The 57671-nt window shown below is 53.4% G+C and carries 51 protein-coding genes; 13 read left to right on the top strand and 38 right to left on the bottom strand.

Annotated features, from left to right (window positions below):
• Positions 1–236: 236 nt before the first annotated feature.
• The 3 genes from KQJ18_RS02065 to mutS all read left to right on the top strand — a co-directional run bounded on the left by KQJ18_RS02065 (position 237) and on the right by mutS (position 4336).
• Positions 237–1022 (top strand): winged helix-turn-helix domain-containing protein, encoded by a 786-nt coding sequence (locus KQJ18_RS02065; protein ID WP_199952267.1) that lies wholly within the window; start codon positions 237–239, stop codon positions 1020–1022.
• Positions 1022–1540, top strand: coding sequence for a hypothetical protein (locus KQJ18_RS02060; RefSeq protein WP_199952268.1), 519 nt, complete (start codon positions 1022–1024; stop codon positions 1538–1540). Before KQJ18_RS02065 ends, KQJ18_RS02060 begins: the two co-directional genes overlap by 1 nt.
• A gap of 234 nt (positions 1541–1774) precedes the next feature.
• Complete coding sequence (mutS, locus tag KQJ18_RS02055) at positions 1775–4336, top strand: DNA mismatch repair protein MutS (protein WP_216421322.1); 2562 nt, start codon at positions 1775–1777, stop codon at positions 4334–4336.
• A gap of 45 nt (positions 4337–4381) precedes the next feature.
• On the opposite strand, the gene KQJ18_RS02050 is transcribed toward mutS, so the two are convergent.
• The 3 genes from KQJ18_RS02050 to KQJ18_RS02040 are packed head-to-tail and all read right to left on the bottom strand — an operon-like array spanning position 4382 to position 6649.
• Positions 4382–4618: a non-oxidative hydroxyarylic acid decarboxylases subunit D gene (locus tag KQJ18_RS02050; RefSeq protein WP_038633131.1), complete on the bottom strand. Its 237-nt coding sequence runs from the start codon at positions 4616–4618 to the stop codon at positions 4382–4384.
• Between the two features lie 10 nt (positions 4619–4628).
• Entirely contained in the window at positions 4629–6056 is a 1428-nt protein-coding gene (locus tag KQJ18_RS02045; protein ID WP_038633134.1) for a non-oxidative hydroxyarylic acid decarboxylases subunit C, read from the bottom strand.
• The gene (locus tag KQJ18_RS02040) at positions 6056–6649 is read right to left on the bottom strand and encodes a non-oxidative hydroxyarylic acid decarboxylases subunit B (protein WP_204525376.1); all 594 of its coding nucleotides are present in this window, start codon (positions 6647–6649) and stop codon (positions 6056–6058) included. The genes KQJ18_RS02045 and KQJ18_RS02040 overlap by 1 nt, the downstream gene beginning before the upstream one ends.
• 158 nt (positions 6650–6807) lie before the next feature.
• Between KQJ18_RS02040 and KQJ18_RS02035 the strand changes: the two genes are divergently transcribed.
• Positions 6808–7212 (top strand): MarR family transcriptional regulator, encoded by a 405-nt coding sequence (locus tag KQJ18_RS02035; protein WP_038633140.1) that lies wholly within the window; start codon positions 6808–6810, stop codon positions 7210–7212.
• 144 nt (positions 7213–7356) lie between these two features.
• On the opposite strand, the gene rpoS is transcribed toward KQJ18_RS02035, so the two are convergent.
• The 12 genes from rpoS to cysD all read right to left on the bottom strand — a co-directional run bounded on the left by rpoS (position 7357) and on the right by cysD (position 17122).
• Positions 7357–8349, bottom strand: a complete 993-nt coding sequence (rpoS, locus tag KQJ18_RS02030; RefSeq protein WP_000081498.1) for an RNA polymerase sigma factor RpoS — start codon at positions 8347–8349, stop codon at positions 7357–7359.
• Positions 8350–8411: 62 nt separating this feature from the next.
• On the bottom strand, positions 8412–9494 hold the full coding sequence (gene nlpD, locus KQJ18_RS02025; RefSeq protein WP_223229542.1) for a murein hydrolase activator NlpD: 1083 nt from the start codon (positions 9492–9494) through the stop codon (positions 8412–8414).
• Positions 9495–9658: 164 nt separating this feature from the next.
• The gene (gene pcm, locus KQJ18_RS02020) at positions 9659–10285 is read right to left on the bottom strand and encodes a protein-L-isoaspartate O-methyltransferase (protein ID WP_038633150.1); all 627 of its coding nucleotides are present in this window, start codon (positions 10283–10285) and stop codon (positions 9659–9661) included.
• A complete protein-coding gene (gene surE / locus KQJ18_RS02015) occupies positions 10279–11040 on the bottom strand; it encodes a 5'/3'-nucleotidase SurE (protein WP_038633152.1) in 762 nt (253 codons plus the stop codon). Before surE ends, pcm begins: the two co-directional genes overlap by 7 nt.
• A complete protein-coding gene (gene truD / locus KQJ18_RS02010; protein WP_038633155.1) occupies positions 11021–12070 on the bottom strand; it encodes a tRNA pseudouridine(13) synthase TruD in 1050 nt (349 codons plus the stop codon). The genes surE and truD overlap by 20 nt, the downstream gene beginning before the upstream one ends.
• Positions 12067–12546: a 2-C-methyl-D-erythritol 2,4-cyclodiphosphate synthase gene (gene ispF, locus KQJ18_RS02005; protein ID WP_003034167.1), complete on the bottom strand. Its 480-nt coding sequence runs from the start codon at positions 12544–12546 to the stop codon at positions 12067–12069. The genes truD and ispF overlap by 4 nt, the downstream gene beginning before the upstream one ends.
• Positions 12546–13256 carry a 2-C-methyl-D-erythritol 4-phosphate cytidylyltransferase gene (gene ispD, locus KQJ18_RS02000; RefSeq protein WP_038633159.1) on the bottom strand — a complete coding sequence of 237 codons (711 nt, stop codon included), beginning with the start codon at positions 13254–13256 and terminating at the stop codon, positions 12546–12548. Before ispD ends, ispF begins: the two co-directional genes overlap by 1 nt.
• An 18-nt stretch (positions 13257–13274) precedes the next feature.
• Positions 13275–13586 (bottom strand): cell division protein FtsB, encoded by a 312-nt coding sequence (gene ftsB / locus KQJ18_RS01995; RefSeq protein ID WP_003034163.1) that lies wholly within the window; start codon positions 13584–13586, stop codon positions 13275–13277.
• A 214-nt stretch (positions 13587–13800) separates the two neighbouring features.
• Positions 13801–14124, bottom strand: a complete 324-nt coding sequence (locus KQJ18_RS01990; RefSeq protein ID WP_038633162.1) for a DUF3561 family protein — start codon at positions 14122–14124, stop codon at positions 13801–13803.
• Between the two features lie 47 nt (positions 14125–14171).
• Positions 14172–14777, bottom strand: a complete 606-nt coding sequence (gene cysC / locus KQJ18_RS01985) for an adenylyl-sulfate kinase (RefSeq protein WP_069324554.1) — start codon at positions 14775–14777, stop codon at positions 14172–14174.
• The gene (gene cysN, locus KQJ18_RS01980; RefSeq protein ID WP_216421319.1) at positions 14777–16204 is read right to left on the bottom strand and encodes a sulfate adenylyltransferase subunit CysN; all 1428 of its coding nucleotides are present in this window, start codon (positions 16202–16204) and stop codon (positions 14777–14779) included. The genes cysC and cysN overlap by 1 nt, the downstream gene beginning before the upstream one ends.
• A 9-nt stretch (positions 16205–16213) precedes the next feature.
• Positions 16214–17122 carry a sulfate adenylyltransferase subunit CysD gene (gene cysD, locus KQJ18_RS01975; protein ID WP_003034152.1) on the bottom strand — a complete coding sequence of 303 codons (909 nt, stop codon included), beginning with the start codon at positions 17120–17122 and terminating at the stop codon, positions 16214–16216.
• 254 nt (positions 17123–17376) lie between these two features.
• On the opposite strand from cysD, the gene KQJ18_RS01970 reads away from it, so the two are divergent.
• Positions 17377–18414, top strand: a complete 1038-nt coding sequence (locus KQJ18_RS01970; RefSeq protein WP_159121415.1) for an aminopeptidase — start codon at positions 17377–17379, stop codon at positions 18412–18414.
• Positions 18415–18463: 49 nt separating this feature from the next.
• Here the strand turns inward: KQJ18_RS01970 and cysH are convergent, their stop codons facing one another.
• The 3 genes from cysH to cysJ form a co-directional block, all read right to left on the bottom strand.
• Positions 18464–19198 carry a phosphoadenosine phosphosulfate reductase gene (cysH, locus tag KQJ18_RS01965; protein ID WP_216421317.1) on the bottom strand — a complete coding sequence of 245 codons (735 nt, stop codon included), beginning with the start codon at positions 19196–19198 and terminating at the stop codon, positions 18464–18466.
• Between the two features lie 76 nt (positions 19199–19274).
• The gene (gene cysI, locus KQJ18_RS01960) at positions 19275–20987 is read right to left on the bottom strand and encodes an assimilatory sulfite reductase (NADPH) hemoprotein subunit (protein WP_069324551.1); all 1713 of its coding nucleotides are present in this window, start codon (positions 20985–20987) and stop codon (positions 19275–19277) included.
• Positions 20987–22786: an NADPH-dependent assimilatory sulfite reductase flavoprotein subunit gene (gene cysJ, locus KQJ18_RS01955; RefSeq protein WP_216421315.1), complete on the bottom strand. Its 1800-nt coding sequence runs from the start codon at positions 22784–22786 to the stop codon at positions 20987–20989. The genes cysI and cysJ overlap by 1 nt, the downstream gene beginning before the upstream one ends.
• 438 nt (positions 22787–23224) lie before the next feature.
• Here cysJ and queD point away from each other — a divergent pair, with 438 nt between their 5' ends.
• Positions 23225–23587, top strand: coding sequence for a 6-carboxytetrahydropterin synthase QueD (queD, locus tag KQJ18_RS01950; protein ID WP_137351637.1), 363 nt, complete (start codon positions 23225–23227; stop codon positions 23585–23587).
• Between the two features lie 47 nt (positions 23588–23634).
• Here the strand turns inward: queD and queE are convergent, their stop codons facing one another.
• The 3 genes from queE to KQJ18_RS01935 all read right to left on the bottom strand — a co-directional run bounded on the left by queE (position 23635) and on the right by KQJ18_RS01935 (position 26623).
• The gene (queE, locus tag KQJ18_RS01945) at positions 23635–24306 is read right to left on the bottom strand and encodes a 7-carboxy-7-deazaguanine synthase QueE (protein WP_038633185.1); all 672 of its coding nucleotides are present in this window, start codon (positions 24304–24306) and stop codon (positions 23635–23637) included.
• Between the two features lie 71 nt (positions 24307–24377).
• A complete protein-coding gene (locus KQJ18_RS01940) occupies positions 24378–25067 on the bottom strand; it encodes an N-acetylmannosamine-6-phosphate 2-epimerase (RefSeq protein ID WP_069324549.1) in 690 nt (229 codons plus the stop codon).
• A complete protein-coding gene (locus KQJ18_RS01935; RefSeq protein ID WP_216421313.1) occupies positions 25067–26623 on the bottom strand; it encodes a maltose/glucose-specific PTS transporter subunit IIC in 1557 nt (518 codons plus the stop codon). Before KQJ18_RS01935 ends, KQJ18_RS01940 begins: the two co-directional genes overlap by 1 nt.
• A gap of 165 nt (positions 26624–26788) precedes the next feature.
• Here KQJ18_RS01935 and KQJ18_RS01930 point away from each other — a divergent pair, with 165 nt between their 5' ends.
• Positions 26789–27613 carry a MurR/RpiR family transcriptional regulator gene (locus KQJ18_RS01930; protein ID WP_087856940.1) on the top strand — a complete coding sequence of 275 codons (825 nt, stop codon included), beginning with the start codon at positions 26789–26791 and terminating at the stop codon, positions 27611–27613.
• A 55-nt stretch (positions 27614–27668) separates the two neighbouring features.
• Here the strand turns inward: KQJ18_RS01930 and eno are convergent, their stop codons facing one another.
• The 5 genes from eno to rlmD all read right to left on the bottom strand — a co-directional run bounded on the left by eno (position 27669) and on the right by rlmD (position 35471).
• Complete coding sequence (eno, locus tag KQJ18_RS01925; protein ID WP_003034129.1) at positions 27669–28967, bottom strand: phosphopyruvate hydratase; 1299 nt, start codon at positions 28965–28967, stop codon at positions 27669–27671.
• Positions 28968–29053: 86 nt separating this feature from the next.
• Positions 29054–30691: a CTP synthase (glutamine hydrolyzing) gene (gene pyrG, locus KQJ18_RS01920; RefSeq protein ID WP_005130912.1), complete on the bottom strand. Its 1638-nt coding sequence runs from the start codon at positions 30689–30691 to the stop codon at positions 29054–29056.
• 224 nt (positions 30692–30915) lie between these two features.
• Positions 30916–31707: a nucleoside triphosphate pyrophosphohydrolase gene (gene mazG / locus KQJ18_RS01915; protein ID WP_085048930.1), complete on the bottom strand. Its 792-nt coding sequence runs from the start codon at positions 31705–31707 to the stop codon at positions 30916–30918.
• 130 nt (positions 31708–31837) lie between these two features.
• Positions 31838–34072 (bottom strand): GTP diphosphokinase, encoded by a 2235-nt coding sequence (gene relA, locus KQJ18_RS01910; RefSeq protein WP_042310708.1) that lies wholly within the window; start codon positions 34070–34072, stop codon positions 31838–31840.
• Positions 34073–34172: 100 nt separating this feature from the next.
• Positions 34173–35471 carry a 23S rRNA (uracil(1939)-C(5))-methyltransferase RlmD gene (gene rlmD / locus KQJ18_RS01905; protein WP_038633202.1) on the bottom strand — a complete coding sequence of 433 codons (1299 nt, stop codon included), beginning with the start codon at positions 35469–35471 and terminating at the stop codon, positions 34173–34175.
• A gap of 57 nt (positions 35472–35528) precedes the next feature.
• On the opposite strand from rlmD, the gene barA reads away from it, so the two are divergent.
• Positions 35529–38285: a two-component sensor histidine kinase BarA gene (barA, locus tag KQJ18_RS01900; protein ID WP_204527595.1), complete on the top strand. Its 2757-nt coding sequence runs from the start codon at positions 35529–35531 to the stop codon at positions 38283–38285.
• A gap of 43 nt (positions 38286–38328) precedes the next feature.
• Here barA and KQJ18_RS01895 read toward each other — a convergent pair whose 3' ends face one another.
• The 8 genes from KQJ18_RS01895 to syd all read right to left on the bottom strand — a co-directional run bounded on the left by KQJ18_RS01895 (position 38329) and on the right by syd (position 46713).
• A complete protein-coding gene (locus KQJ18_RS01895) occupies positions 38329–39471 on the bottom strand; it encodes a glycerate kinase (RefSeq protein WP_204527596.1) in 1143 nt (380 codons plus the stop codon).
• 82 nt (positions 39472–39553) lie between these two features.
• Positions 39554–40894, bottom strand: a complete 1341-nt coding sequence (gudD, locus tag KQJ18_RS01890) for a glucarate dehydratase (protein ID WP_042310713.1) — start codon at positions 40892–40894, stop codon at positions 39554–39556.
• Between the two features lie 20 nt (positions 40895–40914).
• On the bottom strand, positions 40915–42255 hold the full coding sequence (locus KQJ18_RS01885; protein WP_038633213.1) for an enolase C-terminal domain-like protein: 1341 nt from the start codon (positions 42253–42255) through the stop codon (positions 40915–40917).
• 2 nt (positions 42256–42257) lie between these two features.
• Positions 42258–43610, bottom strand: coding sequence for a galactarate/glucarate/glycerate transporter GudP (gudP, locus tag KQJ18_RS01880; RefSeq protein WP_061382367.1), 1353 nt, complete (start codon positions 43608–43610; stop codon positions 42258–42260).
• A 344-nt stretch (positions 43611–43954) separates the two neighbouring features.
• Positions 43955–44404, bottom strand: a complete 450-nt coding sequence (locus KQJ18_RS01875; protein ID WP_038633219.1) for a flavodoxin — start codon at positions 44402–44404, stop codon at positions 43955–43957.
• Positions 44405–44423: 19 nt separating this feature from the next.
• Entirely contained in the window at positions 44424–45206 is a 783-nt protein-coding gene (truC, locus tag KQJ18_RS01870) for a tRNA pseudouridine(65) synthase TruC (RefSeq protein ID WP_042310721.1), read from the bottom strand.
• Positions 45206–45535 carry a YqcC family protein gene (locus KQJ18_RS01865; RefSeq protein ID WP_216421312.1) on the bottom strand — a complete coding sequence of 110 codons (330 nt, stop codon included), beginning with the start codon at positions 45533–45535 and terminating at the stop codon, positions 45206–45208. Before KQJ18_RS01865 ends, truC begins: the two co-directional genes overlap by 1 nt.
• 632 nt (positions 45536–46167) lie before the next feature.
• Entirely contained in the window at positions 46168–46713 is a 546-nt protein-coding gene (gene syd / locus KQJ18_RS01860) for a SecY-interacting protein (protein WP_216421311.1), read from the bottom strand.
• A gap of 68 nt (positions 46714–46781) precedes the next feature.
• Here syd and queF point away from each other — a divergent pair, with 68 nt between their 5' ends.
• The 5 genes from queF (at position 46782) to xni (ending at position 53255) form a co-directional block, all read left to right on the top strand.
• A complete protein-coding gene (gene queF / locus KQJ18_RS01855; RefSeq protein ID WP_038633229.1) occupies positions 46782–47630 on the top strand; it encodes an NADPH-dependent 7-cyano-7-deazaguanine reductase QueF in 849 nt (282 codons plus the stop codon).
• 113 nt (positions 47631–47743) lie between these two features.
• Positions 47744–49108 carry a nucleotide 5'-monophosphate nucleosidase PpnN gene (ppnN, locus tag KQJ18_RS01850; RefSeq protein ID WP_038633231.1) on the top strand — a complete coding sequence of 455 codons (1365 nt, stop codon included), beginning with the start codon at positions 47744–47746 and terminating at the stop codon, positions 49106–49108.
• Positions 49109–49670: 562 nt separating this feature from the next.
• On the top strand, positions 49671–50960 hold the full coding sequence (locus tag KQJ18_RS01845; RefSeq protein WP_006687002.1) for an HAAAP family serine/threonine permease: 1290 nt from the start codon (positions 49671–49673) through the stop codon (positions 50958–50960).
• 53 nt (positions 50961–51013) lie between these two features.
• Positions 51014–52381 carry an L-serine ammonia-lyase gene (locus KQJ18_RS01840; protein WP_085048811.1) on the top strand — a complete coding sequence of 456 codons (1368 nt, stop codon included), beginning with the start codon at positions 51014–51016 and terminating at the stop codon, positions 52379–52381.
• A 118-nt stretch (positions 52382–52499) separates the two neighbouring features.
• Positions 52500–53255 carry a flap endonuclease Xni gene (gene xni, locus KQJ18_RS01835; RefSeq protein ID WP_121529498.1) on the top strand — a complete coding sequence of 252 codons (756 nt, stop codon included), beginning with the start codon at positions 52500–52502 and terminating at the stop codon, positions 53253–53255.
• An 81-nt stretch (positions 53256–53336) separates the two neighbouring features.
• Here xni and fucO read toward each other — a convergent pair whose 3' ends face one another.
• The 4 genes from fucO to KQJ18_RS01815 all read right to left on the bottom strand — a co-directional run.
• A complete protein-coding gene (gene fucO / locus KQJ18_RS01830) occupies positions 53337–54485 on the bottom strand; it encodes a lactaldehyde reductase (protein ID WP_216421310.1) in 1149 nt (382 codons plus the stop codon).
• Positions 54486–54512: 27 nt separating this feature from the next.
• Positions 54513–55160, bottom strand: a complete 648-nt coding sequence (fucA, locus tag KQJ18_RS01825; RefSeq protein ID WP_003034062.1) for an L-fuculose-phosphate aldolase — start codon at positions 55158–55160, stop codon at positions 54513–54515.
• Between the two features lie 142 nt (positions 55161–55302).
• On the bottom strand, positions 55303–56301 hold the full coding sequence (locus tag KQJ18_RS01820; protein WP_038633242.1) for a LacI family DNA-binding transcriptional regulator: 999 nt from the start codon (positions 56299–56301) through the stop codon (positions 55303–55305).
• A gap of 66 nt (positions 56302–56367) precedes the next feature.
• Positions 56368–57671: FGGY family pentulose kinase (locus KQJ18_RS01815; RefSeq protein ID WP_216421308.1), on the bottom strand; the 1304-nt coding region annotated here is incomplete at its 5' end.

Here is a 57671-nt window from a genome sequence, read left to right as displayed (position 1 = left end):
TTGCCGCCATTATTTCATCTTTCTCTTCTTTGCAAGGTAGCCAAAAAGACACAATCCATTGATTTATATATGGTTTATTTTTATTAAAAAAGTTATCATAGTTGTTATATTATGATACTAGTTTGAAACACTTCGCGATTTTCGTTGTAGGATCGGGGCCATGCTGGTAGCTATTATGGGCTAAGTGGTATCATGGCCTACCAGCCACCTGGCGCATTATCAAGAGTAGAGACACTATGCCTGAGACTGGCAATGTCAGTTATCTGATTGAAAATAAAATAATATTTACGCCAGCCACACAATGTCTGGCGCGAGTAGCTCAACCCAATCAGCAGATAAAACTCAAACACTCAGCGTCATTATGTCTTTTATTACTTATTCAGCATCGCGGCCAGGTGGTTTCACAAAACGAACTACTGGAGTTTGGCTGGGGTAAAAACCATCGTCAGGTTAGTTTCAATGCCTTTTATCAAAGCATTCTCTCCCTGCGTAAAAGTTTGCTACAGCTGGATCTGGAGCAACCGCTAATCACAACCATCCCTCGCAAGGGGTTGATTATCCAGGAATCGTTTGACATTCAGACGATTGAGACGCCAGAGGGGATCTCTTCTTCAGGTGAAGAGTCCGTGGCCCCGGATACCGTTATAGAAGATCTGTTACCCGGGACACCGCGTCAATCTTTGTTCACCACCGCAGAAATAATCATGGTGACGCTGACTCTTATAATTTGCGCGCTTATATTATACCCATGGCAGGCCAGCGATGATTATTTTTCCAACTATATCACGGTCAGCAAAACGCCCACTGACTGTCAGTATTACTTTAACAATGATGCCAGTAATTTCTCCCGGCATACGGCGTTTATCAACAACAATCCGGGATTGTGTCAGAGCAATAAATTCATTTATATTACGACCTATCCTGAGTCAAAGAAATTGTCCGTGCTTGTATGTCGCTCACCGATAAAAGCCAGGCAAGACAACGCCTGTCAGTCGGTATATTACCCCCGGTATGATAGCTAATGAATTTATATCCCCGCACGTTCCGCATCCGGACAGGTGTAATCCTGCTGATCTGTTTTGCTGCGCTCATGGTTACTGCCGTCTATCGGTTCAGTAAAAACACAGGTGAACTTCATAATCTGACCTGTCGTTCAGCCATCGAAATAGTACGTAATACAAGCTCATTTCGTGGGATTATTGATATTAAAATCGGCGGGAGTAAAGGCATTGTGAATGTTGATGGCATCATCAAAGATGCCAGAAATAATGAGCAAACCGTGCAACGCATGGTCCTGTTTACTCAATCCAGCTACGGCTCAAGTCCGGTCTGGATTTCACAGAAAATACAAATATCCAATCGCGAAACGGCACCCGCCAGCCTTATTCAGGAACTGCTCCCCGACTTTTTCCTGACCAATACCAGCGTATCCAACGTCGATTATTTTGCGCTAAATAGCAAGACGTATCTGATTACCAAAGAAGGGATCCCCTACCTGTACTGCCAGAATTATGCGTTGCCGCAAAATGAAAAATTATAAGCTTTCTGGAGGCTCAACCTACGAGGGAATGCCAGAGGATGAATTTATGGTTCTCCCCTCTCCAGAATACATTGTCATCGTCTGAGTCGCCCCGGAGCGGAATCTGGATCGAGAAGTCATCCTTCCCCGCTTTCCCTGAAAAGCATATCTCCGTTATCATGTGCCTCTTATGTGATAACAACGAAAACAAGAATATCGCAATCCATTGAAAATCAGGGAACTGGACACAACTCCATGAGTACAATCGATAATCTCGACGCCCACACCCCCATGATGCAGCAGTATCTCAAGCTGAAAGCTCAGCACCCGGAAATACTGCTGTTTTACCGCATGGGCGACTTTTATGAACTGTTTTATGACGATGCGAAACGCGCGTCTCAGCTGCTTGATATCTCCCTGACTAAGCGCGGCGCATCCGCAGGCGAGCCCATCCCAATGGCGGGTATTCCCCACCATGCGGTAGAAAACTACCTTGCCAAGCTGGTCAATCAAGGGGAATCCGTCGCTATTTGCGAACAGATTGGCGATCCGGCCACCAGCAAAGGACCGGTGGAGCGTAAAGTTGTGCGCATCGTTACGCCCGGCACCATCAGTGATGAAGCGCTGTTACAGGAGCGCCAGGACAACCTGCTGGCCGCCATCTGGCAGGACAGCAAAGGCTACGGCTATGCCACGCTGGACATCAGCTCCGGGCGTTTTCGCGTTAGCGAGCCTGCCGACCGCGAGACCATGGCCGCCGAACTGCAGCGTACTAACCCGGCTGAACTGCTGTATGCCGAAGATTTTGCAGAAACCTCACTGATTGAAGGACGTCGCGGCCTGCGCCGTCGTCCGCTGTGGGAATTTGAAATTGATACTGCCCGTCAGCAGTTAAATCTGCAGTTTGGCACACGAGACCTGATTGGCTTTGGCGTTGAGAACGCCCCGCGCGGATTATGCGCTGCTGGCTGTCTGCTGCAATATGTGAAAGATACCCAGCGTACCTCACTGCCGCATATTCGTTCCATCACCATGGAGCGTCAGCAGGACAGCATCATTATGGATGCCGCCACCCGCCGCAATCTGGAGATCACCCAGAACCTGGCTGGCGGCGTTGAAAACACATTGGCTTCGGTACTCGACTGCACCGTAACACCGATGGGCAGCCGTATGCTCAAGCGCTGGCTGCATATGCCGGTCCGCGACACCAAAATCCTCACTGAACGCCAACAAACCATCGGCGCGTTACAGGATATCACCAGCGAATTGCAACCCGTGCTGCGTCAGGTGGGCGATCTGGAACGCATTCTGGCGCGTCTCGCTCTGCGTACCGCGCGCCCGCGCGATCTAGCCCGCATGCGCCACGCTTTCCAGCAACTCCCTGAACTACGCGCGCAACTGGAAAACGTAGACAGCGCCCCGGTGCAGATGCTGCGTGAGAAAATGGGAGAGTTTGCGGAGCTGCGTGAACTGCTGGAACGCGCCGTCGTGGAAGCTCCACCGGTGCTGGTACGCGACGGCGGCGTCATCGCGTCTGGCTATAACGAAGAGCTGGACGAGTGGCGAGCGCTGGCCGATGGCGCAACCGACTATCTCGACAGACTGGAGATCCGTGAGCGCGAACGCACTGGTCTTGATACGCTGAAAGTCGGATTCAACGCCGTTCACGGATACTACATTCAGATCAGTCGTGGACAGAGCCATCTGGCGCCAATTAATTACGTGCGTCGCCAGACGTTGAAAAACGCTGAACGCTACATTATTCCAGAACTGAAAGAGTATGAAGACAAAGTTCTGACTTCCAAAGGTAAGGCGCTGGCACTGGAAAAACAGCTATACGACGAGCTGTTCGATATGCTGCTGCCGCATCTGGCTGATTTACAACAGAGCGCCAGCGCGCTGGCGGAGCTGGACGTCCTGGTCAACCTCGCAGAACGTGCTTATACGTTGAATTACACCTGTCCGATCTTCACCGATAAACCCGGTATTCGTATTACCGAGGGTCGTCACCCGGTGGTGGAGCAGGTACTGACAGAGCCGTTTATCGCCAACCCGCTCAACCTTTCCCCACAGCGCCGGATGCTGATCATCACCGGGCCGAACATGGGGGGGAAAAGTACCTATATGCGCCAGACCGCATTGATTGCGCTGCTGGCGTATATCGGCAGCTATGTCCCGGCACAAAAAGTCGAGATAGGGCCTATCGACCGTATATTTACCCGCGTTGGCGCGGCGGATGATCTGGCATCAGGTCGTTCCACCTTCATGGTTGAGATGACCGAAACCGCCAACATTCTGCATAATGCTACCGAAAACAGCCTGGTGCTGATGGATGAGATTGGACGCGGCACTTCAACCTACGACGGCCTGTCGCTGGCATGGGCGTGCGCAGAAAATCTGGCGAATAAAATCAAAGCATTAACATTGTTCGCCACCCACTACTTCGAACTGACTCAGTTACCTGAGAAGATGGAAGGCGTCGCGAATGTACATCTGGACGCGTTAGAGCATGGCGATACCATCGCCTTTATGCACAGCGTACAGGATGGCGCGGCGAGCAAGAGCTATGGCCTGGCGGTAGCAGCCCTGGCAGGTGTGCCGAAAGAGGTCATAAAACGTGCGCGGCAAAAACTGCGCGAACTGGAAAGCATCGCGCCGAATGTTGCCGCAACCCAGGTCGATGGTACACAGATGTCGCTGCTTTCGGTTGCGGAAGAAACATCTCCCGCCGTTGAAGCGCTGGAAAATCTCGACCCGGATTCACTCACGCCTCGCCAGGCACTGGAATGGATCTATCGGTTAAAAAGTCTGGTGTAACGCCGTTGTGCCGGGTACGGTTTCGCCGCACCCGGCATTTTTTGATTAACGCTTATCTTCCGCCAGCAGCGGCGGGATACTTGGCACCATTGGCGCATCGTCGATATCTTTCTGCGTCATGCGAAACGCTTGCGGATAATGCTCGCGGCTGGTACGGCGTAGCGGCTCGGTATTACGCCAGGTGTACAGACAATGCTGGCACTGATATACGGTCCAGACACCTTTTACCGGCGAGTTCGCCATCACTTCAATATGTTCATCGGCACAACGTGGACAAATCATCTGCTACTCCTTATTTACGGTTGGCCAGCATGGCGGTCAGCTTTTCAGCCCAGGCTTTTGTTTCCGGTAAATCACATACCGGTTGGCTGTAATGACCTCGGTTATCCGGTGCAACCGGTGTCGTGGCATCGATGATGAGCTTGTCGGTAATCCCCGCCGGACTGGAACCGGGATCAAGTTCCAGCACCGACATATTCGGCAGTTGCACCAGATCGCCCGCCGGATTGACCTTCGAGGAGAGCGCCCACATCACCTGCGGCAGGTTGAACGGGTCAACGTCTTCATCAACCATAATCACCATCTTCACGTAACCCAGGCCGTGCGGCGTGGTCATAGCACGCAGCCCCACCGCGCGGGCAAAGCCGCCGTAGCGTTTTTTGGTGGAAATAATCGCCAGCAGTCCGTGGGTGTACATGGCGTTCACCGCCTGCACTTCCGGGAATTCGGCTTTCAATTGTTGATAAAGCGGTACGCAGGTCGCCGGGCCCATCAGGTAGTCGATTTCGGTCCACGGCATACCGAGATAGAGTGATTCAAAAATAGGTTTGCTGCGATAAGAGACTTTATCGATACGCACCACGGTCATATTGCGTCCACCGGAATAGTGGCCGGTAAACTCGCCAAACGGACCTTCGATTTCGCGTTTACGGCTTTCAATGACCCCTTCGAGGATCACTTCAGAGCCCCACGGCACGTCAAAACCGGTGAGCGGCGCGGTAGCGATCGGGTACGGGCTTTCACGCAGCGCTCCCGCCATCTCGTATTCAGACTGATCGTATTTCAGCGGCGTGGCGCCCATCAAAGTGATGATGGGATCATTACCCAGCGTGATGGCAATCGGCAAATCTTCACCGCGCTCTTCCGCTTTATGCAGGTGCAGCGCGATATCATGCATTGGTACCGGTTGCAGACCGAGCTTACGTTTGCCCTTCACTTCCATGCGGTAGATGCCGACGTTCTGTTTGCCAAAGTTGTCCCGATCCAGCGGATCGCGCGACACCACGCAGGCTTTATCCAGGTAGAAACCGCCGTCGCCATCGTTCAGGCGAAACAGCGGCAGAATGTCGAAAAGATTAATGTCTTCGCCGTCGACGGTATTTTCAGCCCATGCCGGGTTCGCACGACGTTCCGGGGCAACCGGAAATTTATCCCAGCGACGGATAAACTCATCAATCTGTTTTTTCACCGGGGTATTTGGTGGAAGACCTAAAGAGATGGCGTGATTCTGCCATGAACCGATGGTGTTCATCGCCACGCGGGCATCGGTAAAACCGCGAATATTGTCAAACCACAGCGCAGGCGCGCCATCACCAATACGCCCGGTCGCATTAGCCGCCGCAGCCAGATCCGGCTCGGCGTTAACTTCCTCACTGATTTTCAGCAGTTGTCCCTGGTCGTCCAGCGCCTGCAAAAAGCTGCGCAAATCATCAAATGCCATTATTCGTTCTCCTGTGCAAAATTCTGCGCCTGTCGTAATCCCTGCCAACGACGGGCGTTAGGGTGTTCAAGCCCAAACTGGTCGAGCACGCGCGCGACAATGTGCTGGGTAATGTCATCGACCGTTTGCGGATGGTTGTAAAACGCGGGCATTGGCGGGACCATCGCCACGCCCATGCGGGAAAGCGCGAGCATGTTTTCCAGATGGATGGTGCTGAGCGGCATTTCACGCGGCACCAGCACCAGTTTGCGCCCTTCTTTCAGCGCCACGTCTGCGGCGCGCCCCACCAGCCCTTCCGCGTAACCTGCGCGAATACCGGCCAGCGTTTTCATGCTGCAGGGGATAATGATCATGCCGTCAGTACGAAACGATCCGGAGGAGATGGTCGCGGCCTGGTCCGCGGGGTTGTGGCAATAGTCTGCCAGTGCGGATACATCGCGGACGCTGTACGGCGTTTCCAGCTCAATGGTCGTTTTTGCCCATTTCGACAGCACCAGATGGGTTTCCACCCCCGGCATTTCCCGCAGCGCCTGTAGTAGCGACACGCCGAGCGGTGCGCCGGTAGCCCCCGTCATTCCTACGATCAGTCTCATTCAATTCCTCAATTTGTTCGTGTACGAACATTTTGATTAAAATACTCCCACAATTCATTGTGGGCAAGGCCACCGCGCACGGATAGCTAAAACAGCGATGGTTAAAAAAGGAGGCGTAACCCGCTATGATAGAGACTGACCGATATCCCGGAGCTCTCATGCCGTTACGCAATAAAGCATTTCATCTTTTACGTCAGCTTTTTCAGCAGCATACGGCTCGCTGGCAACATGAGTTACCAGAGCTAACCAAACCGCAGTACGCGGTGATGCGCGCCATTGCCGAACAGCCCGGCATTGAACAGGTCGCCCTGATGGAGGCAGCGGTCTGCACCAAAGCCACACTTGCGGAAATGCTGAGCCGAATGGAAAAGCGTGGGCTGGTCAGGCGGGATCACGACCCGGCGGATAAGCGTCGGCGGTTTGTTTATTTGACTGCGCAGGGAGAAGCATTATTGGCCAGCGCAACCCCGGTAGGAGATCGCGTGGATGATGAGTTTCTGGGCAGACTGAGCGAGGAAGAGCGCAAACAGTTTACTCAACTGGTGCGTAAGATGATGGGATAATCGTTCGGATGGCGGTTTTGGGTGATGTCTTTGTAGGCCCGATAAGCAAAGCGCCATCGGACAATATGTGCCGACCAATAAGCGGTAGCGCTAAAGAAAAAGGCCAGTCTCGATGAGACTGGCCTTTCTTGATGGAACTTGTGCTTACTCGCGGAACAGCGCTTCGATATTCAGCCCCTGAGTCTGCAGAATTTCGCGCAGACGACGCAGGCCTTCAACCTGAATCTGACGAACACGTTCACGCGTGAGACCGATTTCGCGGCCCACATCTTCCAGTGTCGCAGCTTCATACCCCAGCAGACCGAAACGACGTGCCAGCACTTCACGCTGTTTGGCGTTCAGTTCGAACAGCCATTTGACGATGCTCTGTTTCATATCATCGTCTTGCGTGGTGTCTTCCGGGCCGTTTTCTTTTTCATCGGCCAGGATGTCCAGCAACGCTTTTTCGGAATCGCCACCCAGCGGGGTGTCTACCGAGGTAATGCGCTCGTTGAGTCGGAGCATACGGCTGACGTCATCAACCGGTTTATCCAGTTGTTCAGCAATCTCTTCTGCGCTCGGTTCATGGTCCAGTTTATGCGACAACTCACGCGCGGTACGCAGATAGACGTTCAGCTCTTTTACAATATGAATCGGCAGTCGGATCGTACGGGTTTGGTTCATAATAGCCCGTTCGATCGTCTGACGGATCCACCACGTTGCGTATGTTGAGAAGCGGAACCCGCGTTCCGGGTCAAACTTCTCGACGGCACGGATAAGCCCCAGATTGCCCTCTTCAATCAAGTCCAGCAATGCCAGACCGCGATTGCCATAACGGCGAGCAATTTTCACCACCAGACGCAGGTTACTTTCAATCATGCGGCGGCGAGAGGCGACATCTCCACGCAGTGCGCGACGCGCAAAATAAACTTCTTCTTCGGCTGTTAACAGTGGTGAATAACCAATCTCACCAAGGTAAAGCTGAGTCGCGTCCAACACACGCTGTGTGGCCCCCTGCGATAACAGCTCTTCTTCAGCCAGGTCGTTATCACTGGGTTCCTCTTCACTCAAGGCTTTCTCATCAAAAGCCTCTACTCCGTTCTCATCAAATTCCGCATCTTCATTTAAATCATGAACTTTCAGCGTATTCTGACTCATAAAGGTGGCTCCTACCCGTGATCCCTAACGGAACTAGCACGTGAAAGCCTGGTTCCGCCGAATTATCGCTGCGGCAAGTAACGCAGCGGGTTTACGGATTTCCCCTTGTAACGAATTTCAAAATGCAAGCGTGTTGAACTGGTTCCGGTACTACCCATGGTAGCTATTTTCTGCCCCGCCTTGATTTCTTGTTGTTCCCGGACCAGCATTGTATCGTTATGGGCGTAGGCGCTCAGGTAATCATCGTTATGTTTGATGATAATAAGATTACCGTAACCACGCAGCGCGTTACCGGCATAAACGACGCGTCCATCTGCGGTCGCGACAATAGCCTGTCCTTTGCTGCCTGCAATGTCGATCCCTTTATTGCCACCTTCGGTAGCCGCAAAGTTTTCGATCACTTTGCCGTCAGTTGGCCAGCGCCAGGTAGAGATTGGCGCGCTGGTCGACGTTGAGCTTGCAGTTGTTTCGGTTGTGCTAACTGCTGGAGCCGTTACTGGCGCTGTGACAACTGTCCCAGCAGGCTTGTTGTTCGGCAACATTTTGTTAGCACTTTGTTCACCTGAATCCTCAGAATACGTAATTGTTGGTTTCGAAGCAACAGCAACGGTGGAATTTTGTGCAGGGTTGGTCACAACTCCTTGCTGTGCTGCATCCGCCTGGGTGATGGCATTCCCACCGGTAATCGGTGTACCCGAGGCGTTGCCCACTTGCAGAGTTTGCCCGACATTCAGGCTATACGGGGCCGGAACGTTATTGCGCTGTGCGAGGTCACGGAAATCGTTCCCGGTAATCCAGGCAATATAGAAAAGCGTGTCGCCTTTCTTGACAGTATAGGTGCTGCCGCCCGTGTAGCTACCTTTCGGAATATTCCCATACTTACGGTTGTACACGATACGACCGTTTTCCATCTGTACAGGCTGTTCTGCAACAGGTTGAATTTGCGTTGGTTGCGTAGTCGGAGTCTGCACCGGTTGGATCTGTGGCGTCTGTTGTACTGTCGACGTCGAGCCCATTTTTGGCGGAGGCGTAATCAGCATGCCGGAACTGGTGTTCGTGGATGCACCGCCGTCAACCGAGCTGACCGGCGCTGGTGGATTCGAGGTGTTTGAACAACCTGCCAGCCATAATGAAACCAGTGACAATGCCGCAATACGGCGAATGGTAAATTTGTGGCTTCCCGCGCTCATTTATCCCCCAGGAAAATTTGGTTAAAACCCGTAACGTAATCACCGTGCAAAAGCATCGACACGATACGCTGACTAATTCCAGAATATCCAGGAAAACTCCAGGTATTCAGAGCCAGTGTCTACGCAAGCTCCCCTTTTACTAAGGGAACAAAACGTACGGCCTCCACGGTATCAATAATAAATTCGCCTCCCCGACGACGCACCCGCTTCAGGAACTGGTGCTCATCGCCCACGGGTAAGACGAGAATACCGCCTTCATCCAGCTGCATCATCAGCGCAGTTGGGATCTCCGGCGGAGCTGCCGTTACAATGATAGCGTCAAACGGGGCTCGCGCTTGCCAGCCCTGCCATCCATCACCGTGACGGGTAGAAACATTGTGTAAATCCAGCTGTTTCAGGCGACGACGCGCCTGCCATTGCAGGCCTTTAATACGCTCAACGGAGCATACATGCTGCACCAGATGCGCCAGAATCGCCGTCTGGTAGCCGGAGCCAGTGCCAATTTCCAGCACCCGCGATTGCGGCGTTAGCTCAAGCAGCTCAGTCATGCGTGCAACCATATAAGGCTGCGAAATCGTCTGCCCCTGACCAATCGGCAAGGCAATATTGTCCCAGGCCTTATGTTCAAACGCCTCATCAATGAATTTCTCACGCGGCACGGCGGCGAGTGCATCCAGGACATGCTCATCTCGGATGCCCTGCGCACGTAATTGTTCAAGAAGAGTATGTACGCGTCTGCTTACCATTGCGTGTCGACTCCCACGCTGTCCAACCAGCTCGAAACCACCTCATGCGCGCCGTAGGCGGTTAAATCGACATGCAGCGGCGTGATGGAAACATAGCCTTCATCGACGGCGGCAAAATCGGTATCCGGCCCGGCGTCGCATTTTTCCCCCGGCGGCCCAATCCAGTACAACGTATTTCCGCGCGGATCCTGCTGTGGAATAACCTGATCCGCCGGATGGCGGCTGCCGCAGCGGGTGACGCGGATGCCTTTAATCTGATCCAGCGGTAGATCCGGAACGTTGATATTTAAAATACGCCCGGTGCGCAGCGGTTCACGACTCAGCGCCCGTAAGATACGACAGGTTACTGCCGCAGCAGTATCGTAATGCTTATGGCCATCAAGCGAGACAGCCAGCGCAGGGAACCCAAGGTGACGACCTTCCATTGCCGCCGCAACGGTACCGGAATAGATGACATCATCCCCGAGATTAGGACCTGCGTTAATACCAGAAACGACAATGTCCGGACGCGGACGCATTAACGCGTTCACGCCCAGATAGACGCAGTCGGTGGGCGTACCCATTTGTACGGCGATATCGCCGTTATCATAGGTAAACGTGCGAAGTGAAGATTCCAGCGTCAGCGAGTTAGACGCGCCACTGCGGTTACGATCCGGGGCAACCACCTGTACGTCAGCAAACTCACGCAGGGCTTTCGCCAGCGTTTGTATACCGGGTGCATGGACCCCATCATCGTTACTCAGCAATATACGCATAATCACCCATTGTGTTAATAAGTTCCCTTACTACACTGGTGGCGAAGCTACCTGCCGGTAGCCAGAAGCGTAACTCAACGGTTACGTCATCCCACCAGTTCCAGCTTAATTGTTGTGGATACAGCAACATAGCGCGTCGCGATGCCTCGACTTTCTCGCGCAATAGCAGAGACTGCAGCACGGTTTCATCCGCAACAGCGCTTTCTTCAAACACCAGCGCGTCGCGCTGAGTTCCCCACTCACCGCTACCCGGTAATGCCGCTGTAATCATCAATTCTTTGTCATCGACGCGACGCTGTAATTCAGTCTGTTCTTCCTGCGTGGCGACAAACCAGCTTCCGCGTCCCGACAATTGTAGCGCATCGCCGTCAACAACTTGATTAAAGTCTGTTTTTTTCAAGCGTTCACTGACGATCTGATTAAACAACGCGCTACGGGCCGCCGACAACCAAAAACTGCGTTTATTGCGATCGCGCACCGGCGCATCGCTTTGCGCCCAGCGCAGCGCCCCTTGCAGGTTGCTGCCGCCGATCCCAAAACGCTGAGCGCCAAAATAGTTCGGTACGCCGCGCTCGCTAATCGCCTGTAATCGCGCTTCAACATCATTTCGCTCGCTCACTTCACGCAGCACCAGCGTAAATTCGTTGCCTTTCAGCGCCCCTAAACGCAGCTTACGCTTGTGGCGCGCGTACTCCAGCACTTTACAACCTTCGAGCTCAAATTTGCTTAAATCAGGCATTACATTGCCCGGCACGCGCGCGCACAGCCACTGTTCCGTGACCGCATGCTTATCTTTTTGCCCGGCAAAGCTCACTTCACGGGCGTGAATTTTCAGGAACTTCGCCAGCGCGTCAGCGACAAAACGGGTATTGCAGCCGTTTTTCAGGATGCGCACCAAAATGTGCTCGCCTTCGCCATCCGGTTCGAAGCCTAGATCTTCGACGACGACAAAGTCTTCCGGATTGGCTTTCAGGACGCCATGGCCCAGTGGTTTACCATGAAGATATGTCAGATTCTCAAACGCAGTCATTTCGTTGCCTTAATGAGTAACGCCACCGCTTCACAGGCAATCCCTTCCCCACGCCCGGTGAAACCGAGTTTTTCCGTGGTGGTCGCTTTCACGTTAACATCATCCATATGGCAGCCAAGATCTTCGGCAATAAATACGCGCATTTGCGGAATGTGCGGCAGCATCTTCGGCGCCTGAGCAATAATCGTCACATCCACATTACCAAGCGTATAGCCTTTCGCCTGAATACGCCGCCAGGCTTCACGCAATAATTCGCGGCTATCTGCACCTTTAAAGGCCGGGTCGGTATCCGGGAAGAGTTTACCGATGTCACCCAGCGCCGCCGCGCCCAGCAAGGCATCGGTTAGCGCATGTAACGCCACATCACCATCAGAATGCGCCAGCAGTCCTTTTTCATACGGGATGCGCACGCCGCCAATGATAATTGGGCCAACGCCGCCAAAAGCGTGTACGTCAAAACCGTGTCCGATTCGCATTATGCATTCTCCAAATGGATTGTTCGGGAGAGATAAAACTCCGCCAGCGCCAGGTCTTCCGGGCGGGTGACTTTGATGTTGTCAGCGCGTCCTTCGACCAGTTGCGGATGAAAACCGCAATATTCCAGCGCCGAAGCTTCGTCCGTAATGGTTGCGCCTTCGTTGAGCGCACGGGTCAGGCAGTCGTGCAACAGCTCGCGAGGGAAAAACTGCGGCGTTAACGCATGCCATAAGTCGGTACGATCGACCGTATGGGCAATGTCTGTGCGGCCCGGTTCAGCGCGTTTCATCGTATCGCGTACGGGTGCCGCCAGGATCCCGCCAGTGCGGCTGGTTTCACTGATTGCCAGCAAACGTGCTAAGTCATCCTGATGCAGACACGGACGCGCGGCGTCATGCACCAGCACCCAACGCGCATCTCCTGCGGCTTGCAAACCGGCAAGGACAGAATCGGCACGTTCGTTGCCGCCATCCACTACGGTAATTTGCGGATGCGCGGCAAGTGGAAGTTGGGCAAAGCGGCTGTCGCCTGGGCTGATAGCGATGACGACTCGCGTCACCCGGGGATGGGCCAGTAGCGCATCAACCGAGTGTTCAAGAATGGTTTTATTGCCAATTGAGAGGTACTGCTTAGGACACTCTGTTTGCATTCGGCGGCCAAATCCGGCAGCCGGCACCACGGCGCAAACGTCCAATAAAGTGGCTGCCATGTTAGCTCCCTGGACGATTTATCGATTGTTTTGCCCTGCAGTCTGGGCGCGTTTAGACGCGTCAGGCACCAGACGATAAAAAGTTTCGCCCGGCTTAGTCATGCTGAGTTCGTTGCGCGCGCGCTCCTCAATGGCCTCTTGTCCGCCATTGAGATCGTCAATTTCGGCAAAGAGCTGATCGTTACGCGCTTTAAGTTTCGCGTTTGTAGCCTGCTGCGCAGCAACATCATCGTTGACGCGACTATAGTCATGTATGCCGTTCTTACCGAACCACAGCGAATACTGTAGCCAGACTAATAAAGCCAGCAACAGCAGCGTAAGTTTACCCATCCTGCCCCCTGAAAAACGGCATTAACATCCCATAACTTCCGTAGACGACTTTACATCAACGGACGGGAATGCCGCGACAACGCGGGCAAATGTACCACATTTGCCCGTTGTTACGTATACCCCGTGTAAGGAGAACATAATCTCATTGTTGGTTACGGTTTGAATTATGACCAGACAGTGAACGACATCGGCGATCGTTTAAAACGCACTTAGCCTAGCCCAAAAGCCAAAAGAATAGCGCGCTAAACATTCCACCCACCACCAGTAGGGTGCTGGTAATGCTCAGCAGCAGCTTTCCTTTTAATAGCGAGTGCAGGGCAATACCCGCCACAATCGCCACGGGCAGCAACGCGAGGAAGAAAGGCCAGGTATAAAGGAAGAAAAACAGTGTGTTAGGGCCATACATCAGACATGGGAACCCCAGCGCCAGCAGCCACGCTACAAAACCGACCACGGCCCCTGGTAGGGACCAGGTGGTTTCGTCGTCGGTAGCGAAGGTCTCTGACTCTGTAATAGTAATGTTATGGCTGTTACGCATATCTAATCCTGTGACCGTGACTGACCGGGCATGTAAGCTCGGGTGTCTCAGGATCTGATAATATCTCCCTGCCTCAGCAGGTCTAATAATTGGGGAACCAAATTTGTTACCAATTGTTCACCATCCAGATGAATCTCTGGCGATTCAGGCGCTTCGTATACCGAATCAATTCCGGTGAAATTGCGCAACTCCCCCGACCTGGCTTTTTTATACAGCCCTTTTGGGTCGCGCGCTTCGCACGTTGCTAATGGCGTATCGACAAAAACCTCAATAAAACGCCCTGCGCCAACGCGCTCGCGGACCATTTTTCGCTCGGCGCGATGCGGAGAGATAAAGGCGGTCAGAACTACCAGACCGGCATCCACCATCAGGTTAGCCACCTCGCCAACCCGACGGATATTCTCCTTACGATCAGCATCGCTAAACCCCAGATCGCTGCACAGGCCGTGACGCACGTTATCGCCATCCAGCAGATAAGTGCTGACGCCCAGCTTGTGCAACGCTTCTTCCAGCGCTCCCGCTACGGTAGATTTACCGGAGCCAGACAGTCCGGTAAACCACAGCACAACACCACGGTGACCGTGGCGTTGCTCCCGCTGTTGCGGTGTAACAGGATGGGCATGCCAGACGACGTTTTCGTCATGCAGCGCCATTATTTGCCTCCCTGCAGATCGCGCGCACCCCAGTGTGGGAAGTGGCGACGCACCAGCGCATTCAGCTCCAGTTCAAACGCGCTGAACTGAGAAGCGGCGGCTTGCTCCTGGATGATAGGCTCACGCACCAGCCCCGCGCCGACGGTGACGTTAGTCAGGCGGTCAATGATAATCAACCCACCCGTAACCGGGTTCTGCTGATAGGTATCCAACACCAGCGGTTCATCAAACGTCAGATTAACCAGACCAATGCCGTTCAGCGGTAACGCGTCGACCTCACGCTGGGTCAGGTTGTTAATATCGACCTGGTACTGCACGGTATCCACGCGCGCGCGGGTCTTCTTGCCGGCAACTTTGATGTCGTAACTCTGCCCCGGCGACAGCGGCTGTTCCGCCATCCACACCACATCAACGGCTGCGCTTTGTACCGCTGGCAACGCTTCACCTGCATCCAGCAGCAGGTCGCCCCGGCTGATATCAATCTCATCTTTCAGCACCAGGGTGATCGCTTCACCGGCATACGCTTGCTGTAAATCACCATCAAAGGTAACGATCCGCGCCACGCTCGACTCAACGCCGGACGGTAACACCTTGACGCGTTGTCCTACCTGCACGCGACCGGAGGCCAGCGTTCCGGCATAACCACGAAAATCCAGATTTGGTCGGTTCACATACTGCACCGGGAAACGCATCGGCTGGGTATCGACAATGCGCTGGATCTCAACGGTTTCCAGCACTTCAAGCAGCGTCGGGCCACTGTACCATGGCATGCTGACGCTTGGCGAAGCCACGTTATCGCCTTCCAGCGCGGAGAGCGGCACAAAGCGGATATCCAGGTTGCCCGGCAGTTGTTCAGCAAACGTGAGATAGTCTTCGCGGATGCGGTTAAATGTCTCTTCGCTAAAGCTCACCAGATCCATTTTGTTGATCGCTACCACCAGGTGCTTGATCCCAAGCAGCGTAGAGATAAAGCTGTGACGACGGGTCTGATCCAGCACGCCTTTACGCGCATCGATCAACAGGATCGCCAGGTCGCAGGTCGACGCACCGGTCGCCATGTTGCGGGTGTACTGTTCGTGACCGGGGGTATCCGCAATAATAAATTTGCGCTTCTCGGTGGAGAAATAACGATAAGCCACGTCGATGGTGATGCCCTGCTCGCGCTCGGCCTGCAAGCCGTCAACCAATAGCGCCAGATCGAGTTTTTCGCCTTGGGTGCCGTGGCGTTTACTGTCGTTATGCAGCGATGAGAGCTGATCTTCATAGATCTGCCGGGTATCGTGCAGCAGTCGACCAATCAGGGTACTTTTCCCGTCATCCACGCTACCGCAGGTTAAAAAACGCAGCAGGCTTTTGTGTTGCTGAGCAACCATCCAGGCTTCAACGCCGCCTTCATTAGCAATTTGTTGTGCAAGTGTCGTATTCATGGCGGCTCCTTAGAAATACCCCTGACGTTTCTTCAGCTCCATGGAGCCCGCCTGGTCGCGGTCAATCACGCGGCCCTGACGTTCACTGGTGGTTGAGACCAGCATCTCTTCAATAATTTCCGGCAGCGTCTGCGCGTTAGACTCCACCGCGCCGGTCAGCGGCCAGCAGCCAAGCGTGCGGAAACGCACCATGCGCTTTTTAATCACTTCGCCGGGTTGCAGATCGATTCTGTCGTCATCAATCATCATCAACATACCATCGCGCTCCAGCACCGGACGCTCAGCCGCCAGGTACAGCGGTACGATGTCGATATTTTCCAACCAGATGTACTGCCAGATATCCTGTTCGGTCCAGTTAGAGAGCGGGAATACGCGAATGCTTTCGCCTTTGTTAATTTGTCCGTTGTAGTTGTGCCACAGTTCCGGACGCTGATTTTTCGGGTCCCAGCGATGGAAGCGATCGCGGAAGGAGTAAATGCGCTCTTTGGCGCGCGATTTCTCCTCATCACGGCGTGCGCCGCCGAACGCGGCGTCAAAACCGTATTTATTCAGCGCCTGCTTAAGCCCTTCGGTTTTCATAATATCGGTATGCTTGGCGCTGCCGTGGACAAAGGGGTTGATGCCCATCGCCACCCCTTCCGGGTTTTTATGCACCAGCAGTTCGCAACCGTAGGCTTTCGCCGTGCGGTCACGAAATTCATACATCTCGCTAAATTTCCAACCGGTATCAACGTGCAGCAAGGGGAACGGCAGCGTGCCAGGATAAAACGCTTTGCGCGCCAGATGCAGCATTACGCTGGAATCTTTGCCGATGGAATACATCATCACCGGATTAGAAAACTCGGCGGCCACCTCACGAATGATATGGATGCTTTCCGCTTCCAATTGCCGCAGGTGGGTAAGTCGTTTTTGATCCATAACCGTTCCTATGTAATGCCGTTATTTTGCTAACGATGCTCAGATAACCTGACTATAGGGAGGGCAAGGAGGCGAATGAAATTACGAATTGGAATGAGTAGTTCCTCAAAGGAATAACGATCTGGAAAAGCAAATATCAAAAAGTGCTTAAGCCACCGGATTTCGGGCATTTAGGAGCAAATGAAATTGTTTTACCGCGATCACGGTTTCATACTAGCGGCTAAAAATTTCTGCTTGGTATTTAAGGACTCACTATGTTTTCCGCATTGCGCCACCTGACTACCGCCCTGGCGCTCGGCGCGTGCTTTATCCTTCCCGCACAGGCAACATCTTCGAAGCCCGGAGATTTCGCAAATACCCAGGCACGCTACATCGCCACATTCTTCCCAGGCCGTGTGACGGGTTCTCCGGCAGAAATGTTATCTGCTGATTATATACGTCAGCAATTTCAGCAGATGGGCTATAGCAGTGATATTCGGACGTTTAACAGCCGCTATATTTATACCGCCAAAGATAATCGTAAAAACTGGCATAACGTAACGGGCAGTACCGTCATTGCAGCCCATGAAGGCAAAGCGCCACAGCAGATTATTATCATGGCGCACCTCGACACCTACGCTGCGCAAAGCGACGCCGATTCCGATGCCAATCTGGGTGGATTAACCCTACAGGGTATCGACGACAACGCCGCAGGGGTGGGCGTGATGCTGGAGCTGGCTGAACGACTCAAAAATGTGCCGACGCAGTACGGTATTCGCTTTATCGCCACCAGCGGTGAAGAGGAAGGCAAACTCGGCGCAGAGAACATCCTTAAGCGAATGAGCGCCGCCGAGAAGAAAAATACGCTGCTGGTTATCAACCTCGATAACCTGATCGTTGGCGATAAGCTCTATTTCAACAGCGGGAAAAGAACCCCGGAAGCCGTACGAAAACTGACGCGCGACCGGGCGCTGGTCATCGCACGCAGCCGCGGTATTGTCGCCAGCACCAACCCCGGACTGAACAAAGACTATCCGAAAGGTACCGGCTGCTGTAACGACGCAGAGGTGTTCGATAACGCGGGAATTGCCGTCCTTTCCGTTGAAGCGACCAACTGGAGCCTGGGCAAGAAAGATGGCTATCAACAACGCGCCAAAAGCCCTTCATTCCCGGATGGCAACAGCTGGCACGATGTGCGTCTGGATAACCAACAGCATATCGATAAAGCGTTACCTGGGCGAATCGAACACCGCAGCCGCGACGTGGTACGCATCATGCTGCCGCTGGTAAAAGAGCTGGCGAAGGCAGGGTAATCCTGAAAAAAAGAGCCCCGGTAATGCATAACGCTTACCGAGGATCATATTACCCTTCGTGCAGCCCGCACTCGCGCTTCAGCCCGAAGAAGCGCGTCTCTTCTTCCGCCATGCCCGGCTCCCATTTGCGGGTAGTATGCGTATCACCCACCGACAGATAGCCCTGGTCCCACAGCGGGTGATATTTCAGCCCGTGCTTTTGCAGATACTGGTAAACGGTACGGTTATCCCAGTCGATGATCGGCAGCACTTTAAACACACCGCGCTGAATTGCCAGTACCGGCAAATGCGCCCGACTGCCTGACTGCTCGCGGCGCAGGCCCGCAAACCAGGTCTGTGCTTTCAGCTCTTTTAGCGCCCGGTTCATCGGCTCGACTTTGTTGATGTCATTGTATTTCTCAATGCCCTCAACGCCCTGCTCCCACAGTTTGCCATAGCGTGCTTCCTGCCAGGCAGCACTCTCCTTCGCCCGATAGACTTGCAGATTCAGCTTGAGTTTGTCCGTTAACTCGTCAATAAACTGGTAGGTTTCCGGGAACAGATAGCCGGTATCGGTCAGAATTACCGGGATATCCGGGCGGATCTGATTCACCAGATGCAGACTCACCGCCGCCTGAATACCAAAGCTGGAAGAGAGCACGTATTCTCCCGGCAAATTCTCCAGTGCCCACGTCACGCGGCCTTCGGCGTCCAGCTTTTCCAGTTGGCTGTTAGTTTCCGCCAGCGCCATAACGCGTTCAACTTTCGGCAGGTCGTTCAATGCGTGTAGATCAAGTACGGACATGATTACCTCATCTTATGCCTGATAGCGCTACGCTTATCAGGCCTACAAAACCGTCGTGTCACCAGGCAAAGGGAACTTATTCCCAGAAATCACGTGCTGGATCGAGCACCGGGCGAATGATGCCCGCACGCACCGTAAAATCGCCGAAGCCTTCACCCGCCTCGCGCTCTTTCGCCCAGCGCCCAACCAGTTCGTCAATGGAATCGAGAATTTCCGCTTCCGTAATGTTTTCGCGATACATGCGTGGAATACGTGTTCCCATGCGGTTGCCGCCCAGATGCACGTTGTAACGCCCCGGGGCTTTGCCCACCAGACCCAGCTCCGCCAGCATCGCGCGGCCACAGCCGTTCGGGCAGCCGGTCACGCGCATCACGATATGCTCGTCCGGGATGCCGTGTTTTTCCAGAATCGCTTCCACTTTGTCCGTAAACGACGGCAGGAAACGCTCGGCCTCCGCCATCGCCAGCGGACAGGTCGGGAACGACACGCAGGCCATCGAGTTTTCACGCTGCGGTTTCACCGCATTCATCAACCCGTGGTCGCGCGCCAATTTCTCGATCTTCGCTTTCTGGCTTTCCGGCACGCTGGCAATAATCAGGTTCTGGTTAGCGGTGATGCGGAAATCGCCTTTGTGGATCTTCGCGATCTCCAGTAAACCGGTTTTCAGCGGACGTCCAGGATAATCCAGGATACGACCGTTTTCGATAAACAGCGTCAGGTGCCAGTTGTTGTCGATCCCTTTCACCCAACCGATGCGATCGCCACGACCGGTGAACTCATACGGGCGGATCGGCTCAAACTTGATCCCCGCGCGGCGCTCAACCTCTTCCTTAAAGGTGTCGATACCGACGCGCTCCAGGGTATATTTGGTTTTCGCGTTTTTACGGTCGGTACGGTTACCCCAGTCACGCTGGGTCGTCACCACCGCTTCGGCCACGGCCAGGGTATGCTCCAGCGGCAGGAAGCCGAACTCGCTTGCCGTACGCGCGTAGGTTTTCTTATTACCGTGCTCAATAGACAGACCACCGCCGACCAACAGGTTAAAGCCCACCAGCTTGCCGTTTTCTGCAATCGCCACGAAGTTCATGTCGTTGGCGTGCAGATCGATATCATTCTGCGGCGGGATCACCACCGTGGTTTTAAATTTACGCGGCAGATAAGTCGCGCCGAGGATCGGTTCTTCGTCGGTGGTCGCGACCTTCTCCTGATCGAGCCAGATCTCCGCATAGGCGCGGGTGCGCGGCAGCAGATGTTCAGAGATCTTTTTCGCCCACTCGTAGGCCTCGGCGTGCAGCTCGGACTCATACGGGTTGGAGGTGCACAGTACGTTACGGTTCATGTCGTTGGCGGTCGCCAGCGCGTCCAGCCCGACGGAGTGCAACATCTGATGCACCGGCTTGACGTTCTTCTTCAGAATGCCGTGGAACTGGAAGGTCTGACGGTTGGTCAGACGGATGCTGCCGTAAATCGTGTTGTCAGCGGCGAATTTATCGATGGCCTTCCACTGGGTGGTGGTGATCACCCCGCCCGGCAGACGACAGCGCAGCAACATCGCATGGCGCGGCTCCAGCTTCTGCTCGGCGCGCTCGGCGCGAATGTCGCGGTCATCCTGCTGGTACATGCCGTGGAAACGAATCAGCAGGAAATTATCGCCGTGAAAACCGCCGGTCAGACCGTCATTCAGGTCTTCCGCGATGGTGCCGCGCAGGAAATTACTTTCACGCTTCATGCGCTCGGCGTCAGTCAGTTTGCCTTCGACCACTAAAGGCCCTGGGTATTTTTCGCTCATTAGTAGACATCTCGCTGATAACGGCGCTCAACGCGCAGCTCACTTAAAAATTCATCCGCCGCTTCGATGTCCATTGCACCGAACTCAGCAATCACTTCCAGCAATGCTTTTTCGACATCTGCGGCCATGCGCCTGGCGTCGCCGCAGACATAAATGTGGGCACCGTCATTAATCCAGCGCCACAGCTCCGCGCCCTGTTCGCGCAGTTTGTCTTGTACGTAGATTTTTTCTTTTTGATCGCGGGACCAGGCCAGATCGATACGGTTCAGCACGCCTTCTTTCACGTAGCGCTGCCATTCGACCTGATAGAGGAAATCTTCGGTGAAGTGTGGGTTACCGAAGAACAGCCAGTTCTTACCTTCCGCACCGTCGGCGGCGCGCTGCTGCATAAAGGCGCGGAACGGCGCGATACCGGTGCCCGGACCAATCATAATCACCGGGGTCTGCGGGTTCGCCGGCAGGCGGAAGTTGTCGTTGTGCTCAATGAACACGCGCACTTCGCCCTCTTCTTCCACGCGGTCGGCGAGGAAGCTGGAAGCACCACCGGCGCGGGCACGACCTTCGATGTCGTAACGCACGACGCTGACGGTCACGTGCACTTCGCTTTCAACTTCCGCCTGTGAAGAGGCGATAGAGTACAGGCGCGGCGTCAGTGGACGCAGCAGGCCGATTAATGCTTCGGCATCAAGCTGTGCCGGGGAGAAACGCACCATATCGACGATTGGCGTGGTAGCCGCATACTGCTGAAGCTGGGCTTTATCGCCCACCAGCGGCAGCAGCGATTCACTGCGCGTCAGCGTGGCGTAGTTTTCCACGATATTCGCGGTGTTGACCGTCAGCTCAAAATGCCACTCCAGCGCTTCGGCCAGCGGCAGGGTTTTGCCATCAACCGTGACCGGTTCATCCCCTTTCAGCCACAGCAGTTCTACCAGCTCTTTGACCAAAGCCGGATCGTTCTGATACCACACGCCCAGCGCGTCACCCGGCTGATAACGCAGGCCGGAATCACCGAGATCGATTTCGATATGACGGACGTCTTTTTCCGAGTTACGACCGGTAATTTTCTGGTTCACCGACAAGGACGCCGTCAGCGGCGCTTCTTTGGTGTAGGGGCTGGTATGTACTTCATTTACCGCACCGCTCGCTGCAACTTGTACAGACGGTGCTGCAGGCGCACGCGCTTTCAGTATATCAACCAACCGGGCACGCCACTGCGCGGCAGCGGCCTGATATTCGCCGTCGGCATCTACGCGATCGAGCAGACGTTCACCGCCCAGCTCAGCCAGCTTGCTGTCGAAATCTTTACCGGCCTGACAGAAAAATTCGTAAGAGGTATCGCCGAGAGCAAACACGGCGAAAGCAGTGTTATCGAGTTTCGGCGCTTTTTTCGAGAACAGGAATTTATGTAACGCCACAGCTTCTTCCGCTGGTTCGCCTTCTCCCTGAGTCGATGCCACCACAACCAGCAACTTTTCATTGGCGATTTGTTTGAATTTGTAGTCGCCGGCATTGATCAGAGTAACATTGAGCTTCGCGGCAATCAGATCATCGCGCAGGGCTTCCGCCACACGACGCGCATTGCCGGTTTGCGAGGCGGAGATAAGCGTAATCCCCGGCATTTCGGCAACAGGCGCAGGAGCCGCTGCATTCGCCCCCGGCTGCTGATTCAGCACGCCCCAAAAATAACCAGAAACCCACGCAAGCTGCGCGGGAGTGAAATCGGTCGTGGCCGCCTGAAGGCGAGCCAGTTGCTCCGGGTTTAGCGGTAGCAGAGCGGAAGGTGGGGCCTGTGTCGTCATGCGTTGTCATGTTCCAGTAAGCAAAGCTGTTTTTCGTGCCCAAATGACACCAAAAAAAGAAATGAAAATACTCTAAATAATTCGAGTTGCATGAAGGCGGCAAGTGAACGAATCCCAGGAGCTTACTGAAGTAAGTGACTGGGATAAGAGAGTGAAGCCAACACACATGCAGCTCGAAGTATGACGAGTATTAGGTTAACGGCGGGCATAGTAACAATTAAAGAAGGGATAGAAATAACAAATAACCAAATGAACTAACCTGTTTTAGTTATAGTTATTAACAGCAAAATCGATTTAATAAGCATTTGATATATAAATAGTTATTGAACATTATCTTTATGAATGGATTGTTCTGATACTCTGCGCCCTTTTAACTAATGATAAAATTTGCTCTTTACGGTACCCTACGGCGGTTTTTCGCATTCTTGAGAGTAAAAAATGTCCACCACCTTGTTTAAAGATTTCACCTTCGAAGCCGCTCACCGCCTGCCGCATGTACCGGAAGGGCATAAGTGTGGTCGCCTGCATGGTCACTCATTTATGGTGCGTCTTGAAATTACCGGTGAAGTCGATCCGCATACCGGTTGGATCATGGATTTCGCAGAGTTAAAGGCGGCGTTTAAGCCGACTTATGACAGACTTGATCACTACTATCTGAACGATATTCCAGGCTTAGAAAACCCAACCAGCGAAGTGCTGGCAAAATGGATTTGGGAGCAGGTAAAACCGGTTGTCCCTCTGCTGAGCGCAGTGATGGTAAAAGAGACCTGCACAGCGGGTTGCGTGTATCGCGGCGAGTGATTGTGACTTTGCCGGATGGCGATGCGAAGCCCACCCGGCAAAATTTATCAGGCAATATTCAGGTATTTATGGGTCTGCATCGACAGACGCCAGTTACGCGCGATACAGGTATCAATGCACAGACGCGTCGCATCTTCTTTCTGGCTGATTGGCTGTAAGGCAATGATTCGCGGCTTATCATCGCTCAACGTTGCCAGCAGTTCATCCAGCGCTTCAATATCGCGAACGCGGCCGACCGGATGTTTGATTTCATTCGCGCGCTCCAGCGCCTGTGACAGCACATCATAACCACCGCGCATATTCACCTTCGGCGATACGGTCACCCAGGTATTCGGCGTACAGCGTACTTCGTGGGTACCGCTGGTTTCAATCTGGCAGCTAAAGCCGTTCTTTTCCAGCAGGTCAGTCAGCGGCATCAGGTCATGAATGCAGGGCTCACCGCCGGTGATCACCACGTGACGGGCGGTATAGCTCTGACGCTGAATAACAGCCAGCAAATCTTCGCTGCTCGCCGCGCCCCACTTATCGCTCTCTTTCGTTTTAGCCAGGATGCTGTACAGGGAGACTTCCCGATCCTCAAGCTTATCCCAGGTGTGTTTGGTATCGCACCAGGCACAGCCAACCGGGCATCCCTGTAAACGAATAAAAATGGCGGGGACGCCGGTAAAGTAACCCTCACCTTGCAGGGTCTGGAACATCTCGTTAATCGGGTACTGCATAGCGTTCTCAATATGGGGATAAACGCTAATTATCGCAGATCCCCGCCAAAGTATCATGCCCCATCGATGCTTTACGAGGCGATCGCCGCGACAAAGCGTGCCGTTATCTGCTGCGGACGCGTGATAGCGCCTCCAACCACCACAGTATGCGCGCCTAATGCCAGGCAACGTGCGGCGCGTTCCGGGGTATCGACGTTACCTTCCGCCACAACCGGTATGGTGACCGCCGCCAACACCTCACGTAAAAAACCGCAGTCGTTTTCCGCCAGCACATGCCCGGCAGTGTCGGCGGTATAGCCATAGAGCGTGGTGCCCACGCAGTCAAAACCCAGCCGCTCGGCTGTTACCGCCTCATCGACGGTGGCGATATCCGCCATCAGCAGTACGGAGGGGTAGCGGGCGCGGATTTGCGTGACCAGTTCTTCCAGCGTTTGCCCACCGGGGCGCGGTCGCGCTGTCGCATCCAGAGCAATAATTTCCGGCTCAACGGTCATCAGTTCATCCACTTCCTGCAGGGTGGCCGTGATAAATACATCGCTGCCCGGATAATCGCGCTTGATAATCCCTATTACCGGCAGGGAGACGCTCTCTTTGATCGCGCGAATATCTACCACGCTGTTCGCACGGATACCTGCCGCACCGCCCTGCGCTGCCGCCAGCGCCATACGCGACATAATAAACGGGCTGTGCAGGGGTTCATTTTCCAGCGCCTGGCAGGAGACAATTAATTTACCTTTCAGGGAATCCAGTACAGTTTTCATCACGATAAGTTCTCTTCGACTTCATTTTTAATGATGGTGACATGCGGGCCATAAATCACCTGAACACCGTTGCCGCGAATAATTACGCCGCGCGCTCCGGTCGCTTTCAGCGCAGCTTCATCAACCTTGCTGCTCTCTTTCACCGTCACGCGTAAGCGTGTGGCGCAACAGTCCACCTCTTCCAGATTCTCTTTGCCTCCCAGCCCGGCGATGACTGCCGCTGCGCGTTCGCTCTGAGGCAGACCGGACTCCACCTGGGCAGCGCTCTCACGCCCCGGCGTCAGCCAGTTAAAGCGGTTAATCAAATAACGGAAGGTGAAGTAGTAAAGAAAGAACCACGGAACCCCAACCAGGGGGACGTACATCCAGTTGGTTTTCGCTTCCCCCTGTAGCACGCCGAAGAGGAGGAAATCGATCAGTCCCCCCGAAAAGGTTTGCCCAATAGTGATATGTAAAATATGCGCCATCATAAACGCCAGACCATCGAAGAAGGCGTGAATGACATATAACACCGGAGCCACAAACAGGAAGGAGAACTCGATAGGCTCAGTGATGCCGGTCAGGAAAGAGGTCAGGGCCGCTGATAGCAACAGTCCGGCGACAAGCTTTCTGTTCTCCGGTTTTGCCGTGTGGTACATCGCCAGGCATGCGCCAAGCAGGCCAAACATCATGGTGATAAAGCGCCCGGACATAAAGCGCGAGGTACCGGCATAAAACTGCTGCGTATTCGGATCGGCAAGTTGGGCAAAGAAAATACGCTGGGTGCCTTCGACCAGTTGACCGTTGACGATTTCGCTCCCGCCCAGCGCCGTTGTCCAGAATGGCAAATAAAAGATATGGTGTAAACCCAGTGGGCCAAGCATACGCAGAATGAAACCGTACAGTAGCGTCCCCAGATAGCCCGTCGCATCCACCAGACCGCCCAGTCCAAAAATGAGCTTCTGGAAATGCGGCCACACCACCGTCATGATCGCCCCCACCACAATCGCGGCAAGCGAGCTGATAATCGGTACAAAACGCGAACCACTGAAAAAGCCAAGAAACTGAGGGAGTGAGACTTTATTGAAACGGCTATGCAGCGCGCAGGTGACCAGACCAATCACAACCCCACCAAAAACGCCCGTTTCCAGCGTCTGAATGCCCAGCGTCATTCCCTGGCCCACAGCACCTGGATTCTCGTGCGCCAGCGTTCCGTTGAGCGTTAACAAAGCATTGATGGTGGCATTCATCACCAGAAAAGCCAGCAATGCCGCAAGGCCCGCCGTGCCTTTATCCGTTTTCGCCAGTCCCACGGCAACACCAACCGCAAAAAGCACCGACAGGTTGGCAAACACGATAGAACCCGCGCTGGTCATGATCGTGAAGATTGCCTGCAGCCAGTCGACATTCAAGAAAGGGTAGGCCGTCAGCGTATTGGGATTCGACAAAGCCCCTCCAATCCCCAACAACAACCCCGCTGCGGGCAATACCGCAATCGGCAGCATGAACGATTTGCCGAACCGCTGCGCTTTTTCAAACCATGCGCCTGACGAAGCGCCGCTAAATATTTGCATCATTTTTTCATCTCCCCGATCATTGATGAAAATTTTTACCATAATTAATTTTAAAAATGAAAATTACCATCAAAAACCAGGACGCCGATCATACTTTTTTAAAATGACTGGCATCTCTCCCCTGCTTTCCGCCACACTATCGGCAGAGAAACGCATTAAGGATTTTGCATGTCAGAAAATGAAAACCTGCTGCTGAGATTGCGCCAGGGCGTTGATGGATATAGTCGAACTCAACAAAAGCTGGGAGAGTTTGTGCTTAGCGATCCGGCAAGAGTGGTCTATCTGACGATTACCGAACTGGCGCGTGAAAGCGACACCAGTGAGGCGAGCGTCACGCGTCTGTGCCGTACGCTGGGGTGTAAGGGCTATAACGAATTTAAGATGGCGCTGGCACTCGACCTCCGGCAAGGAGAGCCGGTAGAGCACAGCGGTGATGAGATTGACAATGTGGTCAATGAATCCGTGCAAGCGCTGCAGGACACGGCAAAATTACTCGACAGAACATTACTGGAAGCAGCCGCTCTGGCGCTGCATCAGGCTCAGTCGGTACAAATTTATGGCGTAGCGGCCAGCGCTATTCTGGGGGAATATTTACATTACAAACTCCTGCGCCTCGGCAAACCCGCGCAATTGTTCAGCGACATGCACCGTGCTGCTATGAACGCTACAACGCTAAGCAAAGATACGCTGGTAGTGGCGATATCCAGTTCGGGATCCACGCGCGATCTGCTGCATGTCGTAAAGCTGGCGCGTAAGCAAGGTGTACGCGTACTGGCGCTAAGTAATACACCGCGTAGTCCACTGGCATCGCTGAGTGATATTCAACTGGTCGCAGCCAAACCAGAAGGTCCGTTGAGCGCCGGCGCGCTAAACGCCAAGGTGGGTGTCATGCTGTTGGTGGAACTGCTCACCACGTCGCTGATTGGACTGGATGAAAAGTACAGCGATGTGAGCCAGCAAACGGCGAGTGCGACCTTACCACTACTACTTTAAAGGCATAAAAAAACCCGCCGCAGCGGGTTTTTACGTTAAGAGTTAAAGAACAGGATTACGCCTGACCTTTGATCTCTTTACGACCGTTGTACGGAGCTTGTTCGCCCAACGCTTCTTCGATACGAATCAGCTGGTTGTACTTAGCTACGCGGTCAGAACGGCTCATAGAACCGGTTTTGATCTGGCCTGCAGCGGTACCAACAGCCAGGTCAGCGATGGTAGCGTCTTCAGTTTCGCCAGAACGGTGAGAGATGACAGCGGTGTAGCCAGCGTCTTTCGCCATTTTGATCGCAGCCAGAGTTTCGGTCAGAGAACCGATCTGGTTGAATTTGATCAGGATGGAGTTAACGATGCCTTTTTCGATGCCTTCTTTCAGGATTTTGGTGTTGGTTACGAACAGATCGTCACCAACCAGCTGGATTTTGTCGCCCAGAACTTTAGTCTGGTATGCGAAACCGTCCCAGTCAGACTCGTCCAGACCATCTTCGATGGACACGATCGGGTACTGTTTGGTCAGTTCTTCCAGGAAGTGGGTGAATTCTTCGGAGGTGAACGCTTTGTTGCCTTCGCCAGCCAGAACGTATTTACCGTCTTTGTAGAATTCAGAAGCTGCACAGTCCATCGCCAGAGTGATGTCTTTGCCCAGCTCGTAGCCAGCTGCTTTAACCGCTTCAGCGATTACAGCCAGAGCTTCAGCGTTGGAGCCCAGGTTCGGCGCGTAGCCGCCTTCGTCACCAACTGCAGTGTTCATACCTTTAGCTTTCAGAACTTTAGCCAGGTTGTGGAACACTTCAGAACCCATACGTACGGCTTCTTTCAGAGTCTTAGCGCCAACCGGCTGAATCATGAACTCCTGGATGTCGACGTTGTTGTCAGCGTGCTCACCACCGTTGATGATGTTCATCATCGGAACCGGCATGGAGTATTTGCCCGGAGTACCGTTCAGTTCAGCGATGTGCGCATACAGCGGCAGGCCTTTAGCAGCAGCTGCTGCTTTGGCGTTCGCCAGGGACACAGCCAGGATGGCGTTTGCACCGAAGTTGGATTTGTTTTCAGTACCGTCCAGATCGATCATGATCTTGTCGATGCCAGCCTGATCTTTAGCATCTTTACCCAGCAGAGCCTGAGCAATTGGGCCGTTAACAGCTGCAACAGCTTTCAGTACGCCTTTACCCATGAAACGGGATTTGTCGCCATCGCGCAGTTCCAGTGCTTCGCGGGAACCAGTAGAAGCACCTGACGGAGCTGCTGCCATACCAACGAAACCACCTTCCAGGTGTACTTCGGCTTCAACAGTCGGGTTACCACGGGAGTCGATGATTTCACGACCGATGATTTTAACGATTTTGGACATTAGGTTTTCCTCAGTACAAGTTAAACTAAAACTCCAGACAAACAATGCACCCGAATGGGTGCATTGCCGTTCTAACTTTTTACTTCTTACTTCGCCTGACGCTTCTGATGTTCACTGGCGGCTTTCACAAAGCCGGCAAACAGCGGGTGCCCATCACGTGGCGTGGAAGTAAATTCCGGGTGGAACTGACAGGCCACGAACCACGGATGATTCGGTACCTCGATGATCTCGACCAACTGATCATCACCGGAACGGCCTGCAACACGCAGACCAGCAGCTTCAATCTGTTTCAACAGCATATTGTTGACTTCGTAGCGGTGACGGTGGCGTTCAACGATTGTCGGCGTGCCGTACAGTTGACGGACCAGGCTTTCATCGCTCAGCTGACACTGCTGCGCGCCAAGACGCATGGTGCCACCCAGATCGCTCTTCTCGGTACGGACTTCGACGTTGCCGTCTTCGTCACGCCATTCGGTAATCAGAGCCACCACCGGGTACTTACAGTCTGGCACAAATTCCGTGGAGTTGGCGTTGTCCATACCCACTACGTTACGCGCAAACTCAATCAACGCAACCTGCATACCCAGGCAAATGCCCAGATAAGGAATATTGTTCTCACGCGCAAAGCGCGCCGTCGCGATTTTACCTTCAACACCACGGTAGCCGAAGCCGCCAGGGATCAGGATAGCATCAAGACCTTTCAGGATCTCAACGCCGCGCGTTTCGACATCCTGCGAATCGATCAGCTTGATGTTGACGGTGACACGATTCTTCAGACCACCGTGTTTCAGCGCTTCAATCACTGACTTATAGGCGTCCGGCAGTTCAATGTACTTGCCGACCATACCGATAGTCACTTCACCTGCCGGATTCGCTTCTTCGTAGATAACCTGCTCCCATTCTGACAGATTAGCTTCCGGACAGTTCAAGCTGAATCGTTTACAAATATAATCGTCAAGGCCCTGGGATTTCAACAGGCCCGGAATTTTATAGATGGAATCGACATCTTTCAGAGAAATCACCGCTTTTTCCGGAACGTTACAGAACAATGCAATTTTCGCACGTTCATTCGCCGGAACTGCGCGATCGGAGCGGCAGATCAGGATATCTGGCTGAATACCGATAGAAAGCAGCTCTTTTACAGAGTGCTGAGTCGGTTTCGTTTTGACTTCACCTGCCGCCGCCATGTACGGAACCAGCGTCAGATGCATAAACAGCGTGTGCTCACGGCCAATTTCTACGGCCATTTGGCGAATCGCTTCAAGGAACGGCAGAGATTCGATATCCCCAACAGTTCCGCCGATTTCGACCAGAACAACATCATGACCTTCACCGCCTTCCAGAACGCGCTCTTTAATTGCGTTGGTGATATGCGGGATAACCTGAACAGTAGCGCCCAGATAGTCGCCACGGCGTTCTTTACGCAGAACGTCAGAGTAGATACGCCCCGTGGTGAAGTTGTTGCGGCGGCTCATTTTCGTACGGATGAAACGCTCATAGTGACCCAGGTCCAGGTCGGTTTCAGCGCCGTCTTCGGTAACGAACACTTCCCCGTGTTGGATTGGGCTCATAGTACCCGGATCGACGTTGATGTACGGATCCAGTTTCATCATGGTCACGTTGAGGCCACGGGCTTCAAGAATGGCTGCGAGGGAGGCTGCGGCAATGCCTTTTCCCAGAGAGGATACGACCCCGCCGGTCACAAAAATATAGTTCGTTGTCATGCTGGACCTGAGAAGTTAGGGTGAAACGATGGAATTACCAAGACGGGAAAGTAGTATACCCGAACATGACGAGCGCCACAAACTTTCATTATCCCTCCTCTTCACCAGGCTCACATTAACATCGGGAGTGAGAAAATAGCCCCTTTGGGGTAAATGTTTTTGACGTAAATCAAGCGCTTGTTATTTAAAAAATCACACAAAACGCCCTTGACCGACGAAATCCCTTAGAGATCAATTTCCTGCCGTTTTACCTGTTGCCAGACTTCTTCCATCGTTTCCAGATCAACACCCGTCATTTCCAGACCACGAGCAGCGACAATTCGCTCAACTTCACGAAAACGTCGTTCAAATTTCTCGTTCGCTTTTTGTAACGCAGTCTCGGCTTTTGTCCCCAGATGACGAGCCATGTTGACTGTGGCAAACAGCAGATCGCCCATTTCCTCCTCCAGTTTAGCCTGGTCGACAACAGCCTGCTTTGCCTCAAACATGACTTCGTCGATCTCTTCATAAACCTTGTCGACAACCGGTCCTAATGTTTTCCAATCGAAGCCAACATTAGAGCAGCGTTTCTGGATTTTCTGGGCGCGCATTAACGCCGGTAAACTGCGGGGAATATCGTCGAGTGCGGAATGCTGTGCTTTCCCGGCGCGTTCTTCGCTTTTAATTTGCTCCCAGCGGGTTAGCACTTCAGTACTGTTGCTGGCAGAAACATCAGCGAATACATGCGGATGCCGGCGTTCAAGCTTATCGCTGATGGCGGCGCAGATATCATTGAAATCAAAACGGCCTTCTTCCTGCGCCATCTGGGCATAAAATACCACCTGGAACAGCAGGTCGCCGAGCTCTCCGCGCAGATCGTCGAAGTCTTCACGCGCAATCGCATCCAGTACTTCATAGGTTTCTTCGAGAGTGTAAGGGGCAATAGTGGCGAATGTCTGCTCTTTATCCCACGGACAGCCGTTTTCCGGGTCGCGCAAGCGCTGCATAATACCGAGCAGTCGATCGATTTGGTTCATGTGAAAATCCTGAAATTTCAATACGGTAGGCCGGATAAGGCGATAGCCGACATCCGGCAACATGGCAATGCCTGATGGCAACGCTAACGCGTTTTATCAGGCCTACAAGATTATCCGGCCTACAAAATAATTAATTACCGTGCAACCGCCGTGCGTCGATCACATCCGGCACCTGGTTCAGCTTGCCAAGCACGCGTCCGAGCACCTGCAGGTTATAGATTTCGATGGTCATATCGATGGTGGCCAACTGTTGTTTGGTATCGCTCCGGCTGGCAACCCCCAGCACGTTCACTTTCTCGTTGGCAAGAATGGTGGTGATATCACGCAATAAACCGCTGCGATCGTTGGCCTGTACGCGAACCACCAGCGAATATCCCGCCGAGTAGCTTTCGCCCCAAACCGCATCAACAATCCGCTCCGGCGCGTGTGAACGCAGCTCTGCCAACTGTTCGCAATCGGCCCGGTGCACGGAAATACCGCGCCCCTGGGTGATAAACCCAACGATTTCATCGCCAGGAATCGGCTGGCAGCAGCGCGCGATGTGGTGCATCAGGTTACCGACCCCTTCCACCACGACGCGACCATCGTCTTTACGGCGACTCTGCGGCGCCTGGGTTTTCTGCTGAAGCTGTTTCAGCGCGGCTGCATCCTGCTCGGCAGCGCTGGGCTTATTAAACTGCGCCTGCAGGAAGTTCACCATCTGGTTGAGACGGATGTCTCCTCCGCCAATCGCCGCCAGCAGTTCATCCAGTTCATTGAAGCTGTAGCGCGGCAGCAGATGTTTTTCCGCCTCTTTCAGGCTAATGCCCAGGTGCGCAAGCTCATCGTCGAGGATCTGGCGGCCCGCAAGGATGTTTTTGTCACGATCTTGTTTACGGAACCAGGCGTGGATCTTCGAGCGACCACGGCTGGTGGTCACATAGCCAAGGTTAGGGTTCAACCAGTCACGGCTTGGGTTTGGCTGTTTCTGGGTGATAATTTCAATTTGATCGCCCATCTGTAACTGGTAGGTAAACGGTACGATGCGCCCACCAATTTTCGCGCCAATGCAACGATGCCCTACATCACTGTGAATGTGGTAAGCAAAGTCCAGCGGCGTGGAGCCTGCAGGTAAGTCAACAACGTCACCTTTTGGCGTAAAGACGTAAACCCGGTCATCGAAGACCTGGCTGCGCACTTCATCCAGCATTTCGCCGGAATCCGCCATCTCTTCCTGCCAGGCGATCAGCTTACGCAGCCACGCAATGCGGTCTTCATGCCCAGAACGCGCCGCGCCTGACGCAGTCCCTTCTTTGTACTTCCAGTGCGCCGCCACGCCCAGTTCGGCATCTTCATGCATCTGTTTAGTGCGGATCTGGATTTCAATGGTTTTTCCACCCGGCCCCAACACAACCGTATGGATCGACTGGTAGCCGTTGGGTTTCGGATTAGCGACGTAATCATCGAACTCATCCGGCAGATGGCGATAGTGAGTATGTACTATCCCGAGCGCGGCATAGCAGTCCTGTAGACGCTCCGCCACGATGCGCACCGCGCGCACATCGAACAGTTCATCGAAGGCTAACTGCTTTTTCTGCATTTTACGCCAGATGCTGTAGATATGCTTCGGACGCCCGTACACTTCGGCTTTGACGCCTTCCGTTTTCATTTCTGAGCGCAGATGACCAACGAACTCTTCAATATAGTGTTCGCGATCGATGCGACGCTCGTGCAGCAGCTTAGCAATGCGTTTGTATTCGGCCGGGTGCAGGTAGCGGAAGCAGTAATCTTCCAGCTCCCATTTTAATTGTCCGATGCCCAAACGGTTGGCCAGCGGCGCATAGATATTGGTGCACTCTTTTGCCGCCAGAACGCGTTCATCTTCCGGTGCGTCTTTCACTTCACGCAGATGCGCGATCCTCTCCGCCAGCTTGATGACCACGCAGCGGAAATCATCCACCATTGCCAGCAGCATACGGCGGACGTTATCGACCTGCTCGGAAGAGACTGAATCGGTATGCGTGGCTTTCAGCTGGCGTATCGCCGCCATATCGCGCACGCCATGGATAAGATGCACAATGGATTTACCCACGCTTTCGCGCAGGATGTCCTCACTGACCACGTTGGCATCCGCCAGAGGAAACAGCATTGCCGCACGCAGCGTGTCGATATCCATGCTCAACATAGAGAGTATTTCTACCATCTCCACGCCACGCCATAGCAGCAAATCCGCATCAGGATGTCCCTGTGTTTGCTGCTGGCAGTACGCCCAGGTTTCGGCTAAGCGTTCACACGACTGCTGGCTGGAGATTCCCAGACTCGCGATCCATTTCTTGGGATCAAACTCACCAGCTTTATTTATATGTGCACTTCTTACCGCAACCATTGTCCTCTCCTTTAGGGGCCTGGCCTGTCGAAGTCGACAAGCCATACCCATTGTCTTTCATGCTGCATTACAACCCGAAATCCAATGGGTACAAATTTCATTACAAACGCTCAAACAGGACCATCGATTCCAGGTGTCCAGTGTGCGGGAACATATCGAGCATTGCCAGTCGCCGTATGGCATATCCCGCGTTGAGCAAAGCGTCGCTGTCACGAGCCAGTGTTGCGGGGTTACAGGATACATAAACAACGCGACCAGGGCTTAATTTTATAATATGTTGCATCACACCGGCAGCCCCCGCACGCGCAGGATCGAGCAATACTTTGTCGAATCCGTTTTTCGCCCACGGCTGCTGGGTAACATCCTCCTCAAGGTTTTCATGAAAGAATGTCACGTTGTGTAATCCGTTATTCAGCGCGTTTTCCCGGGCTTTTTCGACCAGCGCCGGTACTCCTTCAACCCCCACCACGCTTGCTGCCCGCACAGCCAGCGGCAGAGTAAAATTCCCCATACCGCAGAACAGATCGAGCACGCGATCTTCAGGTCGCACATCCAGCCATTCCAGCGCACAGGCGACCATTTTTTGGTTTACCCCTGCATTGACCTGAATAAAATCACGCGGGCTGAAGCTTAACCGTAGTCCATTTGAGTCATACCAGGGCGATTCTTCTGATACTGATTCCAGTATCTCGCTTTGCGGGGCCAGAAACAAAGACAGCCCCTGAGAATGCGAAAAGCATTCCAGTTTTTCTTTATCCGCAGCACTTAATGGCGCCGTGTGGCGCAAAATCATCAACGCACCGCTCCCTGCCTGCACCAGCTCAACATGACCGAGATGACGTAACCCTTGCAAACTCTCCAGACACGCCCTGATGTGGGGCAACAGCGCTTCAAGTTGGGGCACCAGAATAGGGCATTGTTTGACATCAATAATGTCGCTGGAACCGGATTTGCGAAAACCCATCTGCAATTTTTGTTCTTTTGACCGATAGTTCAGGCTCAAACGTGCGCGACGACGATAGCCCCACGGGGTATCAGCTATAACATCCGACACTTCACATTTCATTAAACGCGCTAACGCCGCGCTTTTGCTACGCTGCTGCAACGGGATGCTGGCGTGCTGCTGCTGGCAACCGCCACAGACGCCAAAATGCGGGCAACGTGGCACTTCACGTTGTGGACTGTCGTTTAAACGTCGTTTTACTTGCGCGCGGGCGAACTGTTTTTTATCTTCGGTAATCACCACCTCTGCGCTTTCCTGGGGTAGCAATTCCGGTATAAACAAAGCCTTTCCGTTATGGCGAGCGACACCCTGACCAAAAGGATCGAGGTCATTGACGGTAACGGTTATGATCTGACGCGTCGTCACGCGTCGTTTTGCAGAGTAGAATTGCGCCATCGACGAGATATTTCTCTATTTAACAGTGTGACCCTAATTGTCCCATAACGGAACTCCATGACCAACTACAGCCTGCGCGCACGCATGATGATTCTGATCCTGGCCCCGACCGTCCTGATTGGTTTGCTGCTCAGTATCTTTTTTGTTGTGCATCGCTATAACGACTTGCAGCGTCAACTGGAAGATGCCGGCGCCAGTATCATAGAGCCACTGGCGGTCTCCAGCGAATATGGCATGAACCTGCAAAACAGGGAATCCATCGGCCAGCTCATCAGCGTGCTGCATCGCCGCCATTCCGATATCGTGCGGGCAATTTCTGTCTATGACGAGAACAACCGGCTGTTTGTCACCTCCAATTTTCATCTCGATCCGTCTGAAATGCAGCTGGCGACCGGTTCACCGTTTCCCCGTAAGCTGAGCGTCACCCGGCTCGGGGATATCATGATCCTGCGAACGCCAATTATATCGGAAAGCTATTCGCCGGATGAATCTGCCATAAGCGACGCCAAAAATACGCAAAATATGCTGGGGTATGTAGCGCTTGAACTGGACCTCAAGTCGGTTCGACTGCAGCAATATAAAGAGATCTTTATCTCCAGCGTAATGATGCTGTTTTGTATTGGTATTGCGTTAATTTTCGGCTGGCGTCTGATGCGCGACGTAACCGGCCCGATTCGCAACATGGTGAATACCGTTGACCGTATACGTAGAGGGCAGCTCGACAGCCGTGTGGAAGGTTTCATGCTGGGCGAGCTGGATATGCTCAAAAACGGTATCAACTCGATGGCGATGTCTCTTGCAGCCTACCATGAAGAGATGCAGCACAATATCGATCAGGCGACTTCCGACCTGCGTGAAACCCTGGAGCAGATGGAAATTCAGAACGTCGAACTGGATCTGGCGAAAAAACGCGCCCAGGAGGCGGCCCGAATTAAGTCTGAGTTTCTGGCTAACATGTCGCACGAGCTACGCACCCCGCTGAATGGCGTGATTGGCTTTACGCGCCTGACGCTGAAAACCGAGCTTAACACCACGCAACGCGATCACCTGAACACGATTGAGCGATCGGCCAACAATCTGCTGGCCATCATCAATGATGTGCTCGATTTCTCCAAACTGGAAGCGGGCAAGCTCATTCTGGAAAGCATTCCGTTCCCGCTACGCAGCACGCTGGATGACGTCGTCACGCTGTTAGCGCATTCCTCCCATGATAAAGGGCTTGAGCTGACGCTGAATATTAAGAATGATGTGCCGGACAACGTCATCGGCGACCCGCTGCGCTTACAGCAGGTCATTACCAATCTGGTCGGCAATGCCATCAAATTTACCGAAGGCGGTAATATCGACATTCTGGTCGAGAAACGCGCCCTCAGTAACACGAAAGTGCAAATTGAAGTGCAAATCCGCGATACCGGCATCGGAATCCCTGAGCGCGATCAGTCACGCCTGTTCCAGGCCTTCCGTCAGGCGGACGCCAGTATTTCCCGCCGCCACGGCGGTACCGGACTGGGTCTGGTCATTACGCAAAAACTGGTCAACGAAATGGGCGGGGATATCTCCTTCCATAGCCAGCCGAACCGCGGATCCACCTTCTGGTTTCATATTAGTCTCGATCTCAACCCTAACGTTCTCATCGATCGCTCGACAACCCGGTGCCTTGCTGGTAAACGACTGGCTTATGTCGAACCTAACGCCACTGCCGCGCAATGCACGTTAGATATATTAAGTGAAACGCCGCTGGAGGTGATTTACAGCCCTTCATTCTCCGGGCTGCCGAAGGATCACTACGATATTCTGCTGATTGGCATTCCGGTCACGTTGCGCGAACCGCTCACCATGCAACATGAGCGGCTGGCAAGCGCAGCGGCGATGACCGATTTCCTGTTATTAGCCCTGCCCTGTCACGCACAGATTAACGCCGAGAAATTGAAACAAGGCGGCGCGGCGGCGTGTCTGCTGAAGCCTCTCACCTCAACCCGACTGCTGCCTGCGCTGACAGAGTATTGCCAGTTGAACTACAGCGCGGATCAGCCATTGCCAGATGAAAGCAAAATCGCCATGACCGTTATGGCGGTGGACGACAACCCGGCGAACCTCAAGCTGATCGGCGCACTGCTGGAAGATAAGGTACAGCACGTCGTACTCTGCGACAGCGGGCACCAGGCGGTGGATCGCGCCAAACAGATGCCGTTTGATCTGATCCTGATGGATATTCAGATGCCCGACATGGACGGTATTCGCGCCTGCGAACTGATCCACCAGTTGCCTCATCAACAACAGACGCCAGTTATTGCGGTCACCGCGCATGCGATGGCCGGGCAAAAAGAGAAGCTGCTCAGCGCCGGGATGAATGATTACCTGGCGAAGCCTATCGAAGAAGATAAGCTGCACAATCTCCTGTTACGCTACAAACCCGGCGCGGCCACATCGCTTAGGGCACTCGCAGTTGAACCTCCGGAGCCGGTCGTCAATCCGAATACTACGCTCGACTGGCAACTGGCATTAAGACAAGCCGCGGGGAAAAACGATCTGGCGCGGGATATGCTGCAAATGCTGCTCGATTTTCTACCCGAGGTGCGCAACAAAATTGAAGAACAACTGGTAGGCGAAAACCCTGAAGGGCTGGTGGATATGATTCATAAGCTGCACGGTAGTTGCGGCTATAGCGGCGTCCCGCGCATGAAAAACCTGTGCCAGCTCATTGAGCAACAATTACGTAGCGGGACCAAAGAAGAAGAGCTGGAGCCTGAGTTTTTAGAGCTGCTGGATGAAATGGACAACGTTGCCCGCGAAGCGAAGAGGTTGTTGGGCTGATATTCGCCGGATAGTGGCGTGACCGCCTTATCCGGCCTGTAACTCAGCGTAACTGTTGCCCCGCTTTCAGCGTCGCAGCCACGTTGCGCGCGGTCATTCGTACGTTCTCACTCGCGTTCTTCAGCGCCTCATCCAGCGAACAAATGGTATAGATGACGCTGAAAACCGCATCCAGCCCATGCTGGTGTACAACACCGACATCCGCCGTCAGGCTACCGGCAATGCCGATCACCGGTTTGTTGTAACGCTTTGCGATCTTCGCCACGCCAACCGGAACCTTACCGTGAATAGTCTGGCTGTCGATACGCCCTTCACCTGTCACCACTAAGTCTGCATCCGCAACGCAGGCATCCAGGCGTAACGCATCCGTCACGATCTCAATACCGCGGCGTAGCTGTGCGCCGCAAAACGCATACAGCGCCGCCCCCATACCGCCAGCAGCGCCACCGCCGGCCAGCTCCAGCACATTGACGTCCAGATCGCGCGCGATCAGTTGCGCATAGTGCGTAAGCGCCCGATCAAGACGCGGAATCATCTCCGCCGTCGCCCCCTTTTGTGGGCCAAAGACCACTGAGGCTCCTTCTTTACCGGTCAACGGGTTAGTGACGTCGCAGGCCACTTCGATACGACATCCGGCAAGACGTGGGTCTAACTGCGAGATATCAATCCGGGTGAGCGATTCCAGGCCCATCGCGCCATGGGCAATATCTTCATCTTGCGCATCCAGCAACCTTGCACCCAGCGCCTGCACCATACCAGCACCGCCATCATTGGTGGCGCTACCGCCAATCCCGATGATGATATGCTCCACACCCGCATCCAGCGCATGACGAATTAGCTCCCCGGTTCCCCAGGAGGTGGTTTTCAGCGGATCGCGTAAATTAGCAGGAACCTGCTCCAGCCCGCTGGCGGCTGCCATTTCAATAAACGCCGTGCGCTCATCGCCGGATAAACCATAAAAAGCCTGAATTGTATTGCCCAAAGGGCCGGTAACATCAACATGCACAAGGTGGCCTTGCGTAGCGGCAACCATCGCTTCGACCGTTCCCTCACCGCCATCTGCGACCGGGATCTTCACGTAATCCGCCTCAGGCCAGATCTCACGGAATCCCAGTTCAATCGCCGTTGCGACTTCAAGCGCACTCAAACTTTCCTTATAGGAATCCGGTGCGATCACTATTTTCATAAAGCATCCTTACGCATGTTGACTGTGTTAAGCATACACCAGGAGGAAAACCGCTCCATTCATGGGAGCGGTCCCAGTCCGCTTAGCGTACCATGCACGGGCGCTTATTATCAAATGTCCAGTTCGGGATCAGATACTGCATTCCCATCGCATCATCACGTGCACCCAGTCCATGTTGCTGATACAGCTCATGCGCTTTCATCACCTGATCCATATCCAGCTCCACGCCCAGGCCCGGTTTCGCCGGAACCTGCACCATACCGCCCTTGATTGCAAAAGGTTCTTTGGTCAGTCGCTGGTTACCTTCCTGCCAGATCCAATGGGTATCGATAGCGGTAATTTTCCCAGGCGCCGCCGCCGCGACATGAGTAAACATCGCCAGCGAAATATCAAAGTGGTTGTTAGAGTGCGAGCCCCAGGTCAGCCCGAACTCATGGCACATCTGCGCCACGCGAACAGAACCCTGCATCGTCCAGAAGTGCGGATCCGCCAGCGGGATATCCACGGACTGCAACGACAGGGTATGCCCCATCTGACGCCAGTCGGTAGCGATCATATTGGTCGCCGTCGGCAGCCCGGTAGCTCGACGGAATTCCGCCATCACTTCACGACCGGAGAAGCCCTGCTCTGCGCCGCACGGATCTTCCGCATAAGCCAGCGATCCTTTCAGGTACTTACCAATTTTAATCGCTTCATTCAGCGACCATGCGCCGTTGGGATCGAGCGTGACGCGCGCCTGTGGAAAGCGTTTCGCCAGCGCCACAATAGATTCCGCTTCTTCTTCCCCGGCCAGTACGCCGCCTTTCAGTTTGAAGTCGTTGAAACCATATTTCTCATACGCTGCTTCCGCCAGACGCACTACCGCGTCCGGGGTCATAGCCTCTTCATGACGCAAGCGATACCAGTCGCATTTTTCATCCGGTTGGCTTTGATACGGCAGCGGCGTCGCTTTACGGTTACCAACGAAGAACAGATAGCCAAGCATTTCGACTTCGCTACGCTGCTGACCATCGCCCAGCAGAGATGCGACGTTGACGCCCAGATGCTGACCTAACAGATCCAACATCGCCGCTTCGATCCCGGTAACCACATGAATAGTGGTACGTAAATCGAAAGTCTGCAAACCACGGCCACCGGCATCACGATCGGCAAACGTATTTCGTACCGCGTTCAGTACGTTTTTGTACTCACCCAGCGTTTTACCCACCACCAGCGGAATGGCATCTTCCAGGGTCTGACGAATTTTTTCGCCGCCAGGAATTTCCCCTACCCCGGTATGGCCAGAGTTATCTTTAATAATCACAATATTACGTGTAAAGAACGGGGCATGAGCACCGCTCAGGTTCATCAGCATGCTGTCATGGCCCGCAACCGGGATCACCTGCATAGAGGTCACGACGGGGGTAGTAAATTGTGCGCTCATATTTAAATCCTTATTCAAAATTAGTGGCGGCCGAAAACGGGACGTTTACGGTCAAAAGTCCATCCGGGAATCAGGTACTGCATCGGGCCTGCGTCATTACGCGCGCCGCCGGGCAGCGCCTTATAGGCCTCATGGGCTTTCTGTATCTGCTCCCAGTCCAGCTCCACGCCCAGACCGGGCGCATCGGGTACCGCAATTTTTCCGTTTTTAATCTCCAGCGGATTTTTGGTCAGACGGCAATCGCCCTCCTGCCAGATCCAGTGGGTGTCGATAGCCGTCGGGTTGCCCGGTGCCGCGGCGCCAACGTGGGTAAACATCGCCAACGAAATATCAAAATGGTTGTTGGAATGGCAGCCCCAGGTCAGGCCCCAGTCATCGCATAACTGTGCCACGCGCACCGCGCCGGAAAGGGTCCAGAAGTGCGGATCGGCCAGCGGAATATCTACTGAGTTCAGCATCACCGCATGCCCCATTTCACGCCAGTTGGTGGCGATCATATTGGTCGCCACCGGCAGACCGGTCGCACGGCGGAACTCGGCCATCACTTCGCGGCCTGAAAAACCCTGTTCGGCACCGCACGGATCTTCAGCATAAGTCAGAACATCGTTCAGCCCTTTACACAGGGAAATGGCTTCATCCAGCAGCCAGGCCCCGTTGGGATCAACCGTAATACGCGCCTCCGGGAAGCGTTTTTTCAGCGCACGAGCGGTGTCGATTTCTTGCTCGCCGGGCAGTACGCCCCCCTTGAGTTTGAAATCTTTAAAGCCGTAGCGATCTTGCGAAGCCTCTGCCAGGCGCACCACCGCTTCACTGTTCATCGCTTGCTGGTGACGCAAGTGATACCACTCATGGTGGCCCGGCGTGCTCTCCAGATACGGCAGATCGGTTTTGCTGCGATCGCCGACATAGAACAGATAGCCGAGCACAGTGACCGCATCGCGCTGCTTGCCTGGCCCTAACAGTTCACAAACCGGAACGTTCAGCGCCTTGCCCAGCAGATCGAGCAATGCGGCTTCAAGCGCGGCCACCGCATTAACCCGCAGTTCAAAGGTCCAGGCGCCTTTGCCGAAAGTGTCAAAGTCAGCGGCCTGGTTGCCTTTATGCACCTGCTGAACCACTTTATTCAGACGCGCGACTTCCTGTCCCAACACCTGTGGGATTGCATCCACCAGCGTCTGATAAATCACTTCACCGCCCGGCGCTTCACCAACCCCGGTATTGCCGGCGTTATCGGTGAGCACCACGATATTGCGGGTAAAATATGCGTTATGCGCACCGCCAATATTGAGCAGCATGCTGTCATGCCCGGCCACCGGGATGACCTTCATATCGGTAATAACGGGACTCGATTGTGTTGTCATCGTCATTGTCCTGCGACAGGTTTCAATTCGATACGTTTAATATCCCCCACCAGCACCAGATAACTGACGACAGCAATCAGCGCATGTACCCCTACGTAAATCAACGCGCCGTTAAACGAGCCGGTAGTGCCCACAATGTAGCCAATGGCAATTGGCGTGACGATGCCGGAAATGTTGCCAAACATATTGAACAGGCCGCCGCTCAGACCGCTGATCTCTTTTGGCGCGGTATCGGCCATCACCGCCCATCCCAACGCGCCGATGCCTTTGCCGAAGAAGGCCAGCGCCATAAAGCCGATGATCATCCACTCGACGTTGACGTAGTTACAGAACACCATCACCATCGATAACAGCATCCCCATGACGATTGGCGTTTTACGCGCGATATTCAGCGAACCGGTACGGCGCATCAGCCAGTCGGAAATAATGCCGCCGAGCACGCCGCCCGCAAATCCGCAAATGGCCGGGACCGAGGCAACAAAGCCGGCTTTCAGAATGGACATACCGCGCGCCTGCACCAGATAAACCGGGAACCAGGTGATAAAGAAGTAGGTCAGCGCATTAATGCAGTATTGGCCAATATAAATACCGATCATCATTCGCGAACCCAGCAGTTGTTTGATCTGCCCCCACTTCACGCTGAACGGTACTTTAGCTTTGGCTGCCGCCTGATCCATATTGATCAGCGCCCCGCCTTCGGCAATGTACTCCAGCTCTTTTTGGTTTACGCCCGGATGCTGGTTCGGTTCATGAATCACCTTCAACCAGATAAAGCTGATAACAATTCCGAGACCGCCCATAAAGAAGAACACGTGTGACCAACCCACTTCATGAGTCAGCCAACCCATGATTGGCGCGAAGATAACGGTGGCAAAGTATTGCGCCGAGTTAAAGATAGCGACCGCCGTGCCCCTTTCCTGCGCCGGGAACCACGCCGCCACAATACGACTGTTGCCGGGGAAAGAGGGGGCTTCGGCTAACCCTACGAGGAAGCGCAGGGTAAACAGCGCGACGATAATACCGAAGCCGCTAAAGATATCGACGAAGCCCTGCAGCAGGGTAAACATGGACCAGATAAAAATGGACCAGAAATAAACACGTTTGGAGCCGAAGCGATCGAGCAGCCAGCCGCCGGGGATCTGGCCGATGACATACGCCCATGAGAAAGCGGAGAATACATACCCCATGCCTACCGCATCCAGGCCAATGTCTTTGGCCATCTCCGAACCGGCAATGGATAAGGTGGCGCGATCGCCGTAGTTGAAGGATGTGACGATAAACAGCATCACCACTATCCAGTAGCGAGCGTTAGTGCGTTTTTCCGCGCTGCTCGCCGCCTGACTTAATGAACTCATTGTTGCACTCCTGAATCCTGGCTTGCGCCAGTTCATTCTGTACAGCACCTGTAGGGTGATCAGAATGAGAGGTTAGTGTGTGGCAGTTTTGGTACAGCTCAGGGCCGTTTTATTCTGACTCGCTGCCATTCCGGGAACTGACGGGAAAAGTATATGAAGGAGTGCCACTTTCCCTCACCGTGCATGAACACAACATTAGGGAGGCAGTGAGAAGTTGTTTGGGGCATAAGCCCAAAGCAATGGAAGTTAGTTCACGTAATTGGGGTTTTATTGCCGGGTGTCGGCTTCGCCTGACCCGGCCTACGGTTTTCTAATGGGGGTTGTATGCCCGTGCGGGCGAAGGATTATTTAAGCAAGGTGCCCCAGTTTTCTACCCAGGGATTAGATTCGCTTTCCGGTTCAGGATGCTCGCTGGCATCAATCAGCAGCATTTCACCTACGCGCTGCGCGCTTTGTTCCTGTAACAGCGCATCGAACTGCTTGCCGCCATTGCAAAAATTAACGTAGCTGCTGTCGCCAAGCGCAATGACGCCATAACGCAGATTCGGCTGGAAACCAAGACTATCTTTGATTCCCTGAAACAGCGGTACGATGCTATCCGGCAGATCGCCCTGCCCGGTCGTTGAGGTTACCACCAATGCATATTTATCCTGATATGCCTGCCAGTCGGTAAGCTCCGGGTCTTCAAATACCGTGGCTTTATGGCCCTGCGCAGTTAAAATCGCCTCGGCCTCTTCGGCAACCAGCAGCGCGTTTCCATACATCGTGCCGACAAAAATTCCAATTTCCGCCATAACCTTTATCTCCAGGGACTTAAGAATCTATCTGTTCATCCTGACCTGACAGCCCGCTGAACTCAACCCTTTCATTCTCCGGGAGAAGTCCACGCCAGCCAAACTGTGACAGCGCCTGCATCCAGACCTCATCCAGCCCGGCGCGAATAACCAACGGCTCGCCAGTGAAAGGATGAGTCAGCTCAAGCTGACTGGCATGCAGCATCAAGCGCTGACAGCCGAAATGCTCTGCGGCGCTGCGGTTTTGCCGTAAATCACCATGCTTGCTGTCGCCAATAATCGGATGGCGCAAGTGAGCCAAATGGCGTCTAAGCTGGTGCTTACGACCGGTCTGAGGCTCCAGTTCCACCAGCCCGTAACGGGTGGTGGGATAGCGCCCGGTCGCCACCGGCATTTCAACCGTCGCCAGACCGCGATAATGGGTGACCGCAGGCTGCGGCTCTTTATCCTCGCGGGCAAATTTATCGGCTATCTTATCCAGCTCTTCCACCAGCGGGTAATCCAGCACGGCGTCGTCCATCAGCCAGCCACGCACAATCGCATGATAGCGTTTCTGCATTTGATGATGTTCAAACTGCTGAGACAGCAACCGCCCGGCTTCGCTGGACAGCCCCATCAGCAGCACGCCGGAGGTCGGTCTGTCGAGCCGGTGGGCGGTAAACACGTGCTGACCAATCTGGTCGCGCACCGTTTGCATCACCACCACTTTCTCATCGCGGTCGAGCCAACTGCGGTGAACCAGCCAACCAGAAGGTTTATTGACCGCAACCAGCCATTCGTCCTGATAGAGGATCTCCAGCATCAGGCGTTATCACTTGTAAATAGCGCATCCAGTTCCTGCAATGCCGTCAGGAGAATGTCGCGTTGCGGGTGATCGGCCGTCAGCGCCATTTCGTAATACGGTGCGATGGCAAAAGCCTGCGGTAGCGGCTGCGCATTATCAAGCAGCGTATGCATACGGGGAATCAACACCCACTGCAGCCATTCGACCGGCTCCATGGTATCCATACAAAAAGGCTGCGTGCTGGCAAACAGATGCTCTGCTGGCTCGTCCATCCGCCAGTGATGATATTCACGCAATAGCGCTTCAAGCGCGTGTAACTGCTGGCGCACACGGTCATGAGTCGTCATGAAATTAACCTCAATGATGAAAAATCTGGCGCGAAGAATAGCATTAGTGAAAAGGAAATAAAAAAAGGGAGCACTGTAAAAACAGTGCTCCCGGTTCGTTTCGCAGCATTCCAGCTACTTTTGGTGCTCCCTGCTCATCCGTGACAACTTTTCCTGTGGTCTTGCGACCTTGTTCATCCTGAACTTTTGCATCCTGCTCACACCACCCCGATGTGAAAACTTCATCCTGAAGCGTCCTGGCCATCCTGACCCGCCGAACATCCTGACCGGCTCTCATTCTCCATCCTGGAGGTGTCCTTTAACGCATCCCGCGCTTTCCTCTTTGCTTCATCCTGAAGCCTGTCCTTGCAACACCATCCTGGTGTGTCCTGCCGAAGAGCCATCATCCTGATGTTCACTTCGTTGTGCGACTCCTTGTCGACAGATATAGAATCGCCTGTTTCGCTTTGTCTTACAAGATACCTACAGACATACCCTTAAGATAATTTTCATATGAAAGTTGACAATAAAATATTAACAAATTGAATTATAAGTAATTATTAGTTTTTCAATTCATTAAGTCTTCACTTATTACCTGGCAATGTCCTACAGGGTTTGTAAGAGATATCTCACACGATTGAGGGCAAACTGGATTATAGAACTGGCTTAAGTTGAGTGAGGAATTCCGCAAGCGAGGCCGCCAGCACCGTTCGTTGACGGGTTCCCAGCGTTTCTTTGCACACTTCACCGGACAGATTGCACACCGAGATGACATCAAGTTCGTTGTCCTGTGTGGCAATAAAAAGCGTAGGCGAGAGCTTGAGTCGCTTTTGCGTAACCAGGTGACCAATCAGGTTTTCCTGGACGCGCCTGAAGTCATCCTCACTCCAGGTTTGCAGCAACGTCAGCTTTTCATTCGCAAACTGCGCGTGCATATCCCCGGCAAACTGGGTGGTGTAAAAAGTATGAACGGCAGGTTGTATCACAATGTCAAAGGCACGTTCAACCGCATTGACGTTTTTTTCACCGACAAAAGGCTGAGGTTGCCAGTAAACCGCATCGTTAGCGGAAGAAATGATGCATGGTGAAGGTACGCCATACAGCTCTTCGCTGAGCGGCCAGCTGTTGTTTTTGTCATGCCACGCGTCGCAATAACGCGTCGTAAAGGCTGTCAACGCCTGCGCTGTCAATTCGTCCACTGATTTCTCTCTTCACAAAAGCCAGGATACACTTGTCGCATAGTGTATCTGGTTTATGACGGTGAAACATGTCTTCTTATGAAAATCATCGGGCGCTTGACGGCCTGACTCTCGGTAAATCAACGGATTACCGGGACAATTACGATGCCAGTTTGTTGCAGGGCGTTCCGCGCAGCCTCAACCGCGACCCGCTGGATTTAAAGGCCGATAATTTGCCTTTCCACGGTGCCGACATCTGGACGCTGTATGAACTGTCATGGCTGAATGCTAACGGCTTACCGCAGGTTGCGGTCGGTCATGTGGAGCTGGATTACACCAGCGTAAATCTGATTGAATCGAAAAGCTTTAAGCTGTACCTGAACAGTTTTAACCAGACGCGTTTTGACTCCTGGGAGGCGGTACGCCAGACGCTGGAAAACGATCTGCGCGCCTGCGCTCAGGGCGATGTCAGCGTGGCGCTATACCGCCTTGACGAACTGGAAGGACAACCGATCGCCCACTTTAACGGCACCTGTATCGATAATCAGGATATCGTCATTGATAACTACCAGTTCAGCACTGAATATCTGGAAAATGCCGTGAGCGGCGAAAAAGCGGTGGAAGAGACGCTGGTCAGCCATCTGCTGAAATCCAACTGTCTGATCACCCACCAGCCCGACTGGGGCTCCATACAAATTCAGTATCGCGGACGCAAAATCGACCGGGAGAAGCTGCTGCGTTATCTGGTCTCCTTCCGCCACCATAATGAATTTCACGAGCAGTGCGTGGAGCGTATTTTCAATGACATTCTGCGCTTCTGCCAGCCGGAGAAACTGAGCGTCTACGCGCGCTACACGCGGCGTGGCGGTCTGGACATTAACCCATGGCGCACCAATACCGATTTCACGCCAGCTACGGGCCGACTGGTACGTCAGTAATCTTTTTTCTCAATTTTGCGTGTCGGATTCCGCGCGCAAGGTTGTGAAAGGCCATCAGCCAGGGCTATTGTAACTACCAGGGAATGACGTTTTGCGTCCCATAAGGAGTCTACTTGATTACACATATTAGCCCACTTGGCTCAATGGACATGTTGTCGCAGTTGGAAGTCGAATTACTTAAACGCACGGCCAGCAGCGACCTGTATCAACTGTTTCGTAACTGTTCACTTGCCGTTCTGAACTCCGGTAGTCTGACCGACAACAGCAAAGAACTGCTGTCCCGCTTTGAAAATTTCGATATTAACGTGCTGCGCCGCGAACGGGGCGTGAAGCTGGAGCTGATTAACCCGCCTGAAGATGCGTTTGTTGATGGGCGCATCATTCGTGCGCTGCAGGCCAACCTGTTTGCCGTGCTGCGCGACATTCTGTTCGTCAATGCTCAGATCCATAACGCGGGTCGTTTTCAGCATCTGGATCTCGAAAGTTCAGTGCATATTACCAACCTGGTGTTCTCGATCCTGCGTAACGCCCGAGCGCTACATGTCGGTGAAGCGCCGAACATGGTCGTCTGCTGGGGCGGTCACTCAATTAACGAAAATGAATACCTGTATGCGCGTCGCGTCGGCACCCAGTTAGGCCTGCGTGAGTTGAACATCTGTACCGGCTGCGGTCCGGGAGCGATGGAAGCGCCAATGAAAGGCGCAGCGGTCGGTCACGCCCAGCAGCGTTACAAAGACAGCCGCTTTATTGGTATGACCGAACCGTCAATCATCGCCGCTGAGCCGCCTAACCCGCTGGTTAACGAACTGATCATCATGCCGGACATTGAAAAACGTCTGGAAGCGTTCGTGCGCATCGCCCACGGTATTATCATCTTCCCGGGTGGCGTCGGGACTGCGGAAGAGCTGTTGTATCTGCTGGGGATCCTGATGAACCCGGCTAATAAAGATCAGGTGCTACCGCTGATTTTGACCGGACCAAAAGAGAGCGCCGATTACTTCCGCGTGCTGGACGAGTTTATCGTACACACGCTGGGGGAAGATGCCCGCCGACACTATCGCATTATCATTGACGATGCGGCTGAAGTTGCGCGCTTGATGAAAAAAGCGATGCCGTTGGTAAAAGAGAACCGTCGCGACACCGGAGACGCCTACAGCTTTAACTGGTCGATTCGTATCGCACCTGATTTACAGATGCCGTTCGAGCCGTCCCATGAAAACATGGCTAACCTGAAACTGTATCCGGATCAACCCGTTGAAGTTCTGGCGGCCGACCTGCGTCGTGCATTCTCGGGTATTGTGGCCGGTAACGTGAAGGAGGTCGGCATTCGTGCCATCGAAGAGTTTGGCCCGTACAAAATCCACGGTGACCGCGAAATGATGCGCCGCATGGACGATCTCCTGCAGGGATTCGTTGCGCAGCATCGTATGAAGTTGCCAGGCTCCGCGTACATCCCTTGCTACGAGATCTGCGCCTGACCTTCAACACCCGATAGCAGACGCTCTCGTGGTGACAGTTTTGTCCATATCAAAGCCGGGTTTGGCGCAGTCGCCTCCCGGCTTTTTTTAGTGATACCAGTCACATAGCTCAGACGATTATATAAATACCAATGATATGTCGTTAAAAATCACGCGCCACGCAAACGATTACTTCCAAAAACCAACCGTTATTTATCTCAGGAAATTATTATTAGTCGCCAAAATCCTCTAAAAACAACAGTTTTTACAGCGTAACGCTCGTATCTTCGCGCCTTCGCTTTCATGAGATATGTCGTTAATGTTAGCCTCTGCGCCCGTAAATTCGCTTTGACTATTTTTTAACAGATTAATGGTCCAAATTTATCCACATAAAAGGTGGATTATTGCATTTGGGATCGCGATCACTGATACATTCATTACTAAAATGTATCTTTCCGCCCGCAAATTATTACGGCGAAAAATTATATAAAAAATCGCTCAACGAATTTCGATTTACAGTCGGGTTCTTTCTCATTGGATTGACCCCAAACCCGACTTTTTAAGCTTCCTCCAGGAGAAATAGATGGAAAACACTCAAACCAGCACTATCGTTACGGGCCAGACCCGCAGCGCATGGCGCAAGACGGATACCATGTGGATGCTGGGCCTTTACGGCACGGCGATTGGCGCGGGTGTATTGTTCCTGCCGATTAACGCAGGTGTAGGCGGTATGATCCCGCTGATCATCATGGCAATCCTTGCCTTCCCAATGACCTTCTTTGCACACCGTGGCCTGACCCGCTTCGTGTTGTCCGGTAAAAACCCGGGTGAAGACATTACTGAAGTTGTAGAAGAACACTTTGGCGTTGGCGCAGGTAAACTGATTACCCTGCTCTACTTCTTCGCAATCTACCCGATTCTGTTGGTTTACAGCGTAGCAATCACCAATACCGTTGAAAGCTTCCTGACCCACCAGCTGGCGATTACTCCGCCGCCGCGTGCCATCCTGTCTCTGATCCTGATTGTCGGCATGATGACCATCGTGCGCTTCGGTGAGCAGATGATCGTGAAGGCGATGAGCATCCTGGTATTCCCGTTTGTTGCTGCCCTGATGCTGCTGGCTCTGTACCTGATCCCTCAGTGGAGCGGCGCGGCGCTGGAAACACTCTCTTTTGACTCTGCGGCTTCTACCGGCAACGGTCTGTGGATGACTCTGTGGCTGGCGATTCCGGTAATGGTGTTCTCCTTCAACCACTCTCCGATCATCTCCTCCTTCGCCGTGGCGAAGCGTGAAGAGTACGGTGATGACGCTGAGAAGAAATGCTCCAAAATCCTGGCATTCGCTCACATCATGATGGTACTGACCGTTATGTTCTTCGTTTTCAGCTGTGTACTGAGCCTGACCCCGGCGGATCTGGCTGCAGCGAAAGAGCAGAACATCTCTATCCTGTCTTACCTGGCGAACCACTTCAACGCGCCGATTATCGCCTGGATGGCGCCAATCATCGCGATGATCGCTATCACCAAATCCTTCCTCGGCCACTACCTGGGCGCACGTGAAGGTTTCAACGGTATGGTGATTAAGTCTCTGCGCGGCAAAGGCAAAACCATCGAAATCAACAAACTGAACAAAATCACTGCGCTGTTCATGCTGGTAACCACCTGGATTGTGGCGACGCTGAACCCAAGCATCCTCGGTATGATTGAGACCCTGGGCGGCCCAATCATCGCGATGATTCTGTTCCTGATGCCGATGTATGCCATTCAGAAAGTACCGGCAATGCGTAAATACAGCGGCCATATCAGCAACGTCTTCGTTGTAATTATGGGCCTGATCGCTATCTCCGCAATTTCCTACTCTCTGTTCAGTTAATTCCCCTGCGCCGCTCCCCGGGGCGGCGCACCTCGATACACAATGGACGCCTCATGATTAGCGTATTCGATATTTTCAAAATCGGCATTGGCCCTTCCAGCTCCCATACTGTTGGCCCGATGAAAGCAGGCAAACAATTCACGGATGACCTGATTGCACGCGGAATTCTCACTGACGTAACCCGCGTAGTGGTTGATGTTTATGGTTCTTTGTCCCTGACGGGGAAAGGTCACCATACCGATATCGCAATTATTATGGGTCTGGCGGGTAATCTGCCGGATACCGTAGACATTGATGCCATCCCGGCCTTTATCCAGGATGTGAACACTCATGGGCGTTTGCTGTTGGCGGACGGTCAACATGAGGTCGAATTCCCGGTCGACAAGTGCATGAATTTCCATACGGACAATCTGTCCCTGCACGAAAACGGGATGCGTATTACTGCACTGGCGGGCGAAAAAGCCGTTTACAGCCAGACTTACTATTCCATTGGCGGTGGGTTCATCGTTGATGAAGAACACTTTGGTTTACCGAACAGCGCTCCGGTAAACGTACCGTATCCGTATAAATCTGCGGCGGATTTGCAACGTCATTGCCAGGAGACCGGCCTGTCGCTTTCCGGCCTGATGATGCAAAACGAACTGGCGCTGCACAGCAAAGAAGAGCTGGAACAGCACTTTGCCAACGTCTGGGAAGTGATGCGTAGCGGGATTGAGCGCGGTATCACCACCGAAGGCGTATTGCCGGGTAAACTGCGCGTTCCGCGTCGTGCGGCGGCGCTACGTCGTATGCTGGTAAGCCAGGACAAAACCACCACTGACCCGATGGCGGTTGTTGACTGGATCAACATGTTCGCGCTGGCCGTGAATGAAGAAAACGCTGCCGGTGGACGTGTGGTTACCGCGCCAACCAACGGCGCATGCGGGATTGTTCCTGCCGTGCTGGCTTACTACGACAAGTTTATCCGCGAAGTGAACGCTAACTCGCTGGCACGCTACATGCTGGTCGCGAGCGCCATCGGTTCACTGTACAAGATGAACGCCTCTATCTCCGGCGCCGAAGTCGGCTGTCAGGGAGAGGTTGGCGTAGCCTGCTCCATGGCAGCTGCCGGTCTGGCTGAACTGCTGGGCGGTAGCCCAACGCAGGTATGCATCGCGGCGGAAATCGGTATGGAACACAACCTGGGTCTGACCTGCGATCCCGTTGCTGGCCAGGTTCAGGTACCGTGCATTGAGCGTAATGCCATTGCTTCGGTCAAAGCGGTTAACGCCGCGCGTATGGCGCTGCGCCGTACCAGCGAACCGCGCGTGTGCCTCGATAAAGTCATCGAGACCATGTACGAAACCGGGAAAGACATGAATGCCAAATACCGCGAAACCTCTCGCGGCGGTCTGGCGATGAAGATTGTCTCCTGCGATTAAAGCCCTGCCTATTGCCGGATGGCGGCTGACGCCTCATCCGGCAAAATGTTGATTTCAGATATTCGCCTCCCCCCGCCGTGAATGTTACCCTACAGCCTGATTTGTTAGGGAGAACACCGTGGCCGTCCACTTACTTATTGTCGATGCACTGAATCTTATCCGCCGCATTCACGCCGTACAGGGATCTCCCTGCGTGGAGACGTGCCAGCACGCGCTCGATCAATTAATTGTGCACAGTCAGCCCACGCACGCCGTGGCGGTATTTGATGATGAAGCGCGCAATAGCGGTTGGCGTCACCAAAGACTGCCTGACTACAAAGCCGGTCGTCCACCGATGCCAGATGACTTGCATCAGGAAATGCCCGCCTTACGCGCCGCTTTTGAACAGCGCGGCGTCTGCTGCTGGGTCTCCAGCGGTAATGAAGCCGACGATTTAGCCGCTACGCTGGCGGTTAAAGTTTGCCAGGCGGGACACCAGGCCACCATCGTCTCCACCGATAAAGGCTACTGTCAGTTGCTCTCCCCGACGCTGCGTATTCGCGACTATTTTCAGAAGCGCTGGCTGGATGCACCGTTCATTGAGAAAGAATTTGGCGTGCTGCCGCAACAACTGCCCGATTACTGGGGGCTGGCCGGGATCGGTAGTTCAAAGGTTCCTGGCGTGGCAGGTATTGGCCCCAAAAGCGCCACACAATTGCTGACGCTGTTTCCAACGCTGGAAGGGATTTACGCGCATCTTGATGAGGTACCGGAAAAGTGGCGCAAGAAGCTTGAGATGCATAAAGAAATGGCGTTTCTGTGTCGCGATATCGCACGGCTGCAAACGGACTTACATATCGACGGGAATTTACAGCAGCTACGGCTGGCTCGGTAGTGTTATTACCGGATGGTGGTGTAAACACCTTATCCGGCCTACTTATCGTACAACCCTGTAGGCCGGATAAACGCCGGGTGATTACCAGGCGGTATGGTACAGCTCAACGATATCGCCCAGGCTCGCTTCACGCGGATTTCCCCCGGTACAGACATCATCAAATGCAGCCTGCGCCAGCGCAGGAATATCCTCTTTGCGTACGCCAACATCGCGCAGGTGCCGCGGGATCCCAACATCGTGGTTAAGGGCAAATACCGCATCCACTGCCGCTTTCCGTGCTTCTGCCAGCGTCAGTCCTTCAACCTTCACCCCCATTACCCGGGCGATATCGCGGAATTTCTCCCCGGTGTATTCGGCGTTATAGTGCATCACATGCGGCAGCAAAATGGCATTTGCGACGCCGTGCGGGGTGTTATAAAACGCGCCCAGCGGGTGCGCCATGCCATGTACTAATCCCAGACCAACGTTGGAAAAACCCATTCCCGCCACATACTGGCCCAGCGCCATCGCTTCCCCCGCCTGACTGTCGCCCGCGACCGATCCGCGTAAAGCCCCGGCAATAATTTCAATCGCTTTAAGATGCAGCGCATCGGTAAGCGCCCACGCCGCGCGCGTGATGTATCCTTCAATGGCATGGGTCAGGGCATCCACACCCGTCGCCGCTTTTAACGCCGCAGGCATGCCGTCCATCATGTCAGCATCGATATACGCCACCTGCGGAATATCGTGTGGATCGACACAAACAAACTTACGCCGGTTTTCTTCATCCGTGATCACATAGTTAATGGTCACTTCCGCCGCCGTCCCTGCTGTGGTTGGGATAGCCATAACCGGCACGCTCGGGCAGCGCGTCGGGGATAACCCTTCGAGGCTGCGTACATCCGCAAACTCAGGGTTATTGTTGATAATGCCAATCGCTTTACAGGTATCCTGCGGGGAGCCTCCGCCAATGGCTATAAGATAGTCTGCGCCACTTTGCTCAAAGACCGCCAATCCTTCCTGCACCACCGCAATGGTTGGGTTAGGAATAACACCTGAATAGATGTCCCACGCCAGGCCTGCGGCATCCATCCGGGACGTCACCTTCTCGACAACACCGCACCGCACCAGGTTTTCGTCGGTCACAATCAGCGCCTTGCGATAACCACGACGGATGACTTCATCGGTCAATGCACCAACAGCTCCCCGGCCAAACCATGCCGTTTCGTTCAGAATCATTCTGTTCGCCATCGTATTTCTCCTTTTCGCTATGCGAAATTACTCTTCAATTCGTAATCCGTAAGATTTGAATTTCTCCAGCACAATAGCGATCTCCTCATCGTCCAACACCGGAACCGGATCAACAATGGCCAGGGTGCTCAGATAAAGGCGCGCCAGAACTTCCACTTCATGCGCCAACCACAGTGCTTTTTCCAGATTCGCTTCACAAGCAATCAGCCCATGGTGCTGTAAAAGCGTTGCCTTACGGTTTTTCAGGGCAACGCTCACATGCTCTGACAGCTCTCGTGTACCAAACGTCGCATAAGGCGCACACGGAATAGAGTTTCCCCCCGCCGCCGCAATCATGTAATGGATTGCCGGAATTGGACGGTTGAGAATCGAAACGGCCGTACAATGCACAGCATGGTTATGGACGACCGCATTGGCGTCCGGACGCGTCTGGTAAGCCGCCAGGTGAAAACGCCATTCGCTGGAGGGTAACTGACCTTTATCATATTTTCCGTCGTTATCTACATACACGATCATGTTTTCAGTAAGTCTTTCATAAGGAATACCGCTGGGCGTAATCAACATCCCATTCTCATATCGCGCACTCACATTTCCCGCCGTCCCCTGATTTAATCCAAGGCTGGTCATTTCAAGACAGGTTTCAATGATTTCTCGTGACAAACGCATTCTTTCCATAATGATTCTCCGGGTACAGTTTCTCCTCGTCTTTAATTGCGAAAAATGTAGCCGCAGAGTAAGACGGGTCAGGTTTCAGATATGGGCAGCCACTGAATGTGTTTATTCAGATCCAGTTGGCCGATTTATTTATAGCAACGTATTATTGTTGTCTTACGCGCTTAATAAGTTTCATCGGTACTTTTACAGTTTCTTTAATAGGTTGGTCGTCTATGGCACTCATCATCATATCGAATGCTTTTTCCGCCCAAACATTTTCATCCTGCTGCATTGACCAGACATTATTGGCGAGGAATCCCAGCATCGGATGTTCATCGAATGTGCCAATATTAATATCAGGTGGAATTGTGCCGAAACGATGGCGAATAGCGTTAATAGCACCTTCCAGTACGGGTAATGATGAGGCTATAAACGCCTGTGGCCGCCCCTGTTCACCAATCAATCTATCCATCAGTTGAAAGCCACCTTCAGGAGTGTTGTCAGGACCTTCACGCACCCAATCACGGTGATGAATACCATTATTCTTCAAAGAATTAAGGTAACCTTGCAGACGATCGCCAATACTGGGTAATCCGGTATCTCCGACTAAAAACCAGATTGGAGCCTTTCCGGCATCAAACAAACTTTGCGTCAACTTTTCGCCACCTAAAATATTATGACTTTCAACCAATGCGTTATCGGTATACTTAAAATCACGGTCCAGTAACACCATCGGTTTTCTGACCTGGCGTAAATGGTGTTGCTGATTCTCCAATGTAGAGGGAACAATAAAAAGGCCATCAACATTGCGAGCGATTAACGCTTTGGTCAATTTATTTTCGTAATCAACATCATCATAGGTACAGCTAATCATTAACTGATAACCGGAGCGACGACAGCGTTGCTCAAGTTTCTCGGCGAGAGTGGCAAAAAAAACGTTGGAAATATTGGGAACAATCAGTCCCAATGTATCCGTTTTATTCAATTTCAGGCTACGGGCTGAATGGTTTATGACGTAACCATAGCGCTCAACATATTCATTAATACGCGTTTGGGTTTTGACACTGATTCGATATTGCTCTGCTTTCCCGTTCAGCACCAGTCGTACGGTCGTAACCGATAAATTCAGATCGCTGGCTATCTGTTCTACTGTTTTAGCCATTTATATGCCCCAGTCCACATCCAAAAACGTCAATCTCCAATCATAAAAGTATTTTAAACTTTTGTCTTACTGCATAAGTTGGTTAATCGCCTGCTGCTGATCCCACATCATCAGATAAGCCTGGTATTTGCGGTCATAGAAGTCCAGCCGTGCCGGATTAGCCTTAATAATCTCGCCGGAGCGAACCATCGCCTGGCATGCAGATGGAATATTCGCCCACGCGCCGCTTGCTACCGCGCCGGTGATAGCTGCCCCTAACGTCACTGCATCTTCCTCCTGCATAAGATGAATATCGCATCCGGTAGCATCGGCATATTCCCGCATCCACAGCGGGTTATGCGTTGCGCCGCCGCACAGCGCCAGTCGGGAAATGGTATGGCCGTTTTCACGCATCACTTCCATAATGTGCCGCGTGCCGCAGGCAATCGCCTGTAACGTCGCCAGGTACAGACGAGCCACCTGCATCTCGCCTCGCTCAAGAGTCAAGCCGCAGACGCTGCCCCGTGCATCGGGTCGCGCGCGGGGGGAGCGATTGCCATGGTGATCGGCCAGCACATGCAAATAACGACCAGGTTCAGACTCCTTCCTCTCAAGTTCCGCAACCCATTCGTTGACTAAAACGATCGGATGGCAACCCCGCGCTTCGGCCTTATGAAATAGCTCGGCACTCGCGCCTGATTCCTGGAGCGTCCAGTCGACCAATGCCCCAGCAGCGCTTTGCCCTCCCTCCGTCAACCAGTAACCAGGCAGCATGGCAGACCAATACGGTCCCCATACGCCCGGCGTATAAATTTCCTGTTTGCTGCACAGCATATGGCAGTTTGACGTTCCGCTAATCAACGCTAACGTTCCCGTAGGCTCAACGCCAGCAAGCGCCAAACCGCCTGCATGGGCATCAATCATCCCACTGGCGACGACAACTGCCGTCGTCAGCCCCAGCGCCTGGGCCGCATCGGCGCTAAGCGTTCCCACGGCGGCGCCTGGCGGAAGAATATGCGACGGGATTTTGCCCGTTAAATCCGTTAATTCTACGGCGTCGAGCAGAGAGTGGCTAAAGCGTTGTTCATGGGCCAGATAGTTCCATTTACAGGTCAGCGTACACAGACCGGCAACGTCACTCCCGGTGGCTTTACAGACAAGATAGTCAGCCAAATCGTAAAAACGATGCGCACTGTGCCAAGTTGCAGGGAAGTGTTTTTTTAGCCACAGCACCTTGGGAAGCTCCATTTCGACGCTGACTTCACCGCCAACGTAACGCAGAGCCGGATCCCGCGTAGCGTTAATATGCTGAGCTTCCTGCACCGCGCGATGATCCATCCACATAATGATGTTATGGTCTGATGGTTCGCCTGGTGAAACCGCCAGGCCCT

The sequence above is a fragment of the Citrobacter sp. S55_ASV_140 genome (genome assembly GCF_018919505.1).
Taxonomy (GTDB): Bacteria; Pseudomonadota; Gammaproteobacteria; order Enterobacterales; family Enterobacteriaceae; genus Citrobacter; species Citrobacter werkmanii.
Note: the sequence above shows the minus strand (reverse complement) of the source record. Positions and strands in the feature narration are given on the sequence as shown.

What these genes read in the sequence shown, in the direction of transcription:
- KQJ18_RS02065 (WP_199952267.1), top strand. Translation starts at nt 237, where the DNA reads ATGCCTGAGACTGGCAATGTCAGTTATCTGATTGAAAATAAAATAATA.
- KQJ18_RS02060 (WP_199952268.1), top strand. Translation starts at nt 1,022, where the DNA reads ATGAATTTATATCCCCGCACGTTCCGCATCCGGACAGGTGTAATCCTG.
- mutS (WP_216421322.1), top strand. Translation starts at nt 1,775, where the DNA reads ATGAGTACAATCGATAATCTCGACGCCCACACCCCCATGATGCAGCAG.
- KQJ18_RS02050 (WP_038633131.1), bottom strand. Translation starts at nt 4,618, where the DNA reads ATGATTTGTCCACGTTGTGCCGATGAACATATTGAAGTGATGGCGAAC.
- KQJ18_RS02045 (WP_038633134.1), bottom strand. Translation starts at nt 6,056, where the DNA reads ATGGCATTTGATGATTTGCGCAGCTTTTTGCAGGCGCTGGACGACCAG.
- KQJ18_RS02040 (WP_204525376.1), bottom strand. Translation starts at nt 6,649, where the DNA reads ATGAGACTGATCGTAGGAATGACGGGGGCTACCGGCGCACCGCTCGGC.
- KQJ18_RS02035 (WP_038633140.1), top strand. Translation starts at nt 6,808, where the DNA reads ATGCCGTTACGCAATAAAGCATTTCATCTTTTACGTCAGCTTTTTCAG.
- rpoS (WP_000081498.1), bottom strand. Translation starts at nt 8,349, where the DNA reads ATGAGTCAGAATACGCTGAAAGTTCATGATTTAAATGAAGATGCGGAA.
- pcm (WP_038633150.1), bottom strand. Translation starts at nt 10,285, where the DNA reads ATGGTAAGCAGACGCGTACATACTCTTCTTGAACAATTACGTGCGCAG.
- surE (WP_038633152.1), bottom strand. Translation starts at nt 11,040, where the DNA reads ATGCGTATATTGCTGAGTAACGATGATGGGGTCCATGCACCCGGTATA.
- truD (WP_038633155.1), bottom strand. Translation starts at nt 12,070, where the DNA reads ATGACTGCGTTTGAGAATCTGACATATCTTCATGGTAAACCACTGGGC.
- ispF (WP_003034167.1), bottom strand. Translation starts at nt 12,546, where the DNA reads ATGCGAATCGGACACGGTTTTGACGTACACGCTTTTGGCGGCGTTGGC.
- ispD (WP_038633159.1), bottom strand. Translation starts at nt 13,256, where the DNA reads ATGGCAGCCACTTTATTGGACGTTTGCGCCGTGGTGCCGGCTGCCGGA.
- ftsB (WP_003034163.1), bottom strand. Translation starts at nt 13,586, where the DNA reads ATGGGTAAACTTACGCTGCTGTTGCTGGCTTTATTAGTCTGGCTACAG.
- KQJ18_RS01990 (WP_038633162.1), bottom strand. Translation starts at nt 14,124, where the DNA reads ATGCGTAACAGCCATAACATTACTATTACAGAGTCAGAGACCTTCGCT.
- cysC (WP_069324554.1), bottom strand. Translation starts at nt 14,777, where the DNA reads ATGGCGCTGCATGACGAAAACGTCGTCTGGCATGCCCATCCTGTTACA.
- cysN (WP_216421319.1), bottom strand. Translation starts at nt 16,204, where the DNA reads ATGAATACGACACTTGCACAACAAATTGCTAATGAAGGCGGCGTTGAA.
- cysD (WP_003034152.1), bottom strand. Translation starts at nt 17,122, where the DNA reads ATGGATCAAAAACGACTTACCCACCTGCGGCAATTGGAAGCGGAAAGC.
- KQJ18_RS01970 (WP_159121415.1), top strand. Translation starts at nt 17,377, where the DNA reads ATGTTTTCCGCATTGCGCCACCTGACTACCGCCCTGGCGCTCGGCGCG.
- cysH (WP_216421317.1), bottom strand. Translation starts at nt 19,198, where the DNA reads ATGTCCGTACTTGATCTACACGCATTGAACGACCTGCCGAAAGTTGAA.
- cysI (WP_069324551.1), bottom strand. Translation starts at nt 20,987, where the DNA reads ATGAGCGAAAAATACCCAGGGCCTTTAGTGGTCGAAGGCAAACTGACT.
- cysJ (WP_216421315.1), bottom strand. Translation starts at nt 22,786, where the DNA reads ATGACGACACAGGCCCCACCTTCCGCTCTGCTACCGCTAAACCCGGAG.
- queD (WP_137351637.1), top strand. Translation starts at nt 23,225, where the DNA reads ATGTCCACCACCTTGTTTAAAGATTTCACCTTCGAAGCCGCTCACCGC.
- queE (WP_038633185.1), bottom strand. Translation starts at nt 24,306, where the DNA reads ATGCAGTACCCGATTAACGAGATGTTCCAGACCCTGCAAGGTGAGGGT.
- KQJ18_RS01940 (WP_069324549.1), bottom strand. Translation starts at nt 25,067, where the DNA reads ATGAAAACTGTACTGGATTCCCTGAAAGGTAAATTAATTGTCTCCTGC.
- KQJ18_RS01935 (WP_216421313.1), bottom strand. Translation starts at nt 26,623, where the DNA reads ATGATGCAAATATTTAGCGGCGCTTCGTCAGGCGCATGGTTTGAAAAA.
- KQJ18_RS01930 (WP_087856940.1), top strand. Translation starts at nt 26,789, where the DNA reads ATGTCAGAAAATGAAAACCTGCTGCTGAGATTGCGCCAGGGCGTTGAT.
- eno (WP_003034129.1), bottom strand. Translation starts at nt 28,967, where the DNA reads ATGTCCAAAATCGTTAAAATCATCGGTCGTGAAATCATCGACTCCCGT.
- pyrG (WP_005130912.1), bottom strand. Translation starts at nt 30,691, where the DNA reads ATGACAACGAACTATATTTTTGTGACCGGCGGGGTCGTATCCTCTCTG.
- mazG (WP_085048930.1), bottom strand. Translation starts at nt 31,707, where the DNA reads ATGAACCAAATCGATCGACTGCTCGGTATTATGCAGCGCTTGCGCGAC.
- relA (WP_042310708.1), bottom strand. Translation starts at nt 34,072, where the DNA reads ATGGTTGCGGTAAGAAGTGCACATATAAATAAAGCTGGTGAGTTTGAT.
- rlmD (WP_038633202.1), bottom strand. Translation starts at nt 35,471, where the DNA reads ATGGCGCAATTCTACTCTGCAAAACGACGCGTGACGACGCGTCAGATC.
- barA (WP_204527595.1), top strand. Translation starts at nt 35,529, where the DNA reads ATGACCAACTACAGCCTGCGCGCACGCATGATGATTCTGATCCTGGCC.
- KQJ18_RS01895 (WP_204527596.1), bottom strand. Translation starts at nt 39,471, where the DNA reads ATGAAAATAGTGATCGCACCGGATTCCTATAAGGAAAGTTTGAGTGCG.
- gudD (WP_042310713.1), bottom strand. Translation starts at nt 40,894, where the DNA reads ATGAGCGCACAATTTACTACCCCCGTCGTGACCTCTATGCAGGTGATC.
- KQJ18_RS01885 (WP_038633213.1), bottom strand. Translation starts at nt 42,255, where the DNA reads ATGACAACACAATCGAGTCCCGTTATTACCGATATGAAGGTCATCCCG.
- gudP (WP_061382367.1), bottom strand. Translation starts at nt 43,610, where the DNA reads ATGAGTTCATTAAGTCAGGCGGCGAGCAGCGCGGAAAAACGCACTAAC.
- KQJ18_RS01875 (WP_038633219.1), bottom strand. Translation starts at nt 44,404, where the DNA reads ATGGCGGAAATTGGAATTTTTGTCGGCACGATGTATGGAAACGCGCTG.
- truC (WP_042310721.1), bottom strand. Translation starts at nt 45,206, where the DNA reads ATGCTGGAGATCCTCTATCAGGACGAATGGCTGGTTGCGGTCAATAAA.
- KQJ18_RS01865 (WP_216421312.1), bottom strand. Translation starts at nt 45,535, where the DNA reads ATGACGACTCATGACCGTGTGCGCCAGCAGTTACACGCGCTTGAAGCG.
- queF (WP_038633229.1), top strand. Translation starts at nt 46,782, where the DNA reads ATGTCTTCTTATGAAAATCATCGGGCGCTTGACGGCCTGACTCTCGGT.
- KQJ18_RS01845 (WP_006687002.1), top strand. Translation starts at nt 49,671, where the DNA reads ATGGAAAACACTCAAACCAGCACTATCGTTACGGGCCAGACCCGCAGC.
- KQJ18_RS01840 (WP_085048811.1), top strand. Translation starts at nt 51,014, where the DNA reads ATGATTAGCGTATTCGATATTTTCAAAATCGGCATTGGCCCTTCCAGC.
- fucO (WP_216421310.1), bottom strand. Translation starts at nt 54,485, where the DNA reads ATGGCGAACAGAATGATTCTGAACGAAACGGCATGGTTTGGCCGGGGA.
- fucA (WP_003034062.1), bottom strand. Translation starts at nt 55,160, where the DNA reads ATGGAAAGAATGCGTTTGTCACGAGAAATCATTGAAACCTGTCTTGAA.
- KQJ18_RS01820 (WP_038633242.1), bottom strand. Translation starts at nt 56,301, where the DNA reads ATGGCTAAAACAGTAGAACAGATAGCCAGCGATCTGAATTTATCGGTT.